The sequence below is a fragment of the Mesorhizobium sp. KACC 23794 genome (assembly GCF_052180275.1).
In the GTDB taxonomy this organism is placed as follows: domain Bacteria; phylum Pseudomonadota; class Alphaproteobacteria; order Rhizobiales; family Rhizobiaceae; genus Kumtagia.
In genome coordinates this window covers 4,076,511-4,128,293 of the sequence record NZ_CP197465.1, presented here as the reverse complement: position 1 = coordinate 4,128,293, position 51,783 = coordinate 4,076,511, and the positions used below count along the sequence as shown (strand labels likewise).

Here is a 51,783-nt window from a genome sequence, read left to right as displayed (position 1 = left end):
GGAACTGCTGGCGGAGTGGGGAGCTGATGCGGCCGGAAACGTCGCCTGCGTCTGGCGGCGCGTCGAGCGGCTGAAAGAGCAGCTTGGGGACGATGCCGATCTGTTTTTCGACTGGTTCGAGGAACTAAGGCCAGACGAGGCGCAGACGATTTTGCGCGTGGTAGCGAAAGGAGCATGACGTGTCTGGAATCGAAATGATTGTCGGCGCGCTTGGAACTGCCGCATCGGTTGCCGGCACGATCGGCGCGGGCCAGGCCGCGAAGAACGAAGCCAACTACGAAGCGAAGCAACTCGAAATCAAGGGCGCCGAGGAACGGGCAGCGGCGCAGCGTGACGCTATGCAGAAGCGCACCGAGGGGAAACTGGTCATGTCGCGCCAGCAAGCGTTGGCGGCGGCTTCCGGGGCCGGGGCAGGGTCCGACGCACCTACTATCGTTCGGATGATGACGGACACCGCAGGCGAGGCGGAATACAATGCGCAGACGGTCAACTATGGCGGGCTGTCGCGCGCTACCGGCTTGTTCGATGCTGCACGAGGCCGCCGGGCTTCGGGCAAGGCATCGTTCATGGGTTCGGTCATCGGGAGTTTCGGGCAGGCGGCAACCGGCCTCGGGAAGCTGCGATCCGGCGGGTTTGGCTGAGTTGTCAAATACGATGATCGTCTATCATGGCTCACCGTATCGCTTTGATGCCTTCGATCCCGCCTGGATCGGCAGAGGCGAAGGACTGCAAGTTTACGGGCATGGCTTCTATTTTGCTGCGGCTCGTGCGCATGCGATCAGATATGCCCGCGCCCTCGATTTCTTCTCCGATGGCGGTTGGGTGATGGGTGTGAACCTTGCGTTGAACAAGCGGGATGGGGGGACCGGAAACAAGCTTCTGGACAACCAGATTGTTGCCTTTCGAGGCGATATGAACGCCTGCCTGGATCGGATTCTTGATCGGTCTTTTCCCCCTCCCTACGGCCTGGATGTTGCCGATTTCCGCGCACTGGAGCCCGCCGTAAGGGAACTGGCGGCATCAGGACTCCGGGTCGAACCAAGAGGGTTCCTGTATGATGTCGAAATTCCTGACCTCGCCTCCTTCATCTCCTTGGAGGCACCTTTGAAAGAATTGCCGGAAACTGTTCGCCCTGCATTTGAGCAAGCAATGGACAGCGTGTCCCCGCTCCAAAGATTCATGGCTGAAGGTAACGAAATGCGACTGCGGGGTGCCGCGCTTAGGGGTGCAAGACGGCGCGGAATGCCTCTGGAAATGATCGCGCGCCATGCGGGGTTTTGTGGCTTTACCTACCATGAGGAGGGCGGCGATCCGGTTTACATCGTGTTCCAAGACCAGCCAGTGCTCATTCGGTCAATCGCCGATGTGTCAGACAACGTACTGGAAGAGGTTCTCCAATGACCCATGCTCACCATTATCGGTTTCAAGGCTACGGCTCCTGCCTTGGCGCGGTGGCGCCCTCCGGGTCGTGGTTCGATGTGGACGCCACCAAGCCAATCGAGATGGGCGACCTGGTGGCAGTGGCCTTCAAGCCGGAAGGCCCGTTCCGCCGACAGGCTGCCAATTTTCAGGGGCAAGGCCTGGAGGGTGTCGTCAAGCTCTTTGTCGGCACGGAAGAGACCGCGAAGGGCAATCGCGTTTACCTGGTGGCGCAACTCAATCCACCGACCGTCATATCGGTCCCGGCCGAGGCCCTGGCCGCTGTTCATGCCGTGGTCGGCATGCAGAGGCCGCCTGAATCGGACGGCATGGACACGACCGACGACGAGATGGCGTACGACCTGATTACGCCCTTCTTCCGGCGCGGGACCGTGCCAGCGGTCAATCCCGACTGGCGGCCGGAGGGCAGTGCCGAAGGTGCCTATCCGCTGTTCTCAGCCGGCATATTGGAAACGGCCGCCGGGCCTACGATCGGTACCGCCGCCGACGTGATCGAGATGCTAATGAAATCGCGGGATTCAATCGCCGGCAAGGTCGTGGGCGATGAAGCTCGTGCGCCCTATGCCGATGCGCTCAATCTCGCGCTGAATAATAATCCGTTCTTTTACGCCAACCTGTTTTATGTCAGGCCGGCGCTCGACTGGCTGTTCCTGAACTCTCTCAAGGATGCCGTTTCGCCCGGATACCTGAAGCGTCAGCGAAAGCGTCGCTTGAAAGACTACGGCCAGCGCCATTTCATTGGAACGGCGTTTTAGCGCTGAGGATTTTCACGGGATGCGGATGTCCACGACTGCCGGCAACGACTGAATCCTCTTCTGACGCTTTAAACGCCATCCAAGATACCAGCCAGGGACTTTCGCTTCGCACTCCTGACGGTCAGCCATTGCCGGCAGACAGGAATATAATCGAGGACGGCCCGGCAGGCAAAGCGTTCAAATAGGAGGGCATCCGCATGATCTCGATGCGATCTATAGCGCGGGCGGTACGCAAAGCTTTCGACGCGCAACAGCGCCAGCTTGTCGAGGCAGAACGGCTAGCATCGCTACATCGCGCGCAACGTGAACAGCGGGAGCGTGAAATGGAGGCGGCCCGTGCCGAACAGGCTCGCAAGGCGGCGCTTGATCTGCTCGAAAAGCCGCAGCGCCAGGAAGACGCCGAAGATCGCCGGCTTGCCGAGATGTCGGCTGCAATCATGCGCCGCCAGGCAAAGCTCTCCTGAAGGAAGGGTGGTGGCTATCCTGCCTGTGACGGCCCCGGTAGCGTGACGCCCGGCCCGCCGTCATTAAGGTGATGAACCCGGCACCGGCTGCGTTGCCCGCGCTGTGGCTCTGGAGGGGCCGGCACCGAGGTGGCGTCGTTATGCCCGGGGAGATCGGAGCAACCCCGATTTGATAATTGGTCGATCCAACTTTGCGAGGTTGCAGAAACCCGCCACCGCGTCCTCAAACCATTTGGGCGATCTGGGAGAGATCAGAATCTCTCGGATGATTGCGTTCAGGTCACATGAAATGGGAAGCCCAGCAGGGGGAACCATCTTGTCGTGGTCTGCATCGGACAATCGAGTGGTCATTAATCTAGGCTGTCCGTTCCACAGCATCCAGACCTGTTCCTCGCCTAAAGCGGTGTCCCAGTGGACAAGTCGGACCTCCCGCTCATGGCTATAGTCGAGCCGCTTGTTTATCACCGGAGAGAAAGCGTTCCTCAGATCCAGCGCAGCGCTCTCATAGTCCAAATACGTCACCGCACCCACGAGAATATCGCGTTTTTCAGAGGACAGTGCTGCTTCAAGGAGCCTATGGGTGGTTGTTATCGCGATTCCAAAAGTATTTTCTCCGTATAGTTGCCACATTGCGGCGGATTCACCTTCCGCTAAATGCCAGCAACTTATAAAGTATTCCTTGCGTGACTGGAGGCAGTAATTAATAAGGTAGTCGCGATGCTCCTTATCACACTGTAATTTCTCGTCAATCGACCCGTTCTTCTTATATGATGTACGATTTATCTTTTCTGCAACATCCCCGGGCACATCTTGAATAGTGGCCCAAGCGCGATGTGAAAAGTTCCCGGCTGGCAGGCTTCCCTCAAACGGGTCATCCTTGGCCAAGATGCTCATGTTGGAGAACCAGAGAGCATTTGTCGTCACCATGGAGACAAACTTCGGAAAGCTCATGTAGCGCCACATCGTGGCGTCAGGGGCCGGGGGCAGAAAGACCTCATGAGGGGTGATAGGCAAAGGGCGCATCCTTCCAAAGCTCACCCTCGAAGGGTGACGCTCTAGAACCCTCATTGCAACGGGCAATTGACGCGCTAGCGGTTCCCCCGGGTGAGGGGAAGTGCTTGACGATTGGCGCGAACAGGAACATCGTAATCAGTGGGTGTAGCAACCCTGACCAGCGATAGACAGATTGTTCGATTGGCGTCGAAGCAGTCCGTCGAGGCGCGGAAGCCTTGGCAGGCTTCTAGCGCATGGAAGCGCCTTGGCGGGCGTTCCAAACCGGCCGTGAATATGGCCGGGGGCGAACGCTATGTCCAGAGCCGTGAGGCTTAAAATCGTTCGACCTGTCTCGCTGGCAGGTTGCTAACCCCCGGCTTTGGCGCCGCCCGCCAAGCAGGAACCTCGTGCAGATTTGCCCGACGTTCCGCCGGCTGTAGCAAGTCGGTTCCAACCAGCGAGACGACACCCATGTTCACCCATCGCCAAATAGTAAACTCCGCTACTCAACTTTGCTCGTCAGTTTCAACGGGAATTCAACAGCCATCTGCGAAGAGCGCCGCGCGGGCCGAGACGCCCGACAGTTCAAGCAGGGACGACACATTCATGAACCAACACGTCAATCGCCGCGCCATCGTAGCTGCGGGCAGTTCAGTCGCCATGGTGCCGGCCTTGGCGACCTTGATAGCCATCCATGGCGAGAGCGCGGCCGCTGCCGAGGCCAGACCTGCGGCGCCTTCGGTCACTCCCGAACTGCTTCGCCGGATTGCCCGCTTCATAGACGAACGGCGGCGGCTTGATGTGGTGCAAGAGCGCCACAACGTTGCCGAAGCGGCTTACCTGACGGCTCCTGAAAACGCGCGGCCCGACCCTCTCCCGCCTGAGGACGACGAATGGCGGGAAGCCTTCCGCAATCTCCGCATATGTGATGTCGGCAGTCCAGCATTCGAGAAGCTGGACCACCCAGCTCTCATTCGCCGTCGCAAGCTGGAGGACGAGCACAAGGTAGCGATGGCGGCGTGGGAACAGGGGTGCTTAAAACGCAAGGAAGAAGTCGCATTCGAAAAGATCGACGCGGCCTATCAACGGCAGATTTCCCGCGTCGACGCCACGTGCGTGCATGTCATGCGCTTCCGGCCAAGATCGCTCGCCGATCTAAAGGCGAAACTTCGCACGTATGATTTGTGGAACGGCGAAACGGAGACGGCTTTCTATCATCTTTGGAAGGACGCGGAGCGAATCACGCGGGAGGCCGGGAAAGTGACAAATGAAACGAGCGCCCCGGCTGTCGAACCGCCGGCTTCCCGAATACAAAGCCTATTCGAGGAATGGGACGCAATTTACCGCCTCGGCTTTGAAGAGCCATATTGCCGCTCAGATGAAGAAGCGGATGCTCATTGCGACCGCAGGCGCGCTCTCGAAGAGCAGATGGAAGCGATCCCGAGCAAAAGCGCAGCCGACCTAGCCGCGAAGATTATCGCGATCACGGGATACGGCAGTTTCGAATTCGACCGTGGCTCCAATACTGAGACGTGGAGAGAACTGGAGAGCCTGGTCGGGCGCACAGAGCCGGTGCTGATGACGGCGACTTGACCTAATTCAGATCGCAAACTTTGCGACACCTGCCCGGCTGCGGAGACGTGGCCGGGCCACTCGCGTCAGAAGCCAAGAACTCTCGACAGCGGGCTGTCATGTCCCGCGAAATATTGGAACAGCCAGATACCCCAGGTAATCGGCCAAATTACCGCCAAGATGGCGTCGAGCGTCAGGTTCAGCAACAGCTTGACGAAAACGGATGATCGTCCCGTCCATGTGTCGACAACCAGTATGATGTAGGTGATGGGGCCAGCGAGACCCCAGATTATAACACCCACACCGCCGATCACTCCCTTGATCGTTTCCATTCCGCCCTCCCCACGCCGGCAGATATGTCGCTCGGGCTTGCCGAGTGTCGCAGGAATACGCTGGAAATCAATCGAAGTCGTCACGGCTCTTTTGGTGTCCGGCTTTAGTGCTCGATTCTGAGCGATTGTTACCCAATTCGTTACCCGGACGCGGAGTGTGCCGCAGGCGAGGGCAGGTTAAATAGGGGTAAGTTCTTGATTTTGTGGTGCCCCCGGCAGGAATCGAACCCGCGACCTTCGGTTTACAAAACCGCTGCTCTACCAGCTGAGCTACAAGGGCATGCGCCTGCGGTAATCATATATCGGCCGGCAGTAAAGACAAAAGTCGTTTTTCGGTTACCGCCGTTGTCATCCACGGGGGCGGATGAGGCCTGAAGCCGTGACGATGCGCCCTTAAATGCGTCGGATTGCGTTCCCATATCGTTGTCGACGGTTGCTTACAGGGAGGCTGCGGAATGATCAGGTTTGTGCTTGTTGCGATCGGATTGGCGGTGCTTTGCCTGGTCCTGCTGAAGCTCGCCAGGGACCTGAAGTCGGCCAATGTCGACTGGAAGGGCGTCGCATTCGCCTGCGGCTTCATCGTGCTGGCCTTCTATCTGCGCCACGCGACGGGCATGGGCTGACGGGTACGGCGAACGCGTGGGCGGTACCCGCCTGCCTGATGTCGATTTCGGCGGGGACAGCTACGCGGCGACGCTTGTCCCGGGCGTTTACGCCGCTCTTTCTTCTGTTCCATCCGCCGGTATCTCTCTGCGCGGAGGGAGCAGGGTACGTTCGACCCGTCGGCAAGCTCATGCCGGCGCGATGAAGGGCTGCTGGATCGCCTGGAATACCGGCAGCGATTCCATCCGTTGCCAATGCGCCATGAGCGCCGGGTAGGCGGTAAGCGCGACCAATCCCGGATGCGCCTCGGAAAGATGCCGCAGCATCGTCGCGACGATGATGTCGGCGTGGCCGATCGTGTCGCCGAACCAGTAGTCGCTCGATCTTGCGGCGCGGTCCGCCTCCAGCACCGAAAGCACCTCCGAAATCTGCGAGCGGCAGCGCGCGACCCAAAGCTCCGACACCGTGTCGTGCAGCTTCGTCTCGTAGAACAGGCTGACCGCCTTGTCGGATAGGCCGGCAGCCAGCGCAGCGATTTTCAGCGCGCGGCGGCGGGCCGGCTCTTCGACCGGAAACATCCGGCGACCGGCAGGCACGAGGCTGTCGATATGGTCGATGATCATATGGCTGTCGACCAGCGTTTCGCCGTCGTCGACAACGAGCGCCGGCACGCGCAGCAGCGGGTTGTAGGGCCGGATTTTTTCGGCGTCGCCGAAGGTCGACCACGGCCGATGCTCGTAGGGCAGGCCGTAGAGCGTCAGCGCGATGCCGACGCGGCGGACGAAGGGCGAATCATACTGGCCGATGAGGATCATGGTCTTGCTCCGCTGGACGCAGGACAGTGCGACGGCCTGTGGCGCCCAGGCAAGCGCCGCCAAATGGGCCAGGACGAAGCTGCTGCCAGAAACGGCCAATCCGGGCGAGACTGCAACAGGAATGCCGCGGGCGGATGGTCTGGACGGCGCTTTCGACATGGCGGATCGGCCGGTGTCCGAGGCTGGAAAGTTGCCAAATCGGCCACGAGTTCCGATATGGTGGGGACGAGAGACGGACGCAGGAGCGCCGGGCAGGATCATGGATCAATTGAACATCGATGTCTCGAACCGGGCGGGGCCGGCGACCGGTCTCGGCCAAGGCGACTATGCCGAGCTCCCCGAGCGTTTCTTTCAGCGCGCCGATCTTTCGCCCGTGCGCGCACCCAGATTGATCAGGCTGAACAGGCAGTTGGCCGAAGAACTCGGGCTCGACGCCGACTTCCTTGCAAGCCCCGAAGGTCTGGCGGTGCTTGCCGGCAATGCGTCTCCGAAAAATGTGCAGCCGCTGGCGCTTGCCTATGCCGGGCACCAGTTCGGCAATTTCGTGCCGCAGCTCGGCGACGGCCGCGCGCTGTTGATCGGCGAGGCCATCGACCGTGCCGGAAAACGCCGCGACGTCCAGCTGAAAGGTTCCGGGCGCACACGCTTTTCGCGCGGCGGCGACGGGCGGGCAGCGCTCGGGCCGGTGCTGCGCGAATATATCGTGAGCGAGGCGATGGCCGCGCTGGGCATTCCGACGACGCGGGCGCTGGCGGCGGTCAGCACCGGCGAGATGGTGTTTCGCGAAGGGGCGATGCCCGGCGCGATCTTTACCCGCGTCGCGGCGAGCCACATCCGCATCGGCACCTTCCAGTATCTTGCGGCGCGCGGCGACCGCGAAGGACTGAAGGCACTGGCCGACTATGCGATTGCGCGCCACTATCCAGATGCTGGGGCGCAAGAAAATCCATACCTCGCGCTGCTTGAGAATGTCGTTGCCGCGCAGGCGCGGCTGGTGGCGCGCTGGATGCTGGTCGGCTTCATCCACGGCGTGATGAACACCGACAATATGTCGATCTCGGGCGAGACCATCGATTACGGGCCGTGCGCCTTCATGGACAATTACCATCCGGCGACGGTGTTTTCGTCCATCGATTCCCGGGGCCGCTATGCCTATGCCAACCAGCCGCATATCGCCGTGTGGAACCTGGCGCGCCTGGCCGAGGCGCTGCTGCCGCTGCTTGCCGACAATGAGGACGCCGCAGTGGAAGCGGCGGAGGCGGCGCTGAAAAAATTCCAGGCGCTTTACGAAGAGGCATTTCACGCCGGGATGCGGCGCAAGCTCGGCCTGCTTACCGGGCGGCCGGAGGACATGGCGCTGGCCGCCGGGCTGCTCGACACGATGGACCGCAACGAGGCGGATTTCACATTGACGTTCAGGAGCCTTGGCGAGGATCTCGGTGCGGCAGCCGGGGAGGGGGTTACGCGAGCGCTGTTCGCCAGGCCGGCGGAGTTCGACGACTGGGCGGTCCGCTGGAAGGACCGGCTGGCGCGCGAGTCCGAACACGACGCCGAAAGGCAGGCGGCGATGCGATCAGTCAATCCGAAATTCATCCCGCGCAATCATCGCGTCGAGGCGGTGATCCGCGCCGGGGTCGACCGGTCGGATTTTTCGCCCTTTGAAGAACTTCTTTCGGTGCTGGCAAAACCGTTCGACGAGCAGCCGGAAATGGTTGCCTATGCCGATCCTCCAAAAATGGAGGAGCGCGTGCTGGAGACTTTTTGCGGAACCTAGACCGCCTGGCGCAGGTTTTCGAAACAGCAAGCCGCGACAAGGCGAAACTCGCGACTTGGTAAAAAATCGATTCAAACTTTATTGGTAATTTCTCGTTAGGAATTGAACCCGGCTTTGTCGGGGGCGTCGCCTTCGGTCTGTCTTGTCTCAGCGTACAGGTCCAAATGCGATCGCCAAGCATCGTCATCACCCTTCTTGCCGTCCTGGGCCTTGCCGGCTGCACGTCCAGTTCCGGCGTGGCCGGTCTCCAGGTGCAGGAGCCGTCTTCCGAAACGACGGCCTCCGTTGCGCGGCCCGGTGCGGCTGTCGGCGAGACCGACACGGTTTCGGCGCTGCTGGAGGAATCGGCGGTGGAGGAGACCGCGGTCGCCGTCGCCCGCCCGCAAATGACTGTTGAGACCGATGTCCAGGCGATCGCGCTGGTCGCGCCGCAAAAGCCGTCGAAGATATTGCTTGCGCCAAAACCCGCAGCGCGTCCCGCGGGACTGGCGCGCGGCACGATCTACCGGCATCGTTTCCGCGACGCAAAACCGATCAATTTCGGAAAAACCGCGCCGGGGCAATATGCCGTGCATGGCGTCGACGTGTCGCGGTGGCAGGGTTCCATCGACTGGATGAAACTGCGCAGCCAGGGCGCCAACTTCGCCTACATCAAGGCGACGGACGGCGGCGACCATCTCGACCCGATGTTCCGCACCAACTGGCGAGCCGCCGACGAGGCCGGCCTGAAGCGCGGCGCCTACCACTTCTTCTACTGGTGCCGCTCCGCCGGGGAGCAGGCGGACTGGTTCATCCGCAACGTGCCCAGGGTTGCCGGCGCTCTGCCGCCGGTGATCGACGTCGAGTACAATGGCGAGTCGAAATGCAAGATGCGGCTTTCGCGCGCCCGCGTGCTGGAGAAGATGCAGGTGTTCATGGACAGACTGGAGGCGCATTACGGCCAGCGCCCGGTCATCTATACCGCCCCAGACTTCTACGCCGACAATCTGCGCGGCGAATTCCCCAATCATCCGTTCTGGCTGCGCGCAGTGGCCCAGCATCCCTCGAAGGTCTATCCGGGGCGCAAATGGGTGTTCTGGCAGTATTCGGGATCCGGCCTGTCGCATGGCGTGAAGGGCAAGATCGACCTCAACGTCTTCTACGGCAGCGAGCGCCAGTGGCGAAACTGGGCGGGCGGCCAGTCGGTAGTTGCCGACGCCAACTAGCCGGCAGGCCAGCCTGGGCGGAAGTGCGGCTTCCGCCCGGCCCGACGTGGCGGCCGACCCGGTCGGGCCGACCGCAATCGCGGCGTGCTTCGGATCGATCGCGATGCGGTGCCTTCAGACTGCCCAGCCGACCAGCCTTCTGAAGGTCCGCGCCCATCTTGCCCGGCGTTCGATGCCACGGGCATGGTCGCGAACAAGCCTGGCGAGGCCGATGCCGGTCATGGTGCCGTGGTAGTGACAGTCGCATAGCAGCCAATGGGTATCTCGATGGGGCAGTTCGAAGAAATCCATCGCGTCGCCGAGACTGTCGCCCTTCAGGCCTTCGGCGCGCAGCATGGGGTCGTTGAACGCCACCGTCAGCGGTGTGTTGCTGCCGCGATAGGCGCGGAGTTCGTCGGCAGACAGATGCTCCAGCCGCCTCAGCGCGTTCAGCGGCCCGGCGTGGCGTTCCAGTGCTTTCGCCCAGATTTCCAGGCGCTCGCCCGGAGTGAGAGGCTTGCGGATCAACGGGATCAGTTCGGCGGTCGATATGATCTCGTCAGGGATGAAGTGCTTCATGGCACGCTCCTTCATTGAAGAGATCACTGGAAAGCTAGCGCGGCCAATCGGCCCGGACAGGAGGGCGACCGAGGTTTTTCGATCACAAATCCAAACGTGGCTCGTGCATGCCTGAGCACGGTACGCGGGCGCGGCTATCAGCGGCTATGCAACGCGACCGTCGCCTTCGCAGGAACCCGCTTACTGTGTCGGCAGATCCTGAACCTCGTAGGTCCAGACGCGAAAACCCTTCAGTACGTGCGGGCCGAAGGAGTTGATCAGCGGGATGTCGGCGGCGTCGCGGCCGCGCGCGATGACGATGCGGCCGATGCGCGGCTTGTTGTTGCGCGGGTCGAAGGTGCGCCAGGCGCCGTCCAGGAACACTTCAATCCAGGCGGAAAAATCCATCGGGTCGACCACCGGCACGCCGATGTCGCCGAGATGGCCGTTGACGTAGCGGGCCGGGATGTTGAGGCAGCGGCAGAAGGTCAGCGCCAGATGCGCGAAATCGCGGCAGACGCCGACCCGTTCGTTGTAGGCCTCGAAGGCGGTGCGTGTGGAGCGCGCCTGCAGGTAGTCGAACGCAATGTGTTGGTTGACGAAGTCGCAGACCGCCTGGACACGGCCCCAGCCGGGCGGAATGGTACCGAACAAATCCCAGGCCGCCTGGCTCAGCTTGTCTGTCTCGCAATAGCGGCTGCCCATCAGGTATAGCAGGCATTCGTCCGGCAGGTCGGCGACGGCGATCTCGCGGGCGTTGGGCAGGATGGGGTCGAGCTGCCCGTCGTCATAGATGGTGGCGTCGCCCCATAGCGTCAGCATCCCTGCCGGCGCGACGAGGCGGCGGCAGCGGTTGCCGAATAGGTCGCGATAGGTGGTTGTGCGGGTTTCCGGCGTGGTGAACAAGGTTTCCGGCGCGCGGAGATCGGGGCCGCGCTCCTCGTGGATGGCCAGCAGGCAGACCAGCGGCGTCGGTTGCGGGCAGTCGATGGTGATTTCGTAGCCGTAGCGGATGAGCATCCGGACCTTTCGGCAGGCTGGCCGGTTTCCCAGGCGACCTCGCTCGGGAACAGGCGCGCGTGCAATGCACAATTTTCATGACAGTGCGCCGTATCGCCGGGTAGTGCAAGCCAGGTTAAGGCAGAGCGGACGCAGAGGGAGAACTATCGCGTTGCAATGCAGGCCCAGTCTCATCTCTCGCGCTGTGGATAGATCGTCTCGCCACGCTTCAGCATCTCGACAAAGGTCTCGATCTTCTTGCTGCGCCCGGCCTCGGTCTTCATATTGTGCGTGCGGAAGGCCAGCGCGAAGCGGTTCTGCTGGCTGAGTCTTGACAGCATGGCTTTCGCCTCCGGCTCGGCGTCGATCGCCGCCTGGAGATCGTCCGGGATCGCCATGCCCTTGCCGCTGCCATAGGCGCGATCCCAGCGGCCGTCGGCCTTGGCCGCCTCGACCTGCTTCAGCCCGTGCTCGGTCATCCGGCCCTGCTCGATCAGCCGGGCCACGTTGTCGACGTTGATCCGGCTCCAGATGCTTTTCCTGCCGCGCGGCGTGTAGCGCTGCAGGAAACTTCTGTCGTCGAGGCCCTTGCGCACCGCGTCGATCCAGCCCCAACACAAGCAGGTATCGATGGCCTGCTTCGGCGTGATCGATTTCAGCCCCGAGCCGACCTTGTGGATTTTTATCCAGACCTCGTCGGCGGTCGAATGGTGCTTGCGGAGCCATTCGTGAAAGGCGTCCGCATCCTCGAACTCATGAACTTTAGACGGGTCTACGTAAACGGGCGCCATTCCTCGGATCGTGGTTTTACGAGGCGATGGCGCCCGGTCGGGTTCGCCCTCAGCTCGGGTTGAGTGTCACCGAAGTGCCGGTGGCGGCGATGTTGAGGCCGTACTGGCCGGTGACGCTGATGGTCTGCAACTGGATCGAGCCCGAGGTGCCGCCGACCAGCACATTCGCTCCGACGCCTGCGCCGACCGTCGCTTCCGCGGTCACGCCCTTGTAGAGCCCGGCCAGCGAGCCGCGATGGTAGCCGGCCGTCGGTGCGCAAACCGCCCAGACCAGCTTGCCCTGCGTGGTGAAGCCGAGATCGACGCCCATCTTGCGGATGGTGCCGGTGTAGCTTTCCGTCGTGCGGGCGCCGATCGAGGAGTGGAACACGCAGTTGAGTTCCTTGGCCGAGCCCAGCACATAACCGGCGCCACCGCCGATGTCGCAGGACAGCGTGCCGATCTTGACGCCGTCGCGGTCGTCCGGCTCCTGATAGGTGCGCAGGTCGGCGGCCTGGGCGAAGGACGACGCCGCCAGAAGCGCCGCAGGCGCGAGGAAGGCGGCGGCAAATTTGGTCTTCATGAAACTCTCCATTGGCAACGACGGAACACGGGCGCCCACCCAAGCTCCCATCCTAAGCTGAAACGCCATCAAGGCGGAAGAGCGGCGAAGCGGCACGGGCCGATTGGAATGCTTGCACACGGCGTCGCCGTTGACGGGCCTGCTTGCCGTCCTTAGCACTGATGTCTCTTGGAATGGAGAATCGCGCGCTGATGGATTTTGGCGGAGGAGACGAAATCCGGTTCGAGCGGATCGGCGTGGCCGGCGTCATCACTTTGACGCGGCCAAAGGCGCTCAACGCGGTTACGCTCATCATGGTCCGCGCCCTGGCGAAGGCATTCGCCGCATGGGAGCGCGATGAAGACGTTGCCCTGGTCCTGATCCGGGCCGAGGGCAGGGCGTTCTCCGCGGGCGGCGACATCGCGCAGGCCTATCACGCAATGCGCGCCGGCGCGGCGCCGGTGGGCTTCTTCGCCGAAGAATACAGGCTGAACGCCGCGCTTGCCCGCTTCCCGAAGCCGTGCGTCTCGCTGATCGATGGCATCGTCATGGGTGGCGGCGTCGGCATTTCCTGCCACGGCTCGCACAGGGTGATGACCGAGAAGGCGCTGTTCGCCATGCCGGAGGTCGGCATCGGCTTCTTTCCGGATGTCGGAGGCAGTTTCCTTTTGTCGCGGCTGAAGGGCAGCTACGGCATGTATCTCGGCCTCACCGGCGGGCGCATCCGCTCCGGTGACGCGCTGAGGGCGGGCATCGCGACCCATGCGGTGGAATCGTCCGCCCTCGGCGATATCGTGGCCGCCTTATGCAACGGCGTACCGCCTGACAGCTGCCTTAAACAGTTCGCCAGCGTTCCCCAGGCCGAAACCGACGAAGGCGCGCTGTTCTCGATCGCAAGGCTGTTTTCGCGCGAAAAGCTCGGCGACCTGCTGGTCGGGCTCGACCAGGCGCGCGAGTCCGGCGAAACGGTGGCCGAGACCGCGCTGGCGGCGATCGGCAAGGCGTCCCCGACCAGCGTCGCCGTCACTTTCCGCGAGATCAACACCGGCGCGATGCTCGACATGGACGAGTGCATGCGCATGGAGTTCCGCATCCTCAACCGGATGGTTGCCGGCCATGACTTCCCGGAAGGCATCCGCGCCGCGATCATCGAGAAGGACGGTGCGCCGAAATGGCGGCCGCAAAGCCTGGCGGATGTGACCGACGATGCCGTCGAAGCCTATTTCGCGCCGTTGCCGGGCGGAGACCTCGTTCTGTGAGCGATGCCTCGACCAGGCCGCAGGCCTTCGGCCCCACGGTGGTCGAATCCCTGTTCGCCTGGTTCCAGCGCATCATTGCCGTCTACTGTTTGATGTTCGGCGTCCTCTATTGGATAAGGCTGCTCGGCTATTACGACGCCCCTCTGTGGCGCCTGGACCTCATGCCGGTTCACTGGCAGGTCGTGACGGTCACGCTGGCGGTCTTCTTTCCCTTCGCGGCAGCCGGGCTATGGATGCTGTCGTCCTGGGGGCCGGTGATCTGGTTCCTGTGCGCCGCCACGGAAACGATCATGTATGCCGGTTTTCCCGATCTTTTCGGCCGGCACTATGCGGTCGTCGCGTCACATGCCTTCGCCGCCTGCCTCTACGCGACCTTCCGGCTGGTCATCTATCTCCAGCAGCGCCCGGCGCCGCAATAGCGCCCGCTGGCGACGCGAAACCGGCCTTTGCGTCCGGGCGGCGCGGCAGATCGATAACGCTTTAGGTTAATTTTCTGGTTCGGGCTGGGTATTTGTTAACCCTCCGCTGAAACCTATTGCCGGTAACCTCCTGTTAAGGCTGGCGTTTAAGTCGAATTTTATGTGTATTCGATAGGGTCGCAATCAAGGTGAGAAAAACAAAACATCACCCGGCGACAAACGAGAGGCGAATACAATGATCAACCCGCGTACGGCGGCCAAGCCCGCTACTGTATCCGACGATCGCCGCGAGGCTATCCGTTCCCTATACATGGAATCACTTCAGCTCGTCGAGCGGCTGCACCGCCGTCTGCTTGACGTGATCAAGGACGAGTTCGACCGCAACGGCCGCAGCGATATCAATGCGATCCAGGCCCTGCTGCTGTTCAACATCGGCAATTCCGAGTTGACCGCCGGCGAGCTGCGCTCGCGCGGCTACTATCTCGGCTCCAATGTTTCTTACAATCTGAAGAAGCTGGTCGACCTCGGCTTCATCAACCACCAGCGGTCGCGCATCGACCGCCGTTCGGTGCGGGTCAGCCTGACGCCGAAGGGCGCGGCGATCGCCGAGGTGGTGGCCGGGCTCTATGAGCGCCATGTCGGTTCGATCGAGCAGGTCGGCGGCATCAACACCGAAGAGTTCAAGCAGATGAACCGCGCCCTGCAGCGCCTCGACCGCTTCTGGAACGATACGATTGCATATAGAATGTAAGGCGCTAAATACCTGAAATCGTTATCGCCTTTCGTTTCATTTCTGGGCACGCAAATGCATAAAGGGGCACCAAAATGCCCTACGGGGCGCACCGTTGCGTGCCCACTGCGTGCCCAACATTTTCGCCAGAAGTGGCCGAGACGTTAGCGACCATTCGGGACGCCGGGGGCGTCAAGCGGGATCGCCGCGCGAAGCAGCTTTTCGATCGCAGCGGTCGACTTGTCGAGATAGTCCGGTGACCATGCCGCGTAGCGTTCCGTCATCGAGAACGCGGCCACCTTGTGGCCCAGCTGCATGGCTGTCTCCCACGGCGAGACGCCTTCCTTGCGGAGCCAACGGGCAACCGTATGGCGGCAAGAGTACGCTGTGACCTCCCGATCCATCTCCGCGCGCCGCAGGGCAGCGCGGATGCCCTTGTTGATGAGCTGGACCTTCTGACCGCGGAACATCATCACCGCAGGCGTCGTCTTGTCCAACGGCTCCAGATACTCCCGCAGGAAAGGCGTCAGGCGGACCGTAGGACGGCGCTTGGACGTCTGTTTGCGTCCGGTGGGGTTCAGGTGCACCAGACCCGCCTCAAAATCGATCTGTGGCCACGTCAGGGACGTTATGGCCTCATTGCGGGCGCCAGTGGCGAGCATGAGGACGAGGAACAGGCGGATATGGTCCGCCGAGTGGGTGTAGAGCTTGCGGATTTCTTCGACGTCCAGCGGTCTGCCCATGGGGCGGTCGGTTTCGATCTTGAGCATTTGGATGAAGGGCTTGTCGCGGATGATCCCCCTTTTCCAGCTTCTATTGATAGCACCGCGCCCAACTTCCAAAGCTCTGTTGCAAGAATTGTTGGCGAGCCCCTTGGCGAACAGCCACGCGACGAATTCTTCCTGCCGTGGGATGCTGCGCACGTCGGCGACCGTCGCGTCGCCCCAAAAGTCCAGCCAATAGCGCAGCAGGATGGACACAGCCTGCCGAGACCGTAGCTTCGGCACATGGTTGGCTTCGTATTCCTTCCAGATGTCGCGCAGGGTCACTTCCTCCGAGGAGAGGTGCTGGCTGGTCCGCAGGCGTTCAGCCGAATACCAGTCCAGCAGCTTGCCTTTGGCTACTTCGAGGTCATCCGTGTCCATGGACACTTTTCGGGTCTGGCGGGTGGCGGCGTCGTAGCCAAAACGATACCAGCCGGGCCGACCCTTGCGCCGGTCCAGCCAGTAGTCACCGATCTGGAAGGCCCGCTTAGTCATCCTTCACACCCAGCATCATGTCGGCGATGTGGATGCCGAGGTAGCGGACCTTCCGTTCGCCGAGGTTCACGCACCGCGTCTTCCCCGCCCGACGCCAGCGCATGAGCGTGGTGAGATCGACGCGGAGAAAGTGAGCGGCTTCCGCTTCACCGTACTGGCGGTAAAGGGCGAAACCGTACTCCTTGGCGAGTCCTTCACGCATCATTTCGATTTCTTTCTTATCCACAGGAGCCTCCCGACAGGAACATGAGTGCCGCGACGTCGGGAAGCCTGATGGTGCCGATAAAGGTAAGTACGCCGCCCATAACACCTTTAGGATAAACAATCCATAGGGCATAAAGGGTATAGAGTGAAGCGGCGTAAAGCACCAGAAGCGCGAAGTCGCGATAGATCGGGCCCAGCAGAGCCGAGCCCCAGCAGTACAGAAAAGGGTAGGCGAGAAACCGCCCGCCTACCCAATTAGCGAGAAACGCGGTGGCCGCGATGCCGGTGACCGTCCAGACGAAGGTGAGCTTCGTTTTCGTCGCCATCACCGCCTCCGCCGCTTCCGGCGGGGCTGGCGCTTGTCAGGCACCTTCCCCGCCTTCGCGTTGGCGGCGTGGACCCGGCCGGTTTCCATCAGCGCCCGGCCCAGTGCCATCAGGCCTGTGATGATCAACTGGACCGAGGCGCGGATGACGAGCATTGCCACGTCGAGCGCGAACTTCATGAGCATTTCGATAAGCTTCACGGCTACAGGCGCCGCTTGCGGCGGCGCAAGTGATAGTCGGACTTATCCATATTCACGCACGAGATTTGGCCACACTCGACAAGCGCGCCGTCGACGATCTCGTAGCGGAATGTGAACACCTCGTAAAAGTCGCCCCGATCAACCGGGACATCATAGATGCCGACCGTATCCTCGTACTTGATATCGTAGAAAATGCGGTGGATTTCAGCTACATACCCTTGCGGGCGATAGACAAAATCATCCTCATCTTCGTAGTCCAATATCACCACGAGCCTGTGCGACTTGAAGATTTTTGCCTTCACCTCGTCTACCGGCCGTTCTACACGGGTCATAATCTGACGAAGCATACGTACCGCACCGTCAAAGTCGCGAACCTCGTACAGGCTCATGGGAGCCTGCACTTGGTTCACCGCCACGACGGGCGGATTTTCGGTTGCCAACTCTTTGCCCATGTTCGTCTACCCCACGAACTGGCGGCGGGAGCCGCGCACGCCAAACTGGGCGACTTCCGTGAAGCGGCCATTGTGGAAGATCCACACGTAGCGTTCGAGGTAGGCGCCGTCAGCCGCGTCCATCTGAGACTGATAGAAACCCGCAGGCTGGCCGGTGTTGCGCCAGATGTCGACCTTGTGGAAGTAGGCGCTCTGCACGCCATTGGCATACCGGTAGGCGGGCTTGAAGCTCTTGTAGATGTCATGCCACTGCGGAGGTATGCCGCCGCCGCCCGACGCCCTTGCGGGCAGACGGGACGGCGACTTCACGACGGAGTTGCGTCGCTTACGGTTTTCGAACAGCTCGTCGAGGACGTACCGTCCGAGTATCGGGATGAGGGAGTTTTTCATATCGAGGGCTCCGGCGCTGTCCCAGAGCAGCCCCGTCATGGGGCGTCCCTGTCAGCGTCCGCGGAGAGTGCCAACTAAAGCTTTGATTGGCTTTGCCCTACATGTATCGCCAGGTATATACCGACGGTCCTCGCCGGAGAGTTTGATGGCTGATTCCCGTGATCAGATGATGGTCAGTGCGGGCGAAGCGTTGAAGATCGCCTTTGATGCCCACGTGGGTCCGGGGCTTCGCTCTCACACCATCCGCGCCGCTATGGAGGACATTATCGCTGGTCGATACGACCCGCTACAGCGTCGCGGGTCCAGTGCAAAGTCCGACTTAGACCTCTTAGCCAATATGAGGAACAGCGGCCTCGTAGGCCTCGTCCCGAATTACCAGGAGGGCAACTATCGATCTAGGTTGGACAACGCCACAACGATCGCGCTGTTCGTGCGGTTTTCTCTCCATCACTTTCTGCAGAAGCAAAAGCATGGGAGAGCGCTGCGCACTCGGATCAACGATCCCAATAAGCTAACCGTCTTGGTCACTAACGATTGGAACAACCCATTTCTCGTGCCGCTTGATGAACGAGAGGCGATCGAGAGATGGATCGAGGAGATGAAACCTGCACGCGGCAGACTTCGAGTGTTTAGGGTGCAGGAACCTGTGCCGCGGTTGCCCGACTTCATCATGATTTGCGATGATGAGGCTATCGTTTGCGCCGCTCCAGAAAACGCGCATGACAAACTGGATTTTGCTTTCGTCTGGACCTCTCCCACGTCACCAGACACTCTTTCAATGTACGAGTATTGGACCGACGGGTTACTGGGTGTTGTGCAAGATGCAGAAATTCTCATCGACACGACCCGAGAGAAACCGGCGACGAATGCCCGATAAGCCCCGATAGCCCGAGTGCGGAAACAGGGGTTAGCGGATAGCGTCAGCAGGGTAGGGCGACAATATGGGTTTGTGGCCAAACCCGGTCAGCCGCTACGCATGTTAAGCTGGTGGCGCAATGGCAACGGTTACCGCGTTTTTGAAGCACACGCCCATCGGGAAGAAGACCCAGGCGGAGCCTTACACGGCGGCGGCCCATGCTCGGTACGTCATGCGCAAGAACGCTATGCAGTTCTTCTATTCGGAGCACATGCCGAAAAATTACCATGCCATCCAGCGGTGGCTCATCGGCCATGAGGACGGACTCCGCGCCAACGGACGCGTCCAAGATGGCTTCATAATTTCGGTCCCAAGGAGCGTTTCGAGGGAGGATGCGGCCGTCGCACTCAAACGTTTTGGCTTCCGAATTGGTCAAGGTCGGACGCCATACTATTTTGTCGGCCACGGCTTCGACACCAATAACCACCACGTCCATTTCGAGTTCTTCGACCGCGATGTCGAAACCGGCCGCCGTGTCTTTGGCACCAGCGAACGCGGAAGCACGGCCAAGCTCAAGATCGAGTGGGAGACCGCCGCCAACGATACCTTCGAACAGCTCGGCTACGACGTACGCGTCAAGGTTCATGAAGGCTACCAGCTTGAAGCTGAGAACGACAACATCGAGGCGTCGAAGCCCGAAACCGAGGCTGCATCGTTACGCCCCGATAGTTCGCTGGACCTCGCGCCGGAATCCGGGAAGTCAGAAGACTTTACCGGAGACGATGAAATGGTCGCGAGAGCCCTTCCCAGATTGTCCGTCGGCGACGTCGACCTCTTTGTCGATGCGCGCTTAGGGGAACTGCGCGATATCGAGAACCCGCACTTCCGCTACGACTTCGCTGGCGATCCCCTCGACAATTATGCTCCCGAGCTGCCGTTCGACCCTGACGATGACCGTCAGCTGTTTCGGGACGACCTCGCGGTCGCCCTCGCTAACGGGCCGCAAGAGATCGAGGATGGCGAAGTCGAGCCAGAGTTCGACGAAAGCGGCTTGTATGGCACCATTCAGACAGAGGGCCTGAAGCCGTCCCAGATGACGCCGCTGGAGCGGGTTCAGGAGGCGAAAGAGCTTTGGGAGGAGCACCGGCTTATCCAGCGGTCGATCGCTGACCGGGATGAAACGCTCCGCCGATATGAAGTAGCCCGCCAACGGGCAGAAGACGCGGCGATCAAGGCGGCGCAGGGGATCGGCGTCACCGCCGCAAAAGAGCAGGCGCTGCACAACGCGCGGGAGCAGTGGGATGCAACCCACCATGCCAGCGGGCGGGCGAAGGGGCTTAGGCTGTCGGTGTTCGGGCGAACCTTGTGGGCATCGAAGACTGCAAAGCAGGCTGCCGAGGCGGAAACCCGCTTCGTGGCCGCAGATCGAGCCTACGATTGGGCGAAGAAGGACCTGGAGCTGTTGAACCGCAACACCCAACAGCTCTCCAGTGAGGCTGCCACGTTGCGCGAGCGCGCCGAGGCGCTGGAACAGCATGTGCGGCTGATGGGCACCGACGCGGAATTGGCGAAGGCGTCGGAAATCTACCAGAACTCCATCAAGGAGCACGTCGGGGAGATGACGCTTGGCGAGCTGGTGGTGATGGTGGCCGAAGGTGAGCTGACGCCGGACCAGTGCGAGGACATCCTACGCATCACCGGTCGGAAGCACGATCTTGAGGAATTCCTTGAAGGCGAGCGCCTTCGCGAGGATCGGGGCGCCAGCCTATAGGTATTCGATGCCGCGCTTGCCCTTCTGCCAAGGCTTGAGGCCGAGGACAGCAATGCCATCCATAATCGCCAGCACCTTGCTGTAACCCAGCATCCGCACCTCATCATACTTCTGGAGCTTGCGGGGTTGTTCGCTACGCCCGCGGCTCTCCCCGTTGTCGCTCTGGCTTTCGCTTCGGCTTTGGACAGTGAACTCGCCGAGCAGATCGCTGACCAGACGGTTCTGTTCGAGATCGTTGGAGCCTCCGAAGACGAGCAGGTCCGACCCGCCGAGCAGCGTGGCGTGTTCCTTGCTGTAGGTTTCCCGGAACTCCTGCAGGCCAAGAAAGCACATGCGGATACGCACGCCAGCCTTCCGGAGACGGGTGTAGGCGTGGGTGACGGCGTCGCAGTAGCCGACCAGGCCGGCTTCATCGATCAGCACCTCAAGGTCCCGCGAAAGACGCTTCTTGTCCCGATCGAGCATCATGGCGACCGTGTTGATGGCGTTGCCGTAGACGATGCGGGCGAAGTCGCCGCCCATCTTCTGCGTCCCGGTCCGCAGGAAGATCGCGACCGGCTTCTCGCTCCGGAACATATCCTCAAACTTCCAACCACGGCTGTAGCGGCCATGAAGGTCAGGTCCGTAAGAGGTTACTTCCCGCAGCGCGTCATCGCTCCAGCTCTCGATTTTGCGGAGCGAGGTGGAGAGCATCGAGATACCCTCCGGCTTGTCCTGCATCTTGCCCATGGTATCAAGCGCGGTGGTCAGCACGTCGTCATCGAAGGCGACGGCGCGCTTCAGCATCGCGGCCCGCTTCTTCTCATTGATCAGCTCGCCGATGATGACGCCGATCGGCTTGTCATTCGCCTCGTAGCGGACGTTGAGGGTGATCGCGCACTTCAGCAGAAGGCGCATGAATTCGAGGAAGTGCGGCTGCTTGGAGCCGGGTTCGTCCGGCACCAACAGGCGGCAAACGGCATCGAGCTGCCTTCCGTATACAAAGCGATCGGCAGGGTTGAGGTGCGAGAGGATGTCGAACTTCGACCAGCCTTCCGGGTCAACGACGTCCAGCTTGGCAATCTGGTACCCGGCAGCCGTGAGCATCGGCGCGCAGTTCGTATAAAGTTCGTCGGCGGCGTCGCCGATCAGCAGGAAGGGCAGCTTCTCAGGCTTTCGCTTCACCAGGCTGCGAAGGTGCGCGATGAAGTGCTGGGATTTGCCGGTGCCGGGCGGCGCCATCATCAGCACCGCCCGTTCCGGGTTGTTATAGACCCTTTTGCGCTTCTTTTCGGACACCGCCATGAGGAATCCCGGCTGGTCGAGATAGCCCAGCTTCTTCAATTCCTTATTCTCGGAAAACCGGGCATTCCCGTGCGTCGGCTTATCCTTGTCCCGCCACTTTCGAACAGCGGCCAAGAATTTCCAGCACCCCACAATGACCTGCACCGTGGTCTCTAAAGACCACATCAGGACCTTATACACCGATATTACTATGGTTATGGGGTTAAACATCGCCTATTATCTCCTGACTTAAGCATACATCTAAAACCTTTTCGCCGTCGCGGCTTACTCCGCGGCTTGAGAACTCTTGCGCCCATGGAGGCCAATCATGAAAGTCCACGACCTCTATAAGACTATCACCGATGCCGTCGTTAAACAGCTTGAGGACGGTGTTCCGCCTTGGGTTCGACCTTGGAAGGACGAGCGGCTAAAGGGTGTCGGGATGATCCCGACCAACCTTGTCACCGGTCGCCTGTACAGCGGCAGCAACATCCTCCTGCTCTGGATGGCCGCGCATGCTTACGGCCACTCAAACCTGCAATATTGCACTTTCGCGCAGGCCAACGCAGAGGGCATGTCGGTGCGTAAAGGGTCACGAAGCACCACTGTGATGTTCACCAAGCACATGGTCCGAAAAGACGATGGCGGGGAGGACAAGGCTCAGACGGTGGTGAAGAGCTATCCGGTGTTCCACGTCTCCCAGCTCGACAACGTCCCGGAAAAGTTCCTGCAGCCGCAGGAGACCGTTCCTCAGGGCTTGCCCGAGGGAAGTTCGCCGAAGGTGCTGCTGGCCCGCAACTGCGGTGTCACCGTCCAGCACGGCGGCAACCGGGCATGCTACATACCGTCCCAAGACGAGGTGCAGATGCCCACGCCGAAGGCCTTCGTGGACGACGACGCCTACTGGCAGACGCTGTTCCACGAGTTCACGCACGCCACCGCCCATGAAAAGCGGTGCGGCCGGAAACTCGGCAGGCGATTTGGCGATGACCAGTACGCCTTCGAGGAGCTGGTCGCCGAGCTGGGATCAGCGTTCATCGGCGCCCGCGTCGGCATCAGTGCCGGCTTCCGTTCAGCCAGCTACATCGACAGCTGGCTGAAAGTCCTGAAAGGCGACAGTCGGGCCATCTTCACCGCCGCCAGCTACGCCGGGCAGGCTTCCGACTACCTCTGGAAACAGGCGTTCGCCGAAAAGCTGGAGGAGAGCCAGGACGAGGGCCAGTCGTTGGCCGCGTAATGAGTTTATCCGAAATGCCGGTAAACCCCGTAGAACCGATAGCTTTGACGCCCTCTTCGGAGGGCGTTTTTGCTATGGCGCCGCGTCGTCCCACTCACGATCGCGCCGTTCAGCTTCAGCTTTCCGTGCCAACCCGGCGGCTTTCAATTCAGCCAAATAAGATGACATCGGTTCGCGGCCCGCAAGGCGAACGAGACCAGCTTTGCGTCGGCACGACGGCTTGCAGTAGCGCCGCACTCGGGTCCGAAACTCGGCGCCACAATACAGGCACTCCCGGATATGGCCTTTGCGAAACGCCAATTATTTCACCACTCTGAATCGTGAACTCAGCTGACAAGGAACACTTGACGGTTATTTTTGTTGCCGGGCTGGTCCCAGTGCGTCATCGTTTGGAGGTTCCTTTCACGCCTTGCGTCGAGTGGGGCAAGGAATAGTCCGAAACCGCTAACGGCTGATGGTCATAGAGTGCGGCGGAGGCTTATGGACCAGCTCACCGTGTCCAACAACGGAAGCAGATGACATCACGCGATGTGCCCCTAAGGCCGTTCCTCCTCACGCGCGAGCTGTCACAAACCCGCTGAAAGGCGGGCTTTTGTCGCCGATCGCTCCGCAGTAAGTATCCCTAACGCCTTGGGTGCGAAATGACTGACGTCGCAGAGCAGATCACACAACTTGTTCAGTGCCCCATCGACTGGAAGTCTGAGATCGATGTTTCATTCGAGGACGGGCCAGTTGCGCGCCTTGAGTTCGAGTGGGTGAGAGCGGTGGCTGCGGTCGGCGTCTCATCCGCGGAAACCTGGCAGGCCTTTCACTACTTTCACTATCATGAAATTGATCGGGAGAAGGAGGACCTAGACAGCCTACTAATCAATCTCAGACAGCACAGGCAGCGCGCAGAGGAAGAATATTCTCGCGCGGCAGGCAGATTGTCAGGCATCCGCTTCCTTCAGCCTTCATACAACGGCAAACATTATCGGCCAGCGTTAGAGCGAGAAGCCTTAATTGCCGTGTCTAAAAACGGGTATTCTCAGTTTTTTCAGGACATCCCGCCCGAAGCCTTGCACCGCAGCTTCTGGACATGGTTCGGTATCGCATTTGAGCTAGAGGAAAACGCGCACTGCGCGGAAGAGCCGGAAGACACGTTCGTAAGGACAGAGCTATACCCCCTCTGGAAGCTCTTTTTGAAAGACCACCAGGTCCGTATCGCCTTCAATACCATGCAGGCGATTGGGGCCAGTGAAGGAAAACCCGTTTCCCATATCGCGATCGATCTTTCAATCGGTGAAACCAAGACGGCCCATGCCTACCCTGTTTCGGAGTCGGAGGCCCGCACAATCATGGACGGAAAGGCAAGCCCTGCCGTGAACCTTCTGTAGGCAGGAAACAACGCTTTACTCGCGCGCCGATTGCATCGCCGCATTCAATACGGCAACCACCGCTACATCGGGGTCTATTTCGTCCAACCCTTGTAGCTGGGATCATGCCATTTTGCCGGAACCAGCCGCACCTTCTTCGGCACGTTGAGCAGGCGGCTGTGCGCATAATCATGGCAGACAAACAACTTTTTGCCGTTTCGGATCACCAAGCCCCAATTCTCCTCTTTCGTGTCGCGGAATATCGAAGGGATCATTTTGGGAAGCATCGCTTCAGGCACAGGCGATGTACGTTCCTGGATGAGAACGACGCCGTTTGGAGAAATTGTTTGGCAACTCGCGAGCCAGGCGCTGTAGGGAGTTTTGCAAAGCTCTGACCAAATTTCCCATTCCGTCACGTTGTCGAACTTGTAGCCCTCTCGTTCGATTTTGATGACCAGACTTGTGTCGGGAAGAAATTTGTACACTTCGCGGTGCGTCCCGCAGGCGACCATATCGCCCCGGATAAGTGACAGTAGCTCTCGATCCACAACCGCGCTGTCCATCAATCGCAGATCGCCTCCATCGCTACGTCCAGCTTCAGCACGCCTCGCATCGTCTCTGCGGTATCGCCGTCGCCCACCGACGGCCTATTTGTCTGATACGCGATACAGGCGGCGCTCTTTGAGCTCTGGCACGACATCAGCGTCAGGCAGCAGCTCGACACGAGAAGCAGCCCGCATAGCCCTTTCGACGCTTTCCAATTCACGAGCGGATTGCCGGGTTTGTTGCCACGACACACCGCCCAGAAATGCCGCGAGGGATGGGAAGTAAGGTGCCAGCGCCTTGAGCAACTCGGCCAGAATGACGGCTACCTGTTTGACCCATGGCATTAGATGCCGGCAGTCGTGGGGTAAGGTTCAGCGGCAACTTTGGCTTCTGCGTACACCGCCTTCAGCTTGCCGCCCTGGTCTTCGAGGAACTCCGCGGCAGCCGGAAACCCGACCACAGCCGCAACTTGCGCCGAACCATAGGCGGCAAAGATGCCCGCAAGAATGAGAACGCTGCCTTTAAAAAATTTCACCGTTAAACCCTTTCATTGACGGAATTACATCACGTTGAAGGGGTGCCGACAAACAAAAAGAGCGGGACCGCTCCCGCTCTACCCATGGCAGTGACTGAACCAACTAAACAGTCCCCGCGCCACCTTTATAACCTAAACTCGGGACGGCTTAAACATATTTCAGCTCGTCGGACACGGGAATGGTCTTGAACCGGCCATTCGGATAAATCCACGCGACCTTCCGGCCGCGCTGCATAGTGTCCAGATGGATATAGCTGGTGCCGATGCCGATCCCGACAAATCCGAGCTTACGGGCGAGGATGATCAGATTGCGGCGCTGTTCCTTCGTCCAGCCAAGGGTGCCGATGTCTGCCGCTTGCCCGATCAGGTGGGCACTACCAGGCTCACCACCGACCACCCTGTTATGAGCGGGCGTCCGGTAGCCGCTGTTGATGCGGAATGCCTTGTCGATGAGGCAGCGTAGGGCGTCGAGCCGGTAGACCGTCAGCGGGTCCATGCCCGCGCCGGAGCCCTTCAGGTCAGGGCTATCGAACTCCCTTTGCGTGAAATGCTGGACGTTTTCCCATTGAACCACATGGTGAGCTTCCGTTGATTAAAATAACCGGTCGAGGACCACGACCACGACGCAGGCGAAGGCAATCACCAGGTCCTCGACGTCCAGACCCCGCCACACCGGCATTCTCAGAAATCGCATCACTTTCCCTCCTGCTTGCCCGATGAAGGCCATGGAATCTCGACCTCCTGCGCTTTCTGCATAACCTTGAGCACCACCTTGATCGCCACGCCCCCCAGGATGAAGCAGAACAAGCCCGTGGCCTTGGCGCCGAGGTTCATCCAGTCCTGCAGGAAGTCGCCCCCGATCGCCGGGATGATTGCTGCGCAGATCAGCGTAGCGGCGACGAGCGACGGCGGCATTTGCTCTTTTCCGGCTATTGCCGCGAGCACCCGCACCGTGCCGCCCATCAGCCCGATCAGACCCATCCCGATTTCGTGGTGATAGGTCGATACAAGCTGCATCAGCATGTCGGAGAGCATTAGATTTCGACTTCATAGGAAGACAACCGCTTGAGGGCGTAGATGTTCAGGCGCATCAGACGCCCTCCGGTTCAGGGAAGACGACTTCGCCGATCGGCAGGCTTGCCAAGAACGCGTGATGGACCGCGTGGTCGGGGTCGGCCAATACCTCTTCCGGGAGGATATAGACGTCATCGGATATCCGACGCGGTTCGAGGTAGGCGTTGTTGGCGGTGGGACCGCGTACAACGTCGGCTTGTGCAGATGTTAGGATGATCATGTGTTCCCCACCGCTGTCATGTAGGTGTTCATAGCCGTGTAGTAGTTGGCGGCTTCGGTGGCGGTTAGACCCCCGCCCACAGCGAAGGCTCCATATTGCCGGTTGGAATGCTGGGAGGGCGTGCCTGACGTGTTGAGGGCGCCGAGGAAGATGTTCACGTTCGCGATTGCCGCGGACACGACGGCGGGCGAGGTCACCAGCACGCCGTCCCGGTAAACGCTATATCCTCCTGAGCCTGTCCGGCTAATCAGGGTCATACCCTTCGCATCCGTGACAGTGGCGGGGTTGGACGTGCTGGTCGAGCCGGTGTTCAGCCGGGATTCGACATAGTTCGAGGCGCCGCGGCAGCGAATTATCGACCCATTGGCGCCATCGAAAGAACCGACGTCGGTCACAGCCGAAGAGGCGGTGCCTGTTGAATTGCACCACACCATGATGGAGCAGCTGTTCTGGGTGAAGTTGAGAGAACCGGCTGCGGGGTTGAAATTGGTGTTGATGTAGCTTGTTGAGCCGTTGCCGCTGTAGCCCTTCTTGGCCGTAAAGGTCGGGCTGTTCACCAACGTCATCGTGAAATTCGCGTTGATGAAGTTGCCCGACGCGTTGGCAGAAATTGCCATCGCCATCACCTGCTTCTCATCGAGCTTGGACCAGATGCCGTAGCCCTTGAGCGCGACGATCAAGGCATTGATGCGATTGCGCTCAGGGTAGGTGGGCGAGACAGGCATCCTGGCGAACAGGGCGGTGGCGCTGGCGTCGTATACGTCTGCAACAGGGGCCATGAGCGCGTTCAGGATGAATTGTGCCTCACGCGCGTAGCCCAACGTGGTGGGGTGCAACTGGTCGGCCATGAGACCGGCGGCATTGGCTTGGGCGTAGGTGCCGAGGGCATCAATGAGGTCAAGCGGCGGTCGCAGGCCATTCGCCATCGCCACGTCGCGGATATATTGGTGGAACGTCGCCTCATTCGAAGCGAAGGCTGTCCCAATCCGGTTCGGGATCACAAACTGCAGGTCGGCCCCGATCGCTTCGGCTAAATCAACCCAAACTTGCAGATTGGCTTTGAACGTAGCCTCGGATGGAGGAGACGCGACGTTATAGTCGTTGATCCCGCCCTTGTAGAGAATGAGGTGGGCACCGGTTTTGGCGACAACTTTATCGGCGCTGACCGTCGTCCCGATGACTTCGGATGTGGAGAAGCCAGCGGCGCCGCCGTTGATGATATCGATACCGGCGTTGGCCATATAGCAGTCGACCCCGAGGAATAGGGAGGTCGCCGTCGTCGGTGTAATCGTCACGGTGTAGTTGCCGGGCGGAAGACCGGCCGCTGCACATGTTACCTCGTGAACGGTCACGTTGCCGCCAATACCCGTAATCGAGATAGGGGTGCCGTCCCCGATCTTCACCTCGAAGCCTGTTGCATTGAACGTGGAGACACCAACCGCATCGAACGGAGCATTCGGCGTGAAGGTAATAGGGTTGAAGGTGGTGGTGTTCTGGTAGACGTAGCCGCCCAGCGTCTTCTGCGTGTTGATCGCCCAGCCCGCGCCGAAGGAAATGCGAGTATCGAAGCTGGGGGATTGGCTGCCGTCGCTGAACCGGTTGTTTTCGTAGGCCCCGTAGCGGGCCATCAGACCGGCGAGCTGGGAGGGGTAGGAGTTCTTGATATTGCCGCCACCCGAGCCGCCGGTGGTGCTATCGATGACGCTGACAATCTTGACCCGAGGTCCACCGGCTAACATGGCGCGGTAGGCGTCATTCAAAACCGGATAGGCGGCAAAGCTGGGACGTCTCCGGCCACCCGGAGGCCCCATCCGCCCCGCAAATCCGGCGCGGACCATTTAGGGGGTCATTTCGTCGATGAAAGCGCGGCCATCAGCAGAATCGCGGATGAAGCCGATGTAGTTCGGCCCCGTGGCCGGAACCTTGAAGTATTCCGTGGCACCGGCAAACAGGAGGCTGTCGCTGACCGTCGCCGTGACGCCCGAGGTCGCGCCCCGCTTGAAGTGGCAGTCTTGGGTGCAGCTCAGGCGAATGACGCGAGTCTCGGATGCAAGCTTCTGGGATGCTGTCGAGGCCGATACGAAGCTGACAATTTGTGTTTGGCTGACACGGAATACGCTTTGCCCGTCCACACCCGAGCCATAGGCCTGCGCATGGACAGACCCCGAGAGCCCCACTGCGAGGACCGAGGCTGCAAGTAAGAATTTCATGAGGAGGAACTTTCGTTACCCCATTTAGCCACTGAATAACGGGCTTGGCAATAAAGCTTTAATTCGGAAGTTCGAGAGCGGTATATTGGTATTGCGACCCGACGATTAACTCGCGGAATTGCGTTACGAGGAATTTTACCGGAACTTGCGATCCATCCGGCGCCTGCAGCATGCGCGATTTAATTTCGATAACGTCCCCGGTTCGGGTATCGCTATCTTTGGCGTCCAACTTAAAAGTCACCTCTCGCAGCGCAACGTTATAGCGTGCAAGGTAGCGATCTGTGATGCTCTGGGCCTCGATGTCCCGGTTATATCCGAGCCAGCGGCTGACGATGTTCTTTGATACGGCACCGTCAAACGCGTTCGGGTTCTCAGAGACTGTGTCGATTACGAGCAGGGATTTGCCGGTATTTTCGAGGTCCGGGGTGAGCCTTGAAGCGTAGTTTTGGAGCGCGCCCTTTTTCATGACGCCGAAGCTGAGCTGAACACGGCTGAAGCGCTCCTTTTCGAGCACCTTCACCGACATCGAGCCCTCCAGGATGTGTTCATTGTCACTGAGGGTGACGCTGGCAGTTGCGCCCGACGAGATGACCTTGAATTTCAATTCGGCGTCGAGTTCGTCCCACCACAAAGCACAGCCGAAGTCGGTGAGAATCTCCTCAATGAGCGTCTTCACACTCTCCGGGTCGGCGACAAACGTCTCGACCGAGAGCGGGTCGATGTAGGCATCGCACTCGGTCACCCATGCGGAATAGGGAATGAAGGCGCTGTCGATGCCTGCGGCGAGCAATAGGTCCCGTATGATCTCTACCGGACGATAGCCGACGGCCGATGACGGGAAGCATTCCTGAAATTTGGTGGCGGCGTTGTGGGCAGGGTTTCCCGAACTTTCCACGCCCCTCTGAATCGTCGTGATATTGTCGCCACTACGGGTGTATTCCACCATCTCGTCATCCAGCCGACCTATACCGCTTGTGGGATAATCGGCACCGACACCTGTAGGGGAGAGGCCGCGCGTGAAGTTCGAAACTCCGGGCGACGCGCTTGCGAGGACAGCCGTCGCAGGCCTCGGCATCATGGTCTTTTCAATTTCCGCGAACCGCAGCAGGTCTTTCCCGACAACTTTGACTCGACCATTCGCGTCCGGACCCTCGATCCGGTCGATGAAGTAGGTACGGGTGAGGGTATACACCGTGCGATCGGCGTCGATGTAGCCGGTGTTCACGCGCATGACGCGGTTGGCGACGACCGGATTGCGGGCCATCAGCTTGCCAAAGAATGTCCCCTGGTCGCGAGGCGTATACGACCGCCCGGACACATAAGGATCGACGCCGCGGTCATGGTGGGGGAAGTCCTGTATGGTGACCGTCACCGCCGCACTTACTGAAAAGCTTCCCGGTTTCAGCTGCGTCGGCGCGATGTCGATACCGGTGATGCAGGGGAAGTAATTTTCGCCGAAAGGCAGCATCGGATTGGGCTCGGTGAATTTGTAGGTCTTGCTGCCCTTGCTGTAGTTGGCGGAATCCTGACAGGTCGCGAAGGTGTTGAAGCACTTCTGCGGGCCGGTGACGCCGACAGCGGCGGTGCACGGCGCAACCCCATATGTGCGGGTGCAGAAGTCCAGGTCCAGCTCAACGACCGTAATCGGCCGGCGCCCGACCTTGACCCGCAGGGTATCGTAGTCCGTCACTCAACGAGCCCCCGGATGGGGATGCTGACACCCATGTGGCCGTAATGCGTGTGCGAGGGCGAGGGAATGTCATCCTCTGTCCAGCAGAATACGCCTTCGAGCGGAAGGTTGACGTCTGGCAGGAAGAAGAAGGGCTTTTGCTCGGCATGGGCGACGAACCCCGGCCAGTTGGCGCGCATCCAGCTATCCGATGCGTATTGGATCTCGATCTTGGTTTTCACCCCTTCGGAAAAGATGCTGCGCCCAAGGAACGCGCCGCCGTCCGACTGGCTGTTGACGAGCTTGGTCTTGCGTCCAAAGCGCGGCGGCGTCCAACCGAGGTACATGCCGTACTCGAGCGGCAGGACCCGCCCGAAGCTCACGACAGCGATACTGAAGACGCTGGTGCACGTAATGACGATACGCCAGAGGGTGGCGGTTTGACTGGAGAATGTGACAAGGCGGGGTGTGTTGTCTGTCGGCGTGATCGCGGAGAAGCAGTCCACGTATCCCGACCCGTTGTGGTACTGAAGCTTGATCGTGCCGCCGTGGGCATAGAGGTCATGCCCATAGAAGGCGAAGTAGTCCGCGCTTTGGGCGCCGGAGAGCGTCGAGTCGATATTGATGGTGCCACTCGTGGCGGGCTTGAAGTAGTCCGACGTGATCCAGTCATAGACATTCTCGACCGGGAAATCTGTGTCGGCGCTCGACGCGACGACGGTGCCGTTTTCCAGCAGGTTCTCATACCCGAGGCGTGCGTTCGAGGTCATGCGTTGACCACCTGGACGCGACTGCCGTCCCGCTGCGCATCATTGATGAGGTCGATGAGGTCGCGGACCTGATTTTTCGACATTTGGGCGGTTTCGCTGCCGACCAGCGTCACCTGCATGATCTTCTGGGGAGCAACGGAGGCAGAGCCGACGTCGCCGCCGCCACCATAGCCACCACCGCTACCAGAGGAGAAGTCGCCACCCCCGCCGCCACCGCCGTTGAAGGAGGTCGATGCCAGTGCCGAAATATTCACCGCCTGCGCTGCGGCGGCGACACCGGCAAAAGCGGCGCCGAGAGGCGGTCCACCAATGCGGGAGCCGAAAGCATAGGCGGTGACGACGCTTTCGTATGCCGCCAGCGTCGCGCGGGCGAGCGCCGCAGCCTTCTCCATCGCGAAGAATACGCGGTTGTGCTGGGCCGCTTGGGCGATGGTATCGCGGAAACCCTTGGCCTGGCTGCCGATGGATTGTTTGCGAAGTTGTTCTTCCGTTTGCAGACGGAGGCCAAGGAAGCCTTCCAGAGCAGATTGATCATCCTCCCAAGCCTTCTGCCGGATTTCGGCGAGCTGTTCCTGATAGGCTATTTCCGCCTGCAGCCCGAGTTCGCGGAATTCCTGCTCAGTGATGGCCTTCGCCGCGAGAGCTTCGCGCAGCGTTTCCTGCTGCTTCTCCACGTCCATCGCAGCCTGATCTTCCGGCCCAGCGAACCCATAACGCATGGAATCCACCTGACCGGAGAGCTGCTCCCGGAGTCGCTCAGCCTGCTTGGCGGCGGCGAGGCGGGCCTTTTCACCCTTCGCGTCGGCCGAGGCGGGGGGCATGACGATCTTGCCGAGAGTGTAGCCACCAGTTGCGGAGATGCCGTTGCCGGGGAGCGAGGCTCCCAGCCCGGATGTGTCAGAACCGGCAGTGGCCTTGAACCCGCCGCGCGCCATGATCGCGTCAATCGCCCGCTGGGCATCGGCCGGAATGCCGTTCGCCTTTGCCTTGCGGGCAAGGGCGATGGCATCGGAACCCTCTTTGCCGAACACGGTGGCGAAGGCCTTGTTGCCCACACTTTCTATGGCCTTGTTGGCTTGGGCGTAGAACCCGCCCAGCGCAGCAGCCGCATTTGTCGCGGCAGTGACGATATCGCCCAGGAGTGAGGCGAACCCCTTCAAGCCTTCCACCGTCGCCGGGTCATTCAGGGCGAGGGTGAGGTCTTTGACCGAGTTTGTCACCGCATCCAGGAAGCCGGATTCCGCCATTTTGGCCTTCAGGTCGAAGAAGGCATTGCCGAGACGGTTGAACGCCGCCTGCGCGCCTTGGGCTGCTTCGTCCACGCTTCCGCCCAACTCCTTGCGGATGGCAGCACCGAAGCGCGGCAGGAAGTCACCCGCCAGCACTTCGCCGTTCGCTACCATTTTCGCGAATTCAGCAGTGGACTTGCCCATGGCCTTGGCGGCGATCTCAAAAGCGCCGGGGAGGGCGTCGCCGAGTTGGCCACGCAGCTCTTCCATTGAGACCGTGCCCTTGCCGGCAATCTGCTCCAGCGCCTTGAATACCAGCGCGGTCTGTTCGGCCGGCAGTCGCATGGACACCGCGGCCTCGCTGACGCCGGTGAAAATCTCCTTGGTCTGTTGCAGCGCCAGGCCCGCACGCAAGGCGGACGCGGAGAACCCGGCAAAGCCGTTGGTGGCGGTGACGAGGTTGAGGCCGAGGCGGTCAGCCTCAGTCCGGACGTAGGCCAGAGCATCGGCGGCAACGCGTGCGTCACCAGTCGCGGCGACCATCCGGTTGCGCATGGCTTCGACCTGCACACCAGCATCAATGATGCTGCGACCGACCCGAAAAGCGGCGTAAGCCGTTCCGAGCGTCAGGACCGCGGTGCGGGCGCGTGAGATAGCGGCCTGAAAGCCGTCAACATCACGGCTGGCCCGGTTGCTAAACCGGCTTACGTCGCCAGCGGCAGTTTGGAGGGAGGTTTGAAGACCCTTTACGTCAGCCCGTAGCTCGACAACCAGCGATTCTAGGGTTTGACTCACGCATTGGGCATTCTCTTGGTTTTAGCGGCATCCTCGGCTTTAAGCGTCAGGTATTCATCGCGTGACATCGGAGATTTAATTTCGACGCCTTGAGAAACCAGATGACCTTTCATGGCAGCAGTATATTCATAAAACGTCGCTTGCCAAAAGGTATTAGGTGACCATTTAAGTATACCGAGGGCGGAAGACATGATGTCTTCCCATGGTAGCTCGGTTACTTTTCCGCCTTTTCCGACTTTCCCACGCTCACCCCGCTCAGGGCGCGGCTTACGAATTCCACCACGGGAAGGCTGATTTTGGAGAGGCCTGCCTCAACAATTCCTTCCCCAACCTCTTCAAGCGTCAGGCGCGGGTCATCATGACCGCGGAGGCCATGATGGACGATGGTGGCGGCGTCGGTGATGGACAGGTCGCCTTGTTGCCCAATCTGGTTGATGAGGGCGATCATGCTCTTTCCCAGAGCCCCTTCGATGGCGCGGATGGCACCGAAGGTGGCGCGCATTGTGCGGTCTTCACCGGCGAGGGTGATGGTGACCTCGTTACGAAGGGTTTCCATTAGGGCTGCGGGACATTGATTGCCGAGGCGCTCACGCCGGTAATCGACGACATCGATACACCGACGAGACCGTACTGGTTATTGAACCGTCCTGGAGGGAAGGGGCCAAGCACCGCAATCGTCCCGGATGGCACGACAATGCTTGGGCTGGTCAGTGCAATTGGCCCGAATGCCTGTGTATTCACGCTCGTGGCGATGCTGTTGATCGTCGCCGTCAAGGCCGTGCCGCCCGCCTTGAGAAGCAGGAGGGTTTCGCCATTGTTGGCGAAGTACGTTACCCCGGAAGCGTTTTGCAGGCCGGTGGAGGCATTCAAGCCCGCCGTGGTGATATCGGTCGTGCTGACGTTCGGCGCCGTTTGGGCTTCCGCAACCGCAGAAATGGCTGCCGCCGCGATGACGAGGCCGGAGGTTGCGAGGAGGAATTTGATGTTTTTCATGGTGCCTCCTAGCTGATAGTGACCGCGCCGGCGGACTCAAATGTGATGTTGTAGGTTGCCGCGCCGTTGTAGGAGCCCGCTTCCTCGTAGGAGGCGATCATGAAGCTGCCCTGGTAGGTCTTCGCGACGGTGCCGGGCATCACGAATTGGTAATTGCGGTGGGCGTTCGTGCTGGCATCGACGCGCATCGCGGCGGCGGCGGCGTCTTCGACATAGACCCCCTGCAGCTTGATGCTGACGGAGTTGACCCCGGCGCCTTCCAGCAGCTTGCGGATGCCCGCGTCATCCGAGTTGGTAATGTCGACCGGTTCATTGTTGATGGTAAGGGTGACCTCGCGGCTACCGCCCACGGTCACATAAGTGCTTCCAGTGGAGTTGTATTTGACGAGCACTGCCCGTCCCTTTTGTGCAGCCAAATTATGACCCTTCCGTTATTGGTAATAGATTAAACCCGAAAATCCTTAAACGGCAACATCAAACTACTCAGCCTTGCGACGAGAAGGTTTAATATCGGTGACAGTCTCGGCCAAGCCCTCTGCAATAAAGCCCTCTCCAAGTGTGTCGCCTATGTCGTATGTTTCACCGGTGGCAAAAAGCTTGGTTGTGACCCCGTCTTCAGAAGCTAGTTTATCGCGAAGCATCAGAACTTTCATATGCAGACCCTTTGTTGTGCCCATCATGGGAGAGAATTAATTTGAAGAAAAGGATTAAACCACGAGAGCCTTAAACTCGATGGCAGACTGATAGGTTCGACCATCCTCTTCCGGGAAGCAGGTTGAGAGCCCATCGTGCTCAATCAAAACGAGGGTGTTCCCGGGAAGCGTCAAGGCCGCTTCATTGCGGTTGAGGGCGTCAAAGACCTTCTGGCGGATGGTCAGGACAGTGCCAGGCCGGTTCTCACGCGCGAACGCCTGGACCCGCAACCGATGCTCCATGCCGGCGAAGTCGTTTGCGGCAAACGGCAGGCTGTCCGCCGTCACAAGGATAAAGGGATAGGTGGGTTTGACGGGCACAGCGCCGTAGACGCGGGTGCCGACCAGAGCCGTGACCGGCGCGGTGGCAAGGAGTAACGTCTGCACCGCTGTCAGCAGGGGGAGCGCGCTATCGGCCACGGGCGTAGGCTTTCAGGGCTTCACGAACGGCGTCACCGACACGCTTCTTGGCGCGCTCGCGCAGGGCGAGGTAGGTGGGACGCAAGAAAGGACGAGCAGCCATGCGGCTCGTGCCGAGTTCCAGCGGACGGGCATGCTTGGCGGAGTTACCCCATACTGCCGTGAGTCGACCGCGCATTTCGAAGAACATTTTGCGCACCAGCTCCCCATAGTCGCTGTTTGGATACTCCCCGGGCGCGGATGCCGTATGACTACGCTGGCCACGCTTGTACGTGCGGCCAGTCCCGGAGCCCTTTTGGATTTTGACTATAGCGAAACTGTTCATCTCTGCTGCCGAGGCCAGCAAAGCACCTTCAATGCGGCGGCGCGCACCTTCGGGAATGCCTACAAGCTTACGCGTCAGGCGCTGGACGTTGCGGACGGTCATGCTTCCGTCCCCGCATCAAGCAGGAGGCGCAGGCCAACCCTTGCGCCGATCTCACCCACCGAAATGACATTGTGGACGACGCCGTTCACCGTGACGCGCAGGCCGACCCCGGAGGAGGGGTCTTTCAGGTCATCACGATAGGCGATGGTCATTTTCCGGGTGATGGTCGACGCCGGAGCACCGTCGTTCACACCCTTGGTGAAAGTGCGGGGGTTATCCCAAACCGCCTGCACCGTAGCCACCGCGACCCAGCTTGGTGCCGTGCTGGCGAAGTCACCGCCCGGCGTATTCTGGCGTTCGATCGCCGCGATGAAGCCGTCCCGCGCCAGCATGCGGGTGACCATCACGGCAAGGCGGTCGCTGATGCTCACGTCCGGACAAGCTTGCTCATTCCGATGCCGGTGCCGCTCAGGCTGCCGATGCCACGCAGGATCATGCGGACGTATTCGTAGGAGCCTTCAAAGCGGGTGGTGTCGTACTCCGTCTCGGTATCGCCGATCTTGTCGCGCTTCACCGCGGCGCTGCCGGTGGAGAGCGACATAGGCATCAGCCGACCGCCAAGGGCGAGGTTAGCCAGCTCGGAGCACGCGTTTTTGACGGGGGTAGGGATATCGGACAGCGTCCGGCCCTCCCGATCGGTAGCGCAAACACGCGGCCAACCGAGGGATTGGTCGGTATCCTCCAGCTTGCCGACCCACGAAAAAGCCGCATCAAGGAAGCTGGTGGCTTCGATGATAGCGGCTTCCTTGGCGGGATTGGAGGCGGCGGCCCATGCCGTGACCTGACCACGGGCGGTCAGATAGTCATTGACCTCCGTAACACTGACGTAGGCATCCGTGCCGACATCCACCTACTCACCCTTTTTCGGGGTTTCGGTCTCACCCTGCTTCTTGCCGGGCTTGGGCTTGCTGCGCGGCGCATCAACGTTGAGCGGCTTGGTGGGCACGCGAGGCTGGCGAGTTGGCTTCGGCTGCTCAGGGGCGGGTGTCGCTTCTGGTGCTGCGCTGCTTTCAGGTTGTGGGGCCTCAGGGGGAACCGGTGTCGGCACCGGCACAGGCGTGGCTTCAGCCTTCTTTGGTTTCACGCCAGTCAGAAAGACTTCAACTTCCCTACTGCCCTTCGCAACCTCTGCGTACGGGACCAGAGGGACCTTCGCAGCGGTGTAAGCGGCGACGATTGCCTCGGTGTTCTTGCCCTCATCGACGATTACGCGGTCAAACTTCTCAGTCTCGCGCTCATTGAAATACAGGGCATTCCGGTAGGAGACCTTCACGCCGAGAGCTGCGACGGCCGCCGCTACCTCCGCCAAAGTGACGGAGGAGTGCTGATAGAAACCGATTTTCATGGTCATGACCTCCTAGCGGGCCACGACCAGGCGGACGCCCGCGAGGCTCTTGTGGGACGTGACGTTCTTGTCCCAGTTGGAGGCGGTGGCCACGGTGCCAGCATTCGGGTTGGCACCACCGTTGCCGGTATCCCACTTGAAGCCCTTCAGCTGGATGTTGTAGGCGCTCTCACCTTGGAAGCGGGTCACAATGTTCTCGTTTCCGAGGATGACCTGACTGAATGCTTCGGCATCTTCAGAAATCTTCAGCAGGGCCGCAGCATCGGTCAGACCCAGAACGACGAACTTGTCGGTGGGATTGAGGGCATCGCAGTCCGTCAGGATGATCGGACGCCCAAGGGTCGGCACACCACCGTTATAGACGCTGATACCGCTGTCGTTGAACTGCGGGGCAACACCGGAAAGCATGTTGCCGAGCAGGGCGTGACCGGCAGCGCCGGACATCACCCACAGCTTGACCTGAGAGGAAGCGTCGCCGAGCTGGGCGAGGGCGTTGTTCAGGTTGCTGTGGCTCATCTTGTTATCGCTACCGGCACCGCTGACGTCCTTGTTGACCTCAGTCTGTCCGGACAGGGCGGCATCAAGGGCGGCGATGGCGGTGTTGAGCATTTCCTGCATCACTTCGTCGGCCATTGCCTGGCCGGCGAGGACCGATGCCTCGTCGGGAGACATGTTCATGGAGCGGAAAGCGCCACGGTCAGTATCCACTGGGCCGTACTTGCGCTTCACCTTGACGCTGATGTTCTCGTCCATCGTCATCTTGGTGGGCTCGACGGACGCCGAACTCGTCACGTCACGGCGGGTGAGCGCGGACATGTTCTTGAAGAACGCCAGCTTCTCATAGTCGCCGGTGAGCTTGTCGTTGAGCATGCGCAGCGCGCCTGCGGAGGCGCCATTGAATGCATTGATGTTCTGGGTGATCCGTTCGTAGAACGAAGTGGCCATAAGGACGTCATATGCTTTGACGTCGGAGAGCTTTGTGGAGGGCACTTACTGTGCTTTCTGTTCGTTATTGACCTTTTCCCGATAGGCATCGGGTCCAATCTCCGTCATGTGCGCGGCCTTTTCGGCTGCACTCATCTGAGAGAGTTTCTTGGAGCCAGCCCCGCCACCTCCACCGCCGCCCGCACCGCCACCGGAATGACTCCCGGCAGAAATGAAGGCTTTACCGTCTGCCGCCGCCCAACCCTTTACAAAGTCGGCGACCGGCTTCCCGTCGACGATGACCCCATCATCCTTGACTTCGACCTTGCGGGTGGAGCTGAGGTCAGCTTTCACCGCACGCAGGAATTCCTTGGCAACCCCGGCTTCCACCAGCGCAGACGTAAGCTGGTTGTCGACGATGGTGCCGTTGAGCTTGGCCTCGGCTTCTTCCGCGCGCTTCTCAGCAGCGGTCAGCTTCGGCGTAAACTCGCCTTCAATGCGCTTGCGCAACTCGACCGGATCAGCATCCTTGTCCTTCTTGTTGCGGTCTTCTTCCTTTAGGCGCTTGACCTCGTCAGGATCGATGCCCTCGAACTTCTTTTTGAGGCCTTTTACCTCATCCATCAGTTCGGTGTTTTTGGTTTTAAGACCCCCGGTCTCGGCAGCTATTTTCTCCTGTGCCAGTTTGTCCGCAGCTTCTTGGATGGCTGCTTTGACTTCTGGCGCTTCAAGGTCGATTGGCATTGTTCAAGTCCCCGACTTGGTTATTTCATGGAATTACCCCCGGTAAAACCTTTCCCTTAAACAATGAGGGCGAAGTGTTAAACCTGTCAACGAATATTCCGAAGCTGTTCCAGTGTTAAAGGTCGGCCATTTTGATCTACGAGTTCTGCCAAGGTTATTTGGCCGGTCTGATAAAGCTCTGCCCGGCCCTTGCCGAGGAGCTGGTCAACAAGCGCCTGGGGCTTGCCATCAAGGAAGGTGTCGAAGTCCACGTCATCGGCGGGTCCGCCGCCAAAATCGTCACGGATGACGGGAATTTCAGTGCTGCGGCAGTTGGGATGGCGGGGCGTGCCGCCATTGTAGGGCAGGGAGTGGCCGATCGGCTTGTATCCGGGGACCGCCCAGACTTTCCCGGCATAAGCGACGCAGGTGTGAGAGGTCCGGCCGTCGAGCACGCTGATTTGCTGAATGCCTTCGAACACGTCGGGATTGTCGCCGACCAGCTTCTTGCGGGTGGCGCTCACCACCGCACTACCGGCGCCGCGAACCAGCATCCGCGCCATGCGGCGGGATACCTCCATCAGCCCATCCGCATACCCCAGCTCTTTCGAGCCGCGGACACGGCGCACCAGATCGGCATCACTCTCCCCGCCGATAAAGCCCATCCGCATCTCCTGCGAGAACCGCTTGCGCATGGTGCGACTTTGTTCAGCCCACCAATCTTTCATCGGGGCGCCGGAGATCAGTGCGGTATCGACGAGGGACAAGGCTTCGGAGGCAGACAAGGCGAAGGCGACCGGAGACTTATCCAGCAGGTCGTTGACCGCCTGCACTAGGTACCCGGCTTCCACATCGGCCAGCTGCTGCATTTCGCGGCGGTGATAGGACTGCATGTCGGCATAAGTGGCCTTGATGCTGTCCGCGACCGCAGCAATCAGCTTGTCCAGTCGCTGGCGCCGGTAGGCCTCCCGCATTGGTTCAGACGGCGCGATGGTGACGATCGAGGCGACGATTGCTTTATCGAGGAGGGCGAGGAAGCGGTCGAGTTCGGCGCGGACGGATACCTGGTGCCGGAGAAGGTGAAGCTGCCGCTTCCGCAGCTCTTCCGCCAAGCGCTCGTTATTTGTCATCGCCTGGCTGTGGCGCGGTCACGCCTGCTTCGTCGATAAGGGCCTTTTCCTGCTCATACGTGCGGGCGCCGCTGACCACTTCACCCTTCACAAGCGCTTCGTAGAAGGATTGTGGGCTCAGATTGCCGGTCATGACCGACTGCAACAGAGCGGTGATTTGCTGGGGCGGCATCGAGACGGCGAGGAAGTCGGTATTCAGTTTGACGATGACGGCTGTTTGAGTGCCCTGCCATTCCGCCATGATGGTCAGGACACGGCTCAGGCCACGACTGACCGAGTTCGCCAGCGCGGCGAGGGTGCTAGTTTCGCCTTGGCGCTTCTGGGAAAGGGTGTCGGCGGCTTCCGCATCCGCCTTTTCAGGTGCCAGCATTCGCGCGCCAAGGGCTGCCATCTGGCTTTCTTTGTCCTTTATGGCAGTACTCAGCTGCCCCAGCCCGGCGCCGGTGAATTCGAGATAGGCGGCCTTGGCGGTAGGGTCTTTGAACACCCATGCGGTGGCGGAGCCGATGCGGTACGTATCATCGACGCTGTCCACGCCGGAAATCACGGCGGTCGGCAGGCCGGTGAAGTGCAGGCCGTGCTCCATATCCGCGGTGTTGCGGTAATGGGCAAGGTTGACCACAGCCAGGTCGTAGAGGACCGGATCGCGGACCGTGGTGTCACCACCTTCGGAACTGAAGAATTCGAAGGGGATATAATCGAGAGGCTTGCCGCCACGGATTGGCGTGACCTGCATGATGAGGGTCCATGAGGTGACCCGGTGGCCGTTGGAGTTTTCCTGCCAAACCGATTGCTGATATCGGCCATTAAGCAGTTCCAGGACCCGATACTGAATCCTGGTGGTGACGTTGAATTCGTCGGCGGGGTCGACCTCATGCACGCACTCACGCAGCACCACGAGGCTCAGGACGGTTTTGCCGCCGACGCGCGTAGTGCGCCAGTTGATGATGTCCTCCGCATGGTAGAGGCTGGCATAGACCCGCAGGCCGAGCTTTTCTGCTACTTCGACGGTCACGACCCGGTCGGCAGCCGCCTGTTTGGCGTCGGGATAGTCCACAAGGACACCCACCCGGTTGACCGCCATCACCTGCTCAACAATATTTTCGGCGAACTGTCGGAATGGGGTGCCGGTGAGCGTCATATCCTCAAGGACGACGGTCAGGCCCTCAGCCTTTTCGATTACCGCGTCCTTCCGGAACACCATGCCGGTGAGGGCGTCGACCACGCGCCCGGTCGCATTGAAGAAGGTGGCGCGCTTCTTGTAGGCCTCGTATTCCTCGTCAGACTGGTCGGCGAGCCGAGGCAGGTACCTAGTACCAGCCTTCTGAATTGCCTTCTGGCCCACCACCACGTCCCGCATAAGGCACCAGTCAGCTGAATGGGCCTCATAATCGGGGTGGAGTGTGTTGACCGGCATAAATGGACTTATCAAATACCTTTAAGTTTGGTTTGCTTGCCGCCGCTATTGGAAAGCATCAGTTCGCTAAAACCCCATACGAGAGCATCCATTCTGTCGGGGCTCTTGTCAAATGTTTCGGGGTTATAGCTGCAAAGCTGGCCTTCGAGCTTATCGAAATGCTTCACATGAGTAATCTGGTGGCGCTCATATAGTGCGGCCACTGGTTCAAGGCGGATGGCTTTACCACGCGAGGCCCGTACCGCCTTAAAGTTTACGGAACTGTCCACAATCCGGATGTTCCGCTCGACGAGGTCGCCGCCGTTGTTGACTTCGCCAACGATGATATCGGCTTGGTAGTGGTCGTATACATTGAGCGCCCGCCGTGCCCACTGGTCAGGGGTGAGGACGCCGCTCACGTCATCCAGTACATACCCGCGCCCGTCATCCCCCTTGCCGACCACCACAATCCCGCACTCGTCACTGGTGGCGGTTGCGGTAACAGCAGGGTCGATCGCCACCACGATGCGGACCATGCGGGGCATCGTGGCATCGCCGAGGTGGAGTATCTGGTCGCGCTTGATAAGCCCGCCTTCGGCACGGAAATTCCAGTTGCCGTGCAGCAGGCGCATCTGCTCTTCGAGGGATTGCGCCTTGAGGTTGGCGAGATAGCCGGGGTCGGCTTCGAGCAGGATTTTGTTGTCATAGATGCTGGAGGCGATGAATGTGACCGACTTCGGCTCGGCTTCCGAGCCATACAGCTCGACCAACGCATCCGCTGTGTCGGACCAGCGGATGACATCGTTGATGACGACGAACCACCGGACAACACCGCTGCGCTCAGGGATGGGATAGCCATCCTCACCGATCCACCAGGCGATGAACTCAGCCACCCAGCTATCAGGGTCCGGGTTGCAGGTGGCACGGATGTAGGGACGGACGCCGCAGGTCGAGCGGTTGCGGCTCAGCATGTAGAAGAACTGCTTGCGGGTGAAGTGGGTAAGCTCGTCGAACAGGATGAGCGGGACTTGGGCGCCCTGCCAGTCACGCACATCCTTCTCGTGCTGCAGGTGGGTCATGGTGACCGTGGCGCCTGCCGGGAAGGTCCACCGGTATGGTTGCTGGATGCTAATGGCGCCGAGGAGCGGGTACAGGTTCTGGCTTGTGTCCCACAGCCCGCCTTCGTTTGTGATCTGCGTCGTATCCCGCCGGAAGAACACGGCACCGAACTCGGGATTGTCGGTGTTGCGCAGCGGCTCCATCAAGAGCGCGTAGGTTTTACCACCACCGGCAGAGCCCCCGTAAACCACTATGTCCGCGACCGATGACAGGAATTGTTCCTGTGGTCCCGGCTGCGGTCTAATTTCCATATACCCTATTAAGGGGGCAGAACGAGGTTTACGGCAAACAAAAAGCCCCCGAAGGGGCTCTTATCATTCAGGCGAGGTAGGGGAGATTACTTCGACTGGATAATCTTGGATGTGACGGAGTTGGTGCCCGTCAGGCTGGCGCTGGGGCTCACACGCAACGCCGTAAAGGGTAGCGGACCCGTCCAGCTTACGACGGTAGGACTGGTGATGTAGACGTTAATGGTTTGGCTTGGCGCACCGCCTGGAGAACCGTCGGCGAGGACGGGAACGACGATCGCTTGCCCAACCGCCGTGCCGCTGACAATCAGATAGGCACCCGCAGAGCTGTCGAACACCCTGCCATCCTGCACCGTGGTACCGGAGTTATAGACGCCGACGCGCACATTGAAGTTGCCATTGCTGTTGGCGATGGACTTGGAATAAGTCTGAGCCTGTACCGGCAGCATGACCACCATGGCCGCGAGAATGCCGAACAGGAATTTCGAGATGTATTGTTTCACATATAGACCCTTTATTTCATCAGAGGTTATTTCTTTATAGGATGCTGCGGCAACTTCCCCGAAGCGTCAACAGGTTTTGTCTCCCGACCATTGGCGGGGAGGTAAACATGCGTGGTGGCGATCGGGTTATTGGGATCGCCGGAGTGCTGGACTTTCTGGCCAACCGCGCCCTCAAGCCGGTTCAGAATGCGGTCGATGCTGTAGCCTTCGCCGTTCTTGCCCTTTTCACCTGCTCGGCCCAAATTTGTTCGAGCTGGTCGGCCTCGTAGGTTTCGCCCGTGATGGGATGGGCAACCGACTCCACAATCTCCAGAAGCTCACGAAGGATGGTCTTGCTATTGCGCAGACCCTTCCTCCTCCCTTTCGGATTTCCGGACGTTCCGGACTTGAAAGGCGTGCCTACCGGGCGCCCATCAGGACGTTTGGCCGCTGCACCGCCGCTGTTTTTACTCACCAAGGAATCGTGACTCAGGTTGCGGCTATTGGCAACCTACAATGCTGTTGACAGGTTTAGCGGGCCGGAGGAGCATAAAGCCCAAACTAAATGAAAGTTATACCTATGTTCGCCTTCTTCTTCGCAGCCATCGCCATTGCAGGCCTATCCCTCAACATGGGCTTTAAGGATGGCCAGACCAAGCCTGACGCCCGCAATTTCTTCGACAGCCGCCCGAAGGTTGAGGCGCAGCAGTAGCGACGGCTAAGAGGGCGCCTGCGGGGCGCCCTCTTAGATGCGAAAGTGGAGAGTGAGACCGTCGGCTATGGGCACCGCATAGCGACGGGGCTTTCGCACGGACTCCATCCCTTTGACCACCAGGGCTATAATATCGTCATCCGGATCGCGTAGGGAAAAACTATCGAGCGTCCCCATCCCCAGCTTCTGAATGACCGAGTTTATAAGGGGTATGAGTGTTCTCGATTCTACCGTTTTGCCTTCAACCGCCCTCTCAATCACGCCGAAAGCCTTTGCCACCTGAGCTTCATCAACCATTTCTCGGATAAGCTGATTGACGTCGTCTGACTTCGCTTTGGCCCTCATCAAATAGAGTTGGATGATCGGCACCGGCTCAAAGACCGTTTCGCGCTTCGTTTGATTGCACCGCCCGCAGGCGGGGAGCCAGTTCTCGACCGAGTTTATCTCGAACGTGGGCGGAAGCGAGAATTGCGTGAGAACGTCGGTCAACCGATTGGGATCATCGAGCAAGCTTTCTGGCAGGATGTGGTCAACCTGCATGGAGACGAAGTTCAGGGGACGACCGCACAGGTAGCACTTGGGTCCATGGACCATGAAAACGGCCCATCGTTCATGCGCGGTGAAGCTTCTTTTTCCCACGACATACCGACCCTATCGCGCGCTGAGGGATAGCCGCCAGCCACTCTTTATTTTCCAGAGCTGTTGCCGCAAGAGTAAGCGATTGGCAAGCGCAACCCAGGAACGCACTGATGGCTGATGGACAGCCCGACCCAGAGGACATCATGAAGGCCGTAAGGGCCTCAGGCTACCTCATGGAGCAGGAGGTGGCGACGACGATAGAAAAGCAGGGATTCCAGGTTCGTCCCAACACAGCTTTTGAGGACATGGACGAAGGGAAGTCGCGCGAAATCGACGTTGTCGCCACGCGGCGGTACGCTGCTGACGAGCGGGACAAGATTGGCGCAACCGCACAATTGATTGTTGAGTGCAAAAACACAGTAACGCCGTACGTCTTCATAACCCGACCTAAAGACAAGGTCGATTTTCTGGCGGTACCTGAAGAGTTTTGTTTCCCGTTTGAATACAGAATGGAGAAGAAGCTAACCGACGGTCGAACGCAATTCTGGACCTTTCCGGCCTTCCGCCATCTCGGGTTCAACAGGCTCCTCCCGGCGACCTCAACGCCATGGAAGGCGGTTCAATTCTGTGGAGTGAGGCGGAAGTCAGGTGCAAAAGGGGAAGAGGCCGAGAATGATCGCGCCAAGGCTGGCAGCGCTAAATGGTATGCGAACCATGACGGGATGTACGACGCGATGTTCTACCCCATGGCCAAAGCTTTGAAAGCCCATAAGGAGCTTATGCCAAGATATCAAACGCCCACCGACTGGGCTTACATGTGGTTCTTTTTTCCTTTGATAGTCACGTCCGGACCGCTGTTTATGATCGATTCCTCAGCGGCTGACCCTCACCCGGTCAGCGTGCCCTTCATTACGTTTGGACGCGAAATCCAGACAAGCAAGCTGTCCGGCAAGTTTCTAGTGACTTTCATCCAGCAGGCGTCGCTGCCGCAATATTTCGGCGAAGTGATCGAACCAATTATGGGAAAGGCTGTGGAGCTTCTAAACCCCCAGAACCCGCAATACCGAACTACCACGCTCCCTTGGCGTGAAGACTTTCGAGATGTTTACGGAACCCCCTAATTCGCACCGAGGAAGTGGTCGTAAACACGGCTCAAGAGACCGCTGTACGCCTTATGGTAGTCTTCCAGCTTGGATGATGAGACGTTGACGTGGACCTTCTTGCGGTGCGCGATCGTGATACGATCGTCCACCATGTTGTCGATGTGCTGTTTCTCGACCTCCAATTCGTTATCCCATTGCCGCCTTAGCTCAGCCTCATAATCCGCATCGAACAGGCCAATCATATCGAGGACCTTACTCGACTTCGGATTTTGGTAGCTATCGCAAACTTTTTCGATTGGTCGGTATATGCGACTGTTCGAGCGCTGCTTCGCGTACTCGATGAAAATGCGCTTCAGGCTCTGCTCAAGGCTCCCGCAGATCGAGACGCAGATTTGCTGGCTGGACAGCGAAATGAGTTCGTCCCGATCTGTGCCGGTACCCTTCTTCACGATGGAGATTTGATTTTTCAGGCGGTCGAACTCCGCTTGGAGTTCCTGCCGTTTCATATAGCAGCGAAGGCTTTCTCGGCCTCCTCCATCCTCTTCTTGACGTTCTCATCATCCGCAGTCGACCTGATATAGCCCTCAATGAAGCGGGCATTGTTCAGCACCGCCTGGTAGGCGTCCGCGGCCGCTGCCGCATCGGGTTCGCCTTTCGCCGCAACTCGGTGAGCGAGCGCGGTCGCGACAGAGTCAAAAACGGCGGTATTCAGTGACCTGTCTGGACGGAAGGTGCGATTCCCGAGTGCGCGGCTTACAAAGGCCATCGTCTTCGTGAATATATCACCAAGGTCTTTCAGTTGATCGTCGGTGAGGTTCCGCCGTTCCTTCATGTAGTCATTCAGGAAGTGTTTCATCGGACTCTCATACTCGGCGCCCTTCTCGTAGAAGGCCAGAAATCGGAGGATTAGCTCTACGTCCTTAAGTCGCTTGCTCTTGGGGCCGTAGATGGCGCGCCACTCCGGATTCTCGTTCAATCTGTGAAGATAGTTGTTGAAATTTCCGTGGCAGATGCACGAGCGAATTTCTTGGGGAGATAGTTTCACTCCGCCCGTATTAATCCGCTCGAAAACTTCGTAGACACTATTGATCTCACCCTCAGGCAAATCTTGCTTGAACACTGTTGCGTGGATCACGGCGTCATCAAGCCGCGCGCGGTCCGCTTCATCCAAGGATTTGTAGGTCCGCCCGCCGAATTTGGTCTTGAGTCCGGAAAGTGTGAACTCCTTCCCGTTTATGATCCCTTCCGAGAAATAATGTAGCGATTTCAGACGCTGCTGACCGTCAATCACGAGGTGCTTGCCGGTATCAGCTTCCTTAAACAGGAATATGCCAGGGACTGGCAACCCAAGAAGGAGCGATTCTATAAAGCGGGAGCACTGGTTTTGCGACCACACAAAAGCGCGCTGAAATGGCGGGATGTAAAAGAGCTTCTTCTCCATCCGCGAGACCAGAGTTTCGACGGGGTAGTCCACGCCGAACGATGAAATGGAAAACAGCTCGCCAGTCGTGGCGACATCTTCAACCGCATCGTCAACGTTCTTGAGATCGTCGAGGTCTTCCTGAAGTTCTTCGATATCGCCCATAGTCGCCCCCGCCTCGAACTGTCGTACGTCGACATACCATGTCTCGGGAGCCGACACAGCAGGTTCGTGCACGACGAGTGAAGCCACAGGTCATTAGGCTAATCCCGTCGCTGGGGTCAGCGGGAACCCGTCTTTCGCACAATCACCTGCCGCGCTTCCAGACCGAAATAAGCCAGAAACTTCCGCCCGGGATTCTTTCGTCCGGCCAGCACGTTCGACAGCGTGGAATGGTCCATGCCCATGTTTCGGGCAACCTCAGCGATGCCGCCCCTGTTGCCGCGCCCGCAGGTTGCGGTGCCGATAAGCTTGCCTAGCATCCGGCGCAGTTCGCCGGGCGCCAGGCATTCGATGGTCTCGAATTTCATTGCAGTAGTGCTTTCATATAGTGAAAGAGGTCGATCACCAGCTCAACGGCGAGCCCGACAAGGCAGATGATGGCGCCGCTGAAGCAGATCGCGGCGAAGATGAGCCATTCGTTCACCGCCCACCCCGCACACGTTTGCGACGTTCAAACCCGGACGGGACACGTCCGGTCCAGCGGTGACGCCGGTATCGACCCGAGCCCGAGTGATTGGGCAGCAGCACATGGCCGTTCGCATCGTCAGCCCCATACAGTACGCCGATGCGGCGCAGGCGGGTGAACATCTTATGGGCGTCGGTGGTGCCCATATGCAGGACGGTGCGAGCATCGATCCAGCCGTATCGGATGAGGCGGCGGATGACGTCAGCCTGAATGCCGAGCTGGGATGCCGTGCGCGGCTTTGGCAGCTTGCCGGTAGGCCGCTTGCCCATCATGCGCAGGGGAAGGGCGCAGAGGTATTGCCAGTGGCTCATGACTGAGCCTCCGCTTTGGCGATGGCAGCCAAGATTTGCGGCTTTGCGACCGTCTGCCACTCTTCGTCCGTTTCAAAGTTTGGGCTCCAATTGCTAATCCAGCCCATGACCTGTTTGAGGGCTTCGACCAGCTGGTCATGCGCATTGCAGGCGCGGACGATGAAGGCAGCGTTGGCCTCAGCCGGTAGTACGTCATCTGGTAAGTCGCTGACTATTAGAGCGACCACATGCTCCTGAGGGTTTTGCGCCTCAATGCGATATTTCGCATTATCGGCCTGCTTCATGTAGGCGCCGTCATTTTCGACGACGGCCCACGGTGTCGGGGTGTGTTTCACATACCGATCTTTCCTTGATTAGATCGCCAGCGCGGCAAGCAGCAGGCCAGCACACACGGCCAGCGCGTTCGTCCGGCCCTTTTCCGCCAGCTTATCGCGCATCGCCCAATAGGCATCAGCCACCTTGTCGGCGAAGGTATCGGGCAGGGGGTTATAGGTAGTATCTTTATTCATGGGTTATTCTCCTTTGTTAGGGAATAGCCTCTCACAGGTAATTATACTTGTAAATGGGTTTATCGAGATAAATATATATTGACCTTAAACCATCTATGGCTCACCGTTATACCTAACCAACAAGGAGGTATAACATGAGTACAGAAATAGCCGTGCAAGGCGCGGAAACCCCAAGCGCCGCAGCAAACATGATCGCCGTCATCGAGCGGGCAGCCACAAACCCGAACGTCGATATCGAGAAGATGGAGCGACTGCTGGCGATGCAGGAGCGCATCATGAGCCGGGACGCCGAAATGGCGTTCAACACCGACTTCGCCCAGATGCAGGCTGAAATCCCATCCATTACCGAGAAGGGGGAGATTAAGAACACCGCAGGCGCCGTGCAGAGCCGCTACGCCAAGTTCGAAGACATCAATGCCGTAATCAAACCCATCCTTCAGAAGTACGGGTTCGCCATCAGTTTCCGAACCGGCTTCGAGGATAAGGCGATTTTAGTGACCGGCGTGCTTTGCCACAAAATGGGGCACAAGGTCGAAACCACCATGGCACTGCCGCTGGACAGCAGCGGGAGCAAGAACAATGTGCAGGGTGTCGGCTCATCCACCAGCTACGGCAAGCGGTATACGATGTGCGCCCTGCTCAACATCTCGACCGGTGGCGAGGACGACGACGCCCAAACCGCTGAAGTCAGCTATATCAGCGAAACCCAGCGCGACATCATCCTTGAGAAGCTGGACCGCGCAGGCAAGACAGCAGCAGACCTCTGCAAATCCCTAAAAATCGAGACGTTGACCGAAATCCGCTTGGAGTGGTTCGACAGCGTGATTGCGAAGATCGGCCAAAAGTCTGCCGCCTAGATGTACTTCATCATCGACACCATAGAGCGCCGGAAGGCGGCTGCGGCCTATGTTGCCCGCCTGCCTTCCTCACCGCTGCTGGGCGTGGAGGTCAAGCCGCATCGCCGATCCCGCACCGTGGAGCAGAACCGCCTCTATTGGATGTGGGTTCACGTCGTCGCCGACTATACCGGCTATGACGAGCAGGAGCTTCACCTTCTGCTGAGAGAGCGGTTCCTCGGATACGAGCCGATCGAGATACACGGCAAGACCGTGCACACCCTCAAATCCACCACCGAGCTGACAGTCCGCCAATTCACCGAGTACCTGAATCGGCTGGGGCGGCTGGCCTACTACCTCGACATCGTACTGCCATACCCGGACGGGGCGGATTTCGCCCTGGGCCGATAACCAACATAGGAGAGCCCATGAATTGAACATCGAAGAACTACGCCTTGAGCAAGGGAGCCCCGAGTGGCACGCCGCCCGCACGGGCTGGGTAACGTGCTCCGAACTTTCGAGCCTGATGGCCAAAGGCGAGGGCAAAACCCGAGCAAAGTATATGCGTCAGCTGGCCGCCGAGCTGCTTCTAGGACGCAGCGCCGCCAGCTTCACCGGAAACGTCTACACTGAGATGGGCAAGGACACCGAGCCGAAGGCCCGGGAGTTGCTGGCCGCCGAGTTGGGCCGGGACATCACCGAGACCGGCATCATTCGCAACCACGACATCGGCCTGTCATGCTCCCCCGATGGCCTCATCGGAGACGACGAGCTGGCAGAATTCAAATGCTGCATTCCGACGGTGCAAATCGAGCGGCTGGAGAAGGGGACACTGCCCACTGACTACGCCATGCAGGTGCAGGGCAGTCTGTTGGTCACCGGTCGGAAGGCGTGCTGGTTTCAGAGTTACTCGCCGGAACTACCGCGCCTCGTCGTTCGCGTAGAGCCTGACGAGGCGAAGCATGCTGAAATCCGCGAGGCGGTCGCCGCCTTCCGTATTGAGCTAGCCAGGCTGGTAGCCAACGTGAGGAGGAAATACTGATGCCACGTTGCCCTCTCATAATGTCCGGCGCCGACAGTGAATTGCTCCGGAACATCGAAAACCTCCAAATTTCCCTGTTCCGCCGCTTCATGGCGGAACCGGAAAGCCGGGAAGCACTCATTGCGGACATGATATCGCTCAAGGCGAGAGAAAATGAACTCCTTGGCACACTGCCACTCACCTTCCCGGAGCAACCGCCTCCACAGCGCCGGATCAGCAACAGCCTCACCAGTCCGGCAGCATTGGGACGGTTGGCTTACTTCCAGCCCGGGCGCGGCTAACCCCGGAGATTTTCGGCGTGCCGCAACAGCTTCTTGCGGTCGTTGCCGTAGCGTTCAATCAGGGCCTTTGCCTGCTCCGCTGAGATGCCTGCTTCCTTGGCGAGATAGTCGACCTCGTAGGGCTGACCGCCAGCAACGAACTTGCGGTCTCGATTGCCAGTCTTGGATTTGTCGTCGGCCATAACTGCCTCCTTTGGGTTGCCATGCGGGCAAACGAAGACAGAGTCCGAGGGTTCCCAATCGTGGGTAGGTGGCTATGACCAGCAGTTCGCGATCTTCGCGCCGGTCTCGTTCGACATCCAGATAGGCGGCATCATTCGGCTGTTGAAGACGCCAGCTTCGACCTTGTCGGGCCCACTCGGCATCATTGTCTCAGCCATGATGTCCGGCTTGGCCAGGTCGCTGTGCTCGTGGAGCCCGGACGCGTGGAAGAACTCGTGCACGGCCATGACAACCTTCATGAAATCACCATGCTTGGAATTCAGCGGCAGGAAGATGTAGGCCCTGACCAGGCCATCGGTCGTGGCTTTGTATTCCGTCGCGCCCTTGTTTCCATTCGCTGGCAGGCTGCCCGTGCCGGGCGGGATACTTTTTCCCCGGTCGAAGGTGTAGCTGCCATTGACCGCAGCGACGAGGATGTGGGCCGAAGCCTTTTCTTCAGGCTTTGCCGCCCTGATTTTGACTTTCAGGCTGAGGGCGGTTGAAAGGGCGTTAAACCGCGTCTCCGCAGTCGAAATGGCGGTGGACCAGCCGGAAGCGGTGCTGCCGACATCATAGATCAGGATGCCGCCGTTCCGGACGGTCTCCTCCCAT

At 59.7% G+C, this 51,783-nt stretch carries 73 protein-coding genes and 1 tRNA gene (2 of these 74 running past the window's edge); 22 read left to right on the top strand and 52 right to left on the bottom strand.

Annotated features, from left to right (window positions below):
* From ACSBOB_RS20380 to ACSBOB_RS20360, 5 genes are all read left to right on the top strand, one after another.
* Positions 1–178, top strand: partial view of a hypothetical protein gene (locus ACSBOB_RS20380; protein WP_442577906.1) — the end only. It extends 542 nt beyond the left edge of the window; 178 of the gene's 720 nt are visible here — the last part of the coding sequence; its start codon lies off the left edge, out of view; its stop codon occupies positions 176–178.
* Position 179: 1 nt separating this feature from the next.
* Entirely contained in the window at positions 180–641 is a 462-nt protein-coding gene (locus tag ACSBOB_RS20375) for a hypothetical protein (RefSeq protein WP_442577905.1), read from the top strand.
* Between the two features lie 13 nt (positions 642–654).
* Complete coding sequence (locus ACSBOB_RS20370; protein ID WP_442577904.1) at positions 655–1,401, top strand: hypothetical protein; 747 nt, start codon at positions 655–657, stop codon at positions 1,399–1,401.
* Positions 1,398–2,195: a hypothetical protein gene (locus ACSBOB_RS20365; RefSeq protein ID WP_442577903.1), complete on the top strand. Its 798-nt coding sequence runs from the start codon at positions 1,398–1,400 to the stop codon at positions 2,193–2,195. The genes ACSBOB_RS20370 and ACSBOB_RS20365 overlap by 4 nt, the downstream gene beginning before the upstream one ends.
* Before the next feature lie 197 nt (positions 2,196–2,392).
* The gene (locus ACSBOB_RS20360) at positions 2,393–2,659 is read left to right on the top strand and encodes a hypothetical protein (protein ID WP_442577902.1); all 267 of its coding nucleotides are present in this window, start codon (positions 2,393–2,395) and stop codon (positions 2,657–2,659) included.
* A gap of 138 nt (positions 2,660–2,797) precedes the next feature.
* Here the strand turns inward: ACSBOB_RS20360 and ACSBOB_RS20355 are convergent, their stop codons facing one another.
* Positions 2,798–3,622: a DUF2971 domain-containing protein gene (locus ACSBOB_RS20355; protein ID WP_442577901.1), complete on the bottom strand. Its 825-nt coding sequence runs from the start codon at positions 3,620–3,622 to the stop codon at positions 2,798–2,800.
* A 636-nt stretch (positions 3,623–4,258) separates the two neighbouring features.
* Here ACSBOB_RS20355 and ACSBOB_RS20350 point away from each other — a divergent pair.
* A complete protein-coding gene (locus ACSBOB_RS20350; protein WP_442577900.1) occupies positions 4,259–5,245 on the top strand; it encodes a hypothetical protein in 987 nt (328 codons plus the stop codon).
* 65 nt (positions 5,246–5,310) lie between these two features.
* Here ACSBOB_RS20350 and ACSBOB_RS20345 read toward each other — a convergent pair whose 3' ends face one another.
* Together ACSBOB_RS20345 and ACSBOB_RS20340 are read right to left on the bottom strand one after the other, a co-directional pair.
* Positions 5,311–5,556 (bottom strand): hypothetical protein, encoded by a 246-nt coding sequence (locus ACSBOB_RS20345; RefSeq protein WP_442577899.1) that lies wholly within the window; start codon positions 5,554–5,556, stop codon positions 5,311–5,313.
* 204 nt (positions 5,557–5,760) lie between these two features.
* Positions 5,761–5,836, bottom strand: a tRNA-Thr gene (locus ACSBOB_RS20340).
* 175 nt (positions 5,837–6,011) lie between these two features.
* Between ACSBOB_RS20340 and ACSBOB_RS20335 the strand changes: the two genes are divergently transcribed.
* Positions 6,012–6,179: a hypothetical protein gene (locus tag ACSBOB_RS20335; protein WP_442577898.1), complete on the top strand. Its 168-nt coding sequence runs from the start codon at positions 6,012–6,014 to the stop codon at positions 6,177–6,179.
* A 168-nt stretch (positions 6,180–6,347) separates the two neighbouring features.
* Here ACSBOB_RS20335 and ACSBOB_RS20330 read toward each other — a convergent pair whose 3' ends face one another.
* A complete protein-coding gene (locus ACSBOB_RS20330; RefSeq protein ID WP_442577897.1) occupies positions 6,348–6,974 on the bottom strand; it encodes a glutathione S-transferase family protein in 627 nt (208 codons plus the stop codon).
* 259 nt (positions 6,975–7,233) lie between these two features.
* On the opposite strand from ACSBOB_RS20330, the gene ACSBOB_RS20325 reads away from it, so the two are divergent.
* Both ACSBOB_RS20325 and ACSBOB_RS20320 read left to right on the top strand, forming a co-directional pair.
* Entirely contained in the window at positions 7,234–8,748 is a 1,515-nt protein-coding gene (locus tag ACSBOB_RS20325) for a protein adenylyltransferase SelO (protein WP_442577896.1), read from the top strand.
* A gap of 164 nt (positions 8,749–8,912) precedes the next feature.
* Positions 8,913–9,953, top strand: coding sequence for a glycoside hydrolase family 25 protein (locus ACSBOB_RS20320; RefSeq protein ID WP_442577895.1), 1,041 nt, complete (start codon positions 8,913–8,915; stop codon positions 9,951–9,953).
* A gap of 114 nt (positions 9,954–10,067) precedes the next feature.
* Here ACSBOB_RS20320 and ACSBOB_RS20315 read toward each other — a convergent pair whose 3' ends face one another.
* The 4 genes from ACSBOB_RS20315 to ACSBOB_RS20300 all read right to left on the bottom strand — a co-directional run bounded on the left by ACSBOB_RS20315 (position 10,068) and on the right by ACSBOB_RS20300 (position 12,842).
* Positions 10,068–10,511 (bottom strand): hypothetical protein, encoded by a 444-nt coding sequence (locus ACSBOB_RS20315; protein ID WP_442577894.1) that lies wholly within the window; start codon positions 10,509–10,511, stop codon positions 10,068–10,070.
* A 180-nt stretch (positions 10,512–10,691) separates the two neighbouring features.
* Complete coding sequence (locus ACSBOB_RS20310; protein WP_442577893.1) at positions 10,692–11,510, bottom strand: transglutaminase-like domain-containing protein; 819 nt, start codon at positions 11,508–11,510, stop codon at positions 10,692–10,694.
* A 170-nt stretch (positions 11,511–11,680) separates the two neighbouring features.
* A complete protein-coding gene (locus tag ACSBOB_RS20305) occupies positions 11,681–12,280 on the bottom strand; it encodes a YdeI/OmpD-associated family protein (RefSeq protein ID WP_442577892.1) in 600 nt (199 codons plus the stop codon).
* 49 nt (positions 12,281–12,329) lie between these two features.
* Positions 12,330–12,842, bottom strand: coding sequence for a DUF992 domain-containing protein (locus tag ACSBOB_RS20300; protein WP_442577891.1), 513 nt, complete (start codon positions 12,840–12,842; stop codon positions 12,330–12,332).
* A 191-nt stretch (positions 12,843–13,033) separates the two neighbouring features.
* Here ACSBOB_RS20300 and ACSBOB_RS20295 point away from each other — a divergent pair, with 191 nt between their 5' ends.
* From ACSBOB_RS20295 to ldtR, 3 genes are all read left to right on the top strand, one after another.
* The gene (locus ACSBOB_RS20295; protein ID WP_442577890.1) at positions 13,034–14,080 is read left to right on the top strand and encodes an enoyl-CoA hydratase/isomerase family protein; all 1,047 of its coding nucleotides are present in this window, start codon (positions 13,034–13,036) and stop codon (positions 14,078–14,080) included.
* Complete coding sequence (locus ACSBOB_RS20290; protein WP_442577889.1) at positions 14,077–14,499, top strand: DUF6163 family protein; 423 nt, start codon at positions 14,077–14,079, stop codon at positions 14,497–14,499. The genes ACSBOB_RS20295 and ACSBOB_RS20290 overlap by 4 nt, the downstream gene beginning before the upstream one ends.
* A gap of 235 nt (positions 14,500–14,734) precedes the next feature.
* The gene (ldtR, locus tag ACSBOB_RS20285; protein ID WP_442577888.1) at positions 14,735–15,250 is read left to right on the top strand and encodes a transcriptional regulator LdtR; all 516 of its coding nucleotides are present in this window, start codon (positions 14,735–14,737) and stop codon (positions 15,248–15,250) included.
* A gap of 143 nt (positions 15,251–15,393) precedes the next feature.
* Here ldtR and ACSBOB_RS20280 read toward each other — a convergent pair whose 3' ends face one another.
* From ACSBOB_RS20280 to ACSBOB_RS20255, 6 genes are read right to left on the bottom strand one after another with little or no spacing between them, the layout of a single operon-like run.
* Positions 15,394–16,488 (bottom strand): tyrosine-type recombinase/integrase, encoded by a 1,095-nt coding sequence (locus tag ACSBOB_RS20280; RefSeq protein WP_442577887.1) that lies wholly within the window; start codon positions 16,486–16,488, stop codon positions 15,394–15,396.
* A complete protein-coding gene (locus tag ACSBOB_RS20275; RefSeq protein ID WP_442577886.1) occupies positions 16,481–16,714 on the bottom strand; it encodes a hypothetical protein in 234 nt (77 codons plus the stop codon). Before ACSBOB_RS20275 ends, ACSBOB_RS20280 begins: the two co-directional genes overlap by 8 nt.
* Positions 16,707–17,018, bottom strand: a complete 312-nt coding sequence (locus tag ACSBOB_RS20270; protein WP_442577885.1) for a hypothetical protein — start codon at positions 17,016–17,018, stop codon at positions 16,707–16,709. Before ACSBOB_RS20270 ends, ACSBOB_RS20275 begins: the two co-directional genes overlap by 8 nt.
* On the bottom strand, positions 17,018–17,197 hold the full coding sequence (locus tag ACSBOB_RS20265) for a hypothetical protein (protein WP_442577884.1): 180 nt from the start codon (positions 17,195–17,197) through the stop codon (positions 17,018–17,020). The genes ACSBOB_RS20270 and ACSBOB_RS20265 overlap by 1 nt, the downstream gene beginning before the upstream one ends.
* 23 nt (positions 17,198–17,220) lie before the next feature.
* Positions 17,221–17,670, bottom strand: a complete 450-nt coding sequence (locus ACSBOB_RS20260) for a hypothetical protein (RefSeq protein ID WP_442577883.1) — start codon at positions 17,668–17,670, stop codon at positions 17,221–17,223.
* A gap of 6 nt (positions 17,671–17,676) precedes the next feature.
* Positions 17,677–18,099: a hypothetical protein gene (locus tag ACSBOB_RS20255; protein ID WP_442577882.1), complete on the bottom strand. Its 423-nt coding sequence runs from the start codon at positions 18,097–18,099 to the stop codon at positions 17,677–17,679.
* Between the two features lie 106 nt (positions 18,100–18,205).
* Between ACSBOB_RS20255 and ACSBOB_RS20250 the strand changes: the two genes are divergently transcribed.
* The gene (locus tag ACSBOB_RS20250; protein ID WP_442577881.1) at positions 18,206–18,937 is read left to right on the top strand and encodes a hypothetical protein; all 732 of its coding nucleotides are present in this window, start codon (positions 18,206–18,208) and stop codon (positions 18,935–18,937) included.
* Between the two features lie 118 nt (positions 18,938–19,055).
* Complete coding sequence (locus tag ACSBOB_RS20245) at positions 19,056–20,687, top strand: hypothetical protein (protein ID WP_442577880.1); 1,632 nt, start codon at positions 19,056–19,058, stop codon at positions 20,685–20,687.
* On the opposite strand, the gene ACSBOB_RS20240 is transcribed toward ACSBOB_RS20245, so the two are convergent.
* Positions 20,682–22,010 carry a type IV secretory system conjugative DNA transfer family protein gene (locus tag ACSBOB_RS20240; RefSeq protein ID WP_442577879.1) on the bottom strand — a complete coding sequence of 443 codons (1,329 nt, stop codon included), beginning with the start codon at positions 22,008–22,010 and terminating at the stop codon, positions 20,682–20,684. The two genes, ACSBOB_RS20245 and ACSBOB_RS20240, sit on opposite strands and share 6 nt — an antisense overlap.
* Positions 22,011–22,278: 268 nt before the next feature.
* On the opposite strand from ACSBOB_RS20240, the gene ACSBOB_RS20235 reads away from it, so the two are divergent.
* Both ACSBOB_RS20235 and ACSBOB_RS20230 read left to right on the top strand, forming a co-directional pair.
* Positions 22,279–23,187 carry an ArdC family protein gene (locus tag ACSBOB_RS20235; RefSeq protein ID WP_442577878.1) on the top strand — a complete coding sequence of 303 codons (909 nt, stop codon included), beginning with the start codon at positions 22,279–22,281 and terminating at the stop codon, positions 23,185–23,187.
* A 641-nt stretch (positions 23,188–23,828) separates the two neighbouring features.
* The gene (locus ACSBOB_RS20230; protein WP_442577877.1) at positions 23,829–24,563 is read left to right on the top strand and encodes a hypothetical protein; all 735 of its coding nucleotides are present in this window, start codon (positions 23,829–23,831) and stop codon (positions 24,561–24,563) included.
* Between the two features lie 74 nt (positions 24,564–24,637).
* Here the strand turns inward: ACSBOB_RS20230 and ACSBOB_RS20225 are convergent, their stop codons facing one another.
* From ACSBOB_RS20225 to ACSBOB_RS20090, 28 genes are all read right to left on the bottom strand, one after another.
* Positions 24,638–25,108 carry a hypothetical protein gene (locus ACSBOB_RS20225; protein ID WP_442577876.1) on the bottom strand — a complete coding sequence of 157 codons (471 nt, stop codon included), beginning with the start codon at positions 25,106–25,108 and terminating at the stop codon, positions 24,638–24,640.
* Between the two features lie 81 nt (positions 25,109–25,189).
* The gene (locus tag ACSBOB_RS20220; RefSeq protein ID WP_442577875.1) at positions 25,190–25,432 is read right to left on the bottom strand and encodes a hypothetical protein; all 243 of its coding nucleotides are present in this window, start codon (positions 25,430–25,432) and stop codon (positions 25,190–25,192) included.
* A complete protein-coding gene (locus tag ACSBOB_RS20215) occupies positions 25,432–25,623 on the bottom strand; it encodes a hypothetical protein (protein ID WP_442577874.1) in 192 nt (63 codons plus the stop codon). The genes ACSBOB_RS20220 and ACSBOB_RS20215 overlap by 1 nt, the downstream gene beginning before the upstream one ends.
* Positions 25,624–25,771: 148 nt before the next feature.
* Positions 25,772–26,197 carry a D-Ala-D-Ala carboxypeptidase family metallohydrolase gene (locus tag ACSBOB_RS20210; protein ID WP_442577873.1) on the bottom strand — a complete coding sequence of 142 codons (426 nt, stop codon included), beginning with the start codon at positions 26,195–26,197 and terminating at the stop codon, positions 25,772–25,774.
* 119 nt (positions 26,198–26,316) lie between these two features.
* Complete coding sequence (locus ACSBOB_RS20205) at positions 26,317–26,658, bottom strand: hypothetical protein (RefSeq protein ID WP_442577872.1); 342 nt, start codon at positions 26,656–26,658, stop codon at positions 26,317–26,319.
* A gap of 55 nt (positions 26,659–26,713) precedes the next feature.
* Entirely contained in the window at positions 26,714–26,917 is a 204-nt protein-coding gene (locus ACSBOB_RS20200) for a hypothetical protein (protein ID WP_442577871.1), read from the bottom strand.
* The gene (locus ACSBOB_RS20195; RefSeq protein ID WP_442577870.1) at positions 26,914–28,755 is read right to left on the bottom strand and encodes an SGNH/GDSL hydrolase family protein; all 1,842 of its coding nucleotides are present in this window, start codon (positions 28,753–28,755) and stop codon (positions 26,914–26,916) included. Before ACSBOB_RS20195 ends, ACSBOB_RS20200 begins: the two co-directional genes overlap by 4 nt.
* On the bottom strand, positions 28,756–29,127 hold the full coding sequence (locus tag ACSBOB_RS20190) for a hypothetical protein (protein ID WP_442577869.1): 372 nt from the start codon (positions 29,125–29,127) through the stop codon (positions 28,756–28,758).
* A gap of 58 nt (positions 29,128–29,185) precedes the next feature.
* Positions 29,186–30,817 carry a hypothetical protein gene (locus ACSBOB_RS20185; RefSeq protein WP_442577868.1) on the bottom strand — a complete coding sequence of 544 codons (1,632 nt, stop codon included), beginning with the start codon at positions 30,815–30,817 and terminating at the stop codon, positions 29,186–29,188.
* Positions 30,814–31,566, bottom strand: coding sequence for a hypothetical protein (locus ACSBOB_RS20180; RefSeq protein WP_442577867.1), 753 nt, complete (start codon positions 31,564–31,566; stop codon positions 30,814–30,816). Before ACSBOB_RS20180 ends, ACSBOB_RS20185 begins: the two co-directional genes overlap by 4 nt.
* Complete coding sequence (locus ACSBOB_RS20175; RefSeq protein WP_442577866.1) at positions 31,563–33,590, bottom strand: tape measure protein; 2,028 nt, start codon at positions 33,588–33,590, stop codon at positions 31,563–31,565. Before ACSBOB_RS20175 ends, ACSBOB_RS20180 begins: the two co-directional genes overlap by 4 nt.
* Entirely contained in the window at positions 33,587–33,781 is a 195-nt protein-coding gene (locus tag ACSBOB_RS20170) for a phage tail assembly chaperone (protein WP_442577865.1), read from the bottom strand. The genes ACSBOB_RS20175 and ACSBOB_RS20170 overlap by 4 nt, the downstream gene beginning before the upstream one ends.
* Positions 33,782–33,804: 23 nt before the next feature.
* Positions 33,805–34,146, bottom strand: coding sequence for a gene transfer agent family protein (locus ACSBOB_RS20165; protein ID WP_442577864.1), 342 nt, complete (start codon positions 34,144–34,146; stop codon positions 33,805–33,807).
* Positions 34,146–34,583 carry a hypothetical protein gene (locus ACSBOB_RS20160; RefSeq protein ID WP_442577863.1) on the bottom strand — a complete coding sequence of 146 codons (438 nt, stop codon included), beginning with the start codon at positions 34,581–34,583 and terminating at the stop codon, positions 34,146–34,148. Before ACSBOB_RS20160 ends, ACSBOB_RS20165 begins: the two co-directional genes overlap by 1 nt.
* Positions 34,584–34,591: 8 nt before the next feature.
* Positions 34,592–34,999 carry a phage major tail protein, TP901-1 family gene (locus ACSBOB_RS20155; protein ID WP_442577862.1) on the bottom strand — a complete coding sequence of 136 codons (408 nt, stop codon included), beginning with the start codon at positions 34,997–34,999 and terminating at the stop codon, positions 34,592–34,594.
* Positions 35,000–35,062: 63 nt separating this feature from the next.
* Positions 35,063–35,236, bottom strand: a complete 174-nt coding sequence (locus ACSBOB_RS20150; RefSeq protein ID WP_442577861.1) for a hypothetical protein — start codon at positions 35,234–35,236, stop codon at positions 35,063–35,065.
* Positions 35,237–35,290: 54 nt separating this feature from the next.
* On the bottom strand, positions 35,291–35,695 hold the full coding sequence (locus ACSBOB_RS20145) for a DUF3168 domain-containing protein (protein WP_442577860.1): 405 nt from the start codon (positions 35,693–35,695) through the stop codon (positions 35,291–35,293).
* Complete coding sequence (locus ACSBOB_RS20140; RefSeq protein ID WP_442577859.1) at positions 35,685–36,122, bottom strand: hypothetical protein; 438 nt, start codon at positions 36,120–36,122, stop codon at positions 35,685–35,687. The genes ACSBOB_RS20145 and ACSBOB_RS20140 overlap by 11 nt, the downstream gene beginning before the upstream one ends.
* Positions 36,119–36,493, bottom strand: coding sequence for a hypothetical protein (locus tag ACSBOB_RS20135; RefSeq protein ID WP_442577858.1), 375 nt, complete (start codon positions 36,491–36,493; stop codon positions 36,119–36,121). The genes ACSBOB_RS20140 and ACSBOB_RS20135 overlap by 4 nt, the downstream gene beginning before the upstream one ends.
* Entirely contained in the window at positions 36,490–36,972 is a 483-nt protein-coding gene (locus ACSBOB_RS20130) for a DnaT-like ssDNA-binding protein (protein ID WP_442577857.1), read from the bottom strand. Before ACSBOB_RS20130 ends, ACSBOB_RS20135 begins: the two co-directional genes overlap by 4 nt.
* Complete coding sequence (locus tag ACSBOB_RS20125) at positions 36,973–37,473, bottom strand: hypothetical protein (RefSeq protein ID WP_442577856.1); 501 nt, start codon at positions 37,471–37,473, stop codon at positions 36,973–36,975.
* 6 nt (positions 37,474–37,479) lie between these two features.
* Complete coding sequence (locus tag ACSBOB_RS20120) at positions 37,480–38,412, bottom strand: major capsid protein (protein ID WP_442577855.1); 933 nt, start codon at positions 38,410–38,412, stop codon at positions 37,480–37,482.
* Between the two features lie 45 nt (positions 38,413–38,457).
* Positions 38,458–39,135: a hypothetical protein gene (locus ACSBOB_RS20115; RefSeq protein ID WP_442577854.1), complete on the bottom strand. Its 678-nt coding sequence runs from the start codon at positions 39,133–39,135 to the stop codon at positions 38,458–38,460.
* An 86-nt stretch (positions 39,136–39,221) separates the two neighbouring features.
* Positions 39,222–40,244, bottom strand: coding sequence for a hypothetical protein (locus tag ACSBOB_RS20110; protein WP_442577853.1), 1,023 nt, complete (start codon positions 40,242–40,244; stop codon positions 39,222–39,224).
* Complete coding sequence (locus ACSBOB_RS20105) at positions 40,234–41,661, bottom strand: DUF4055 domain-containing protein (protein ID WP_442577852.1); 1,428 nt, start codon at positions 41,659–41,661, stop codon at positions 40,234–40,236. The genes ACSBOB_RS20110 and ACSBOB_RS20105 overlap by 11 nt, the downstream gene beginning before the upstream one ends.
* Before the next feature lie 11 nt (positions 41,662–41,672).
* Positions 41,673–43,010 (bottom strand): terminase large subunit domain-containing protein, encoded by a 1,338-nt coding sequence (locus ACSBOB_RS20100; RefSeq protein ID WP_442577851.1) that lies wholly within the window; start codon positions 43,008–43,010, stop codon positions 41,673–41,675.
* Between the two features lie 86 nt (positions 43,011–43,096).
* Positions 43,097–43,510: a hypothetical protein gene (locus tag ACSBOB_RS20095; protein ID WP_442577850.1), complete on the bottom strand. Its 414-nt coding sequence runs from the start codon at positions 43,508–43,510 to the stop codon at positions 43,097–43,099.
* 181 nt (positions 43,511–43,691) lie between these two features.
* Positions 43,692–43,964, bottom strand: coding sequence for a DUF5681 domain-containing protein (locus ACSBOB_RS20090; RefSeq protein ID WP_442577849.1), 273 nt, complete (start codon positions 43,962–43,964; stop codon positions 43,692–43,694).
* Between the two features lie 105 nt (positions 43,965–44,069).
* Here ACSBOB_RS20090 and ACSBOB_RS20085 point away from each other — a divergent pair, with 105 nt between their 5' ends.
* Positions 44,070–44,201 (top strand): hypothetical protein, encoded by a 132-nt coding sequence (locus tag ACSBOB_RS20085; RefSeq protein ID WP_442577848.1) that lies wholly within the window; start codon positions 44,070–44,072, stop codon positions 44,199–44,201.
* 33 nt (positions 44,202–44,234) lie between these two features.
* Here the strand turns inward: ACSBOB_RS20085 and ACSBOB_RS20080 are convergent, their stop codons facing one another.
* Positions 44,235–44,741 carry a hypothetical protein gene (locus ACSBOB_RS20080; protein ID WP_442577847.1) on the bottom strand — a complete coding sequence of 169 codons (507 nt, stop codon included), beginning with the start codon at positions 44,739–44,741 and terminating at the stop codon, positions 44,235–44,237.
* Between the two features lie 209 nt (positions 44,742–44,950).
* Here ACSBOB_RS20080 and ACSBOB_RS20075 point away from each other — a divergent pair, with 209 nt between their 5' ends.
* Positions 44,951–45,901 carry a hypothetical protein gene (locus ACSBOB_RS20075; protein ID WP_442577846.1) on the top strand — a complete coding sequence of 317 codons (951 nt, stop codon included), beginning with the start codon at positions 44,951–44,953 and terminating at the stop codon, positions 45,899–45,901.
* Here ACSBOB_RS20075 and ACSBOB_RS20070 read toward each other — a convergent pair.
* The 6 genes from ACSBOB_RS20070 to ACSBOB_RS20045 form a co-directional block, all read right to left on the bottom strand.
* The gene (locus tag ACSBOB_RS20070; RefSeq protein ID WP_442577845.1) at positions 45,898–46,389 is read right to left on the bottom strand and encodes a hypothetical protein; all 492 of its coding nucleotides are present in this window, start codon (positions 46,387–46,389) and stop codon (positions 45,898–45,900) included. The two genes, ACSBOB_RS20075 and ACSBOB_RS20070, sit on opposite strands and share 4 nt — an antisense overlap.
* A complete protein-coding gene (locus tag ACSBOB_RS20065) occupies positions 46,386–47,468 on the bottom strand; it encodes a DUF262 domain-containing protein (RefSeq protein ID WP_442577844.1) in 1,083 nt (360 codons plus the stop codon). The genes ACSBOB_RS20070 and ACSBOB_RS20065 overlap by 4 nt, the downstream gene beginning before the upstream one ends.
* 116 nt (positions 47,469–47,584) lie before the next feature.
* Positions 47,585–47,833 (bottom strand): hypothetical protein, encoded by a 249-nt coding sequence (locus ACSBOB_RS20060; RefSeq protein ID WP_442577843.1) that lies wholly within the window; start codon positions 47,831–47,833, stop codon positions 47,585–47,587.
* Positions 47,834–47,945: 112 nt separating this feature from the next.
* Entirely contained in the window at positions 47,946–48,302 is a 357-nt protein-coding gene (locus tag ACSBOB_RS20055; protein ID WP_442577842.1) for a hypothetical protein, read from the bottom strand.
* Entirely contained in the window at positions 48,299–48,637 is a 339-nt protein-coding gene (locus ACSBOB_RS20050; RefSeq protein WP_442577841.1) for a hypothetical protein, read from the bottom strand. Before ACSBOB_RS20050 ends, ACSBOB_RS20055 begins: the two co-directional genes overlap by 4 nt.
* Before the next feature lie 18 nt (positions 48,638–48,655).
* Entirely contained in the window at positions 48,656–48,811 is a 156-nt protein-coding gene (locus tag ACSBOB_RS20045; protein WP_442577840.1) for a hypothetical protein, read from the bottom strand.
* 134 nt (positions 48,812–48,945) lie between these two features.
* Here ACSBOB_RS20045 and ACSBOB_RS20040 point away from each other — a divergent pair, with 134 nt between their 5' ends.
* Genes ACSBOB_RS20040 through ACSBOB_RS20025 form a run of 4 tightly spaced genes read left to right on the top strand, consistent with a single transcriptional unit; the run spans position 48,946 to position 50,970 of the window.
* Positions 48,946–49,668 (top strand): ERF family protein, encoded by a 723-nt coding sequence (locus ACSBOB_RS20040; protein ID WP_442577839.1) that lies wholly within the window; start codon positions 48,946–48,948, stop codon positions 49,666–49,668.
* Positions 49,669–50,058 (top strand): hypothetical protein, encoded by a 390-nt coding sequence (locus tag ACSBOB_RS20035; RefSeq protein WP_442577838.1) that lies wholly within the window; start codon positions 49,669–49,671, stop codon positions 50,056–50,058. It begins immediately after the preceding gene.
* Between the two features lie 22 nt (positions 50,059–50,080).
* A complete protein-coding gene (locus tag ACSBOB_RS20030) occupies positions 50,081–50,689 on the top strand; it encodes a lambda exonuclease family protein (RefSeq protein WP_442577837.1) in 609 nt (202 codons plus the stop codon).
* 20 nt (positions 50,690–50,709) lie between these two features.
* Entirely contained in the window at positions 50,710–50,970 is a 261-nt protein-coding gene (locus tag ACSBOB_RS20025; RefSeq protein ID WP_442577836.1) for a hypothetical protein, read from the top strand.
* On the opposite strand, the gene ACSBOB_RS20020 is transcribed toward ACSBOB_RS20025, so the two are convergent.
* Both ACSBOB_RS20020 and ACSBOB_RS20015 read right to left on the bottom strand, forming a co-directional pair.
* Positions 50,967–51,152 carry a DUF3606 domain-containing protein gene (locus tag ACSBOB_RS20020; RefSeq protein ID WP_442577835.1) on the bottom strand — a complete coding sequence of 62 codons (186 nt, stop codon included), beginning with the start codon at positions 51,150–51,152 and terminating at the stop codon, positions 50,967–50,969. The two genes, ACSBOB_RS20025 and ACSBOB_RS20020, sit on opposite strands and share 4 nt — an antisense overlap.
* 72 nt (positions 51,153–51,224) lie before the next feature.
* A protein-coding gene (locus tag ACSBOB_RS20015) for a hypothetical protein (protein ID WP_442577834.1) crosses the window boundary here: on the bottom strand, positions 51,225–51,783 show its 3' portion. The gene runs 26 nt beyond the window's last position; the window shows 559 of its 585 coding nt (coding positions 27–585); its start codon lies off the right edge, out of view — the gene reads right to left on this strand; the stop codon is at positions 51,225–51,227.

Bases quoted from the DNA above. Each gene is read 5' to 3' on its own strand.
- ACSBOB_RS20370 (WP_442577904.1), top strand. From the start codon at position 655: ATGATCGTCTATCATGGCTCACCGTATCGCTTTGATGCCTTCGATCCC.
- ACSBOB_RS20365 (WP_442577903.1), top strand. From the start codon at position 1,398: ATGACCCATGCTCACCATTATCGGTTTCAAGGCTACGGCTCCTGCCTT.
- ACSBOB_RS20360 (WP_442577902.1), top strand. From the start codon at position 2,393: ATGATCTCGATGCGATCTATAGCGCGGGCGGTACGCAAAGCTTTCGAC.
- ACSBOB_RS20355 (WP_442577901.1), bottom strand. From the start codon at position 3,622: ATGTGGCGCTACATGAGCTTTCCGAAGTTTGTCTCCATGGTGACGACA.
- ACSBOB_RS20350 (WP_442577900.1), top strand. From the start codon at position 4,259: ATGAACCAACACGTCAATCGCCGCGCCATCGTAGCTGCGGGCAGTTCA.
- ACSBOB_RS20345 (WP_442577899.1), bottom strand. From the start codon at position 5,556: ATGGAAACGATCAAGGGAGTGATCGGCGGTGTGGGTGTTATAATCTGG.
- ACSBOB_RS20335 (WP_442577898.1), top strand. From the start codon at position 6,012: ATGATCAGGTTTGTGCTTGTTGCGATCGGATTGGCGGTGCTTTGCCTG.
- ACSBOB_RS20330 (WP_442577897.1), bottom strand. From the start codon at position 6,974: ATGATCCTCATCGGCCAGTATGATTCGCCCTTCGTCCGCCGCGTCGGC.
- ACSBOB_RS20325 (WP_442577896.1), top strand. From the start codon at position 7,234: ATGGATCAATTGAACATCGATGTCTCGAACCGGGCGGGGCCGGCGACC.
- ACSBOB_RS20320 (WP_442577895.1), top strand. From the start codon at position 8,913: ATGCGATCGCCAAGCATCGTCATCACCCTTCTTGCCGTCCTGGGCCTT.
- ACSBOB_RS20315 (WP_442577894.1), bottom strand. From the start codon at position 10,511: ATGAAGCACTTCATCCCTGACGAGATCATATCGACCGCCGAACTGATC.
- ACSBOB_RS20310 (WP_442577893.1), bottom strand. From the start codon at position 11,510: ATGCTCATCCGCTACGGCTACGAAATCACCATCGACTGCCCGCAACCG.
- ACSBOB_RS20305 (WP_442577892.1), bottom strand. From the start codon at position 12,280: ATGGCGCCCGTTTACGTAGACCCGTCTAAAGTTCATGAGTTCGAGGAT.
- ACSBOB_RS20300 (WP_442577891.1), bottom strand. From the start codon at position 12,842: ATGAAGACCAAATTTGCCGCCGCCTTCCTCGCGCCTGCGGCGCTTCTG.
- ACSBOB_RS20295 (WP_442577890.1), top strand. From the start codon at position 13,034: ATGGATTTTGGCGGAGGAGACGAAATCCGGTTCGAGCGGATCGGCGTG.
- ldtR (WP_442577888.1), top strand. From the start codon at position 14,735: ATGATCAACCCGCGTACGGCGGCCAAGCCCGCTACTGTATCCGACGAT.
- ACSBOB_RS20280 (WP_442577887.1), bottom strand. From the start codon at position 16,488: ATGACTAAGCGGGCCTTCCAGATCGGTGACTACTGGCTGGACCGGCGC.
- ACSBOB_RS20270 (WP_442577885.1), bottom strand. From the start codon at position 17,018: ATGGCGACGAAAACGAAGCTCACCTTCGTCTGGACGGTCACCGGCATC.
- ACSBOB_RS20265 (WP_442577884.1), bottom strand. From the start codon at position 17,197: ATGAAGTTCGCGCTCGACGTGGCAATGCTCGTCATCCGCGCCTCGGTC.
- ACSBOB_RS20260 (WP_442577883.1), bottom strand. From the start codon at position 17,670: ATGGGCAAAGAGTTGGCAACCGAAAATCCGCCCGTCGTGGCGGTGAAC.
- ACSBOB_RS20255 (WP_442577882.1), bottom strand. From the start codon at position 18,099: ATGACGGGGCTGCTCTGGGACAGCGCCGGAGCCCTCGATATGAAAAAC.
- ACSBOB_RS20250 (WP_442577881.1), top strand. From the start codon at position 18,206: ATGGCTGATTCCCGTGATCAGATGATGGTCAGTGCGGGCGAAGCGTTG.
- ACSBOB_RS20245 (WP_442577880.1), top strand. From the start codon at position 19,056: ATGGCAACGGTTACCGCGTTTTTGAAGCACACGCCCATCGGGAAGAAG.
- ACSBOB_RS20235 (WP_442577878.1), top strand. From the start codon at position 22,279: ATGAAAGTCCACGACCTCTATAAGACTATCACCGATGCCGTCGTTAAA.
- ACSBOB_RS20230 (WP_442577877.1), top strand. From the start codon at position 23,829: ATGACTGACGTCGCAGAGCAGATCACACAACTTGTTCAGTGCCCCATC.
- ACSBOB_RS20220 (WP_442577875.1), bottom strand. From the start codon at position 25,432: ATGCCATGGGTCAAACAGGTAGCCGTCATTCTGGCCGAGTTGCTCAAG.
- ACSBOB_RS20205 (WP_442577872.1), bottom strand. From the start codon at position 26,658: ATGCTCTCCGACATGCTGATGCAGCTTGTATCGACCTATCACCACGAA.
- ACSBOB_RS20200 (WP_442577871.1), bottom strand. From the start codon at position 26,917: ATGATCATCCTAACATCTGCACAAGCCGACGTTGTACGCGGTCCCACC.
- ACSBOB_RS20195 (WP_442577870.1), bottom strand. From the start codon at position 28,755: ATGGTCCGCGCCGGATTTGCGGGGCGGATGGGGCCTCCGGGTGGCCGG.
- ACSBOB_RS20190 (WP_442577869.1), bottom strand. From the start codon at position 29,127: ATGAAATTCTTACTTGCAGCCTCGGTCCTCGCAGTGGGGCTCTCGGGG.
- ACSBOB_RS20180 (WP_442577867.1), bottom strand. From the start codon at position 31,566: ATGACCTCGAACGCACGCCTCGGGTATGAGAACCTGCTGGAAAACGGC.
- ACSBOB_RS20170 (WP_442577865.1), bottom strand. From the start codon at position 33,781: ATGTCTTCCGCCCTCGGTATACTTAAATGGTCACCTAATACCTTTTGG.
- ACSBOB_RS20165 (WP_442577864.1), bottom strand. From the start codon at position 34,146: ATGGAAACCCTTCGTAACGAGGTCACCATCACCCTCGCCGGTGAAGAC.
- ACSBOB_RS20160 (WP_442577863.1), bottom strand. From the start codon at position 34,583: ATGAAAAACATCAAATTCCTCCTCGCAACCTCCGGCCTCGTCATCGCG.
- ACSBOB_RS20150 (WP_442577861.1), bottom strand. From the start codon at position 35,236: ATGAAAGTTCTGATGCTTCGCGATAAACTAGCTTCTGAAGACGGGGTC.
- ACSBOB_RS20140 (WP_442577859.1), bottom strand. From the start codon at position 36,122: ATGACCGTCCGCAACGTCCAGCGCCTGACGCGTAAGCTTGTAGGCATT.
- ACSBOB_RS20125 (WP_442577856.1), bottom strand. From the start codon at position 37,473: ATGACCATGAAAATCGGTTTCTATCAGCACTCCTCCGTCACTTTGGCG.
- ACSBOB_RS20120 (WP_442577855.1), bottom strand. From the start codon at position 38,412: ATGGCCACTTCGTTCTACGAACGGATCACCCAGAACATCAATGCATTC.
- ACSBOB_RS20115 (WP_442577854.1), bottom strand. From the start codon at position 39,135: ATGCCAATCGACCTTGAAGCGCCAGAAGTCAAAGCAGCCATCCAAGAA.
- ACSBOB_RS20110 (WP_442577853.1), bottom strand. From the start codon at position 40,244: ATGACAAATAACGAGCGCTTGGCGGAAGAGCTGCGGAAGCGGCAGCTT.
- ACSBOB_RS20105 (WP_442577852.1), bottom strand. From the start codon at position 41,661: ATGCCGGTCAACACACTCCACCCCGATTATGAGGCCCATTCAGCTGAC.
- ACSBOB_RS20100 (WP_442577851.1), bottom strand. From the start codon at position 43,010: ATGGAAATTAGACCGCAGCCGGGACCACAGGAACAATTCCTGTCATCG.
- ACSBOB_RS20085 (WP_442577848.1), top strand. From the start codon at position 44,070: ATGTTCGCCTTCTTCTTCGCAGCCATCGCCATTGCAGGCCTATCCCTC.
- ACSBOB_RS20080 (WP_442577847.1), bottom strand. From the start codon at position 44,741: ATGCAGGTTGACCACATCCTGCCAGAAAGCTTGCTCGATGATCCCAAT.
- ACSBOB_RS20075 (WP_442577846.1), top strand. From the start codon at position 44,951: ATGGCTGATGGACAGCCCGACCCAGAGGACATCATGAAGGCCGTAAGG.
- ACSBOB_RS20070 (WP_442577845.1), bottom strand. From the start codon at position 46,389: ATGAAACGGCAGGAACTCCAAGCGGAGTTCGACCGCCTGAAAAATCAA.
- ACSBOB_RS20065 (WP_442577844.1), bottom strand. From the start codon at position 47,468: ATGGGCGATATCGAAGAACTTCAGGAAGACCTCGACGATCTCAAGAAC.
- ACSBOB_RS20060 (WP_442577843.1), bottom strand. From the start codon at position 47,833: ATGAAATTCGAGACCATCGAATGCCTGGCGCCCGGCGAACTGCGCCGG.
- ACSBOB_RS20055 (WP_442577842.1), bottom strand. From the start codon at position 48,302: ATGAGCCACTGGCAATACCTCTGCGCCCTTCCCCTGCGCATGATGGGC.
- ACSBOB_RS20045 (WP_442577840.1), bottom strand. From the start codon at position 48,811: ATGAATAAAGATACTACCTATAACCCCCTGCCCGATACCTTCGCCGAC.
- ACSBOB_RS20040 (WP_442577839.1), top strand. From the start codon at position 48,946: ATGAGTACAGAAATAGCCGTGCAAGGCGCGGAAACCCCAAGCGCCGCA.
- ACSBOB_RS20035 (WP_442577838.1), top strand. From the start codon at position 49,669: ATGTACTTCATCATCGACACCATAGAGCGCCGGAAGGCGGCTGCGGCC.
- ACSBOB_RS20025 (WP_442577836.1), top strand. From the start codon at position 50,710: ATGTCCGGCGCCGACAGTGAATTGCTCCGGAACATCGAAAACCTCCAA.
- ACSBOB_RS20020 (WP_442577835.1), bottom strand. From the start codon at position 51,152: ATGGCCGACGACAAATCCAAGACTGGCAATCGAGACCGCAAGTTCGTT.